Source organism: Streptomyces sp. MMCC 100 (assembly GCF_041538145.2).
Lineage (GTDB): Bacteria > Actinomycetota > Actinomycetes > Streptomycetales > Streptomycetaceae > Streptomyces.
Genome location: NZ_JBGORK020000001.1, coordinates 168,921 through 224,521, shown reverse-complemented (window position 1 = coordinate 224,521; position 55,601 = coordinate 168,921). Strand labels below are relative to the sequence as shown.

Sequence of the window (55,601 nt, the reverse complement as noted above, 5' to 3'; positions counted from 1 at the left end):
GGCGAGCCGGGAAGGGACTCGGCGAGGGCGAGGACGGAGGCGTACTCCAGCTGCCGCGCGAAGGTGTCGGCGACGGTGCGCTGGTCGGTGGCCGCGGCGGCGAGGCCGCCCTCGGCGAGGTCGTCGCCGTTGCCGAGGTACGGCAGGACCAGGGCCGGGTCGACGGCGGTGACGACGCCCGTGACGGTGAAGCCGCCGGAGGTCACCACCTCCGCCATCGCCTTGGGCTCGACGGAGTCCCACAGTTCGACGACCGCCAGCGGGGTGCCGCCGGCCTCCGCGAGCCGGACCAGTTCGGGGACGAGGTCCTCGCGCAGGGCGCAGCACGCGCAGTCGTTGACCAGGGGTGCCTCGCCCGCGGAGCGGATGCCGGTGGCGTCCCGCACGGTCCGTACGACCGTGCCCGCGATGGCCGTCGCGAGGTCGTGGTGGAGGACGACGCTGCCGGGCACGTCGGCCAGCAGCCGCGCCACGGCCGCTCGGCGCGCGTCGGCGTGCAGCCCGCCGACGATCACCACCGGCAGTTCGTACAGGCGGCCGGGCCGGCTCACGCCCCGCCCTCCTTCCCGTACCGGCGCTCGAAGCGCTCCACGCGTCCGGCGGTGTCCAGGACCCGGGCGGTGCCGGTGTAGAAGGGGTGGCTGACGTGGGAGACCTCGACGTCGACGACCGGGTAGGTGTGGCCGTCCTCCCACTCGACCGTGCGCTCGCTGGTCATGGTGGAGCGGGTGAGGAAGGCGTAGTCCGCGGCGCGGTCGCGGAAGACGACCGGGCGGTACTCGGGGTGGATGCCCTTGCGCACGGCGGCTCAGCGCTCCTCTCGGAAGTCGACGTGGCGGCCGGCCACGGGGTCGTACTTGCGCAGGGTCAGCCGGTCCGGGTCGTTGCGCCGGTTCTTGCGGGTGACGTAGGTGTAGCCGGTCCCGGCGGCGGACCGGAGCTTGATGACCGGGCGGAGTTCGTTGCGTGCCATGCTGCTATCTTACTGAAAATGAATTCCATTAACAGCTAGGGCCCGTCCGGCCCGGAGGAGAGGTACGTCACCGTGTCCGCCCACTGCATGCTGACCGGCGCCCGGCCCGGTTTCGGCAACCGCGTCTCCCACTCGCACCGGCGCACCTCGCGCCGCTTCGACCCCAACGTCCAGACCAAGCGCTACTGGCTGCCGAGCGAGAACCGGCACGTGCGGCTGCGGCTGAGCACGAAGGGGATCAGGACGGTCGACTCGATCGGCGTCGAGGCGGCGGTGGCGCGCATCCGTGCCCGGGGAGTGAGGATCTGATGGCGAAGAAGAGCAAGATCGCGAAGAACGAGCAGCGGCGGGAGATCGTCGCGCGGTACGCGGCGCGCCGGGCCGAGCTGAAGGAGATCGTCCGCCGCCCCTCGTCCACGGAGGCCGAACGGCTCGCCGCCCAGCGGGAACTGCGCAGGCAGCCGCGCGACGCGAGCCCCACGCGGGTGCGCAACCGCGATCAGGTCGACGGGCGCCCGCGCGGGTACTTCCGGGTCTTCGGGCTCTCCCGGGTGAATCTGCGTGAGCAGGCGCACGCCGGGCATCTGCCCGGGGTCCGCAAGTCGTCCTGGTAGCTTGCGGCTGTTCGGGGCCGAACCGGCCGTCCGGCTAGAGCTTGGAGCTTCCGGTGACGTGGGTGACTGCGCAGAGAACGGCGAGCACGGCGAACGCGACCGGTACCGACGTCCCGCCCTGGCGGGGCCGCGGGCGAAGGCGACGGCACGCGCGGGTCGCGGCGCTGGCCCTCGGTCTTGCGGCGGCCCTGACCGCGTGCACGGACGGCGGGGCCGCCGACGGCGGCTCGGACGGCGGCGGCACCACGTCCTCGGCGGCGCCCGGCGCGTCCGCGAGCTCCGGCCCGGGCGGCGACGCGGGCGGATCGCCGTCGGCGGGTGCCACCGGCGAGGTGGAGGGCAGCTGGCTGGCGACCTCCGACGGCCAGGCCGTCGCCCTGATGGTCACCGGCGGCAAGGCGGCCCTCTTCGCCACCGGCGGGACCGTGTGCAGCGGCACGACGGACGAGACGTCCGGCACCCCGACGATCCGCCTCAAGTGCACCGACGGCAGCGACGACCGGACGACCGGCAAGGTCGGGGCGGTTGACGAGACCTCGCTCACGGTGGACTGGGAGGGCGACGTCGGCGAGGAGACGTACACCAGGTCCGAGGGCGGCTCGCTGCCGCCGGGCCTGCCGACGGCCGGTATCGGTTCCTGAGCGGGTGTTCGCCCCGGCGGGGGCGGGGGCCGCGAGGTGTGGGTGGGGGCCGCCGCCAGGCGGGGCAGGGTGCCGCCGGGCCGGCCGTGTCCGCTCCTACTCCAGCGGCCGGCGGCGGCCGACCCGGGCGGCGTCGGCCGCGCGGGTGCCCTCCGTCCAGCCGGCCGCGTCGGCAACGCCGCGCAGCCGGGTCGTGGTCGTCTCCGGGAACATGCGCTCCATGCGGTCGGTGACCGCGACCTCGCGGGAGGCGAGCACCGGCAGGAGGTCCGCTTCCTTCGCCGCCGCACCGGTGGCCGCTTCCGCGGCGGCCCGCAGTCTGGTGCCCGCGCGATGGGCGTAGGCGGCGAGGAACGACTGCCGGAAGGTCTTGGTGCGCTTGCGCCCGCCGGCCCGCTGCCCGGCCTCCGCCTTCACCATCGCGGCCTCGGCCTGCACCAGCAGGGAGGTGTAGAGGAGTTCGACCGCCTCCAGGTCGCCCTCGAAACCGACGACCGTGGAGAAACCGAAGGGCTCGTTCCACACGGCCCGGCAGTGGTTGGCGTCGGCCACCGCGTCCAGCAGCACCGCCTTGACCTGCTCGTAGGGCGGCTCGACCCCGATCCGGCAGGCGCCCGGGGCGTCGGGTGAAGGGGCACCGGACTCCAGCAGCGCCTCGTCGACGCTGTGCCGGGCCATCAGCTCCTGCGCCTTGGCGCTCAGCGCCTCCGCCTCCTCGGGATACCCGGTCGCCTCCGCCTTGGCGAGCAGCGCGCGGATGCGGGCGAGGGCGCGGGACTCCGGCCGGGCCTCGCGGCGCGGCGCGTCCGGCGGTTCCAGCGGTTCCAGCGCGGGCAGCCGCAGCAGCAGGCGGTACAGCCGCAGTACGGCCGTGGCGTGCGAGAAGCGGTCGGTACGGGACGGCGGTGTCCCGTCCGCGTCCGGTACGGCGTCGAGCTGCGCCGTCCAGCGGGGACCGCGCGCACGGTCGTGCGGCGCCTGGGCGCAGATCAGCGCGGCCACCAGCCGTACGTGCACGTCGTCCAGTTCGCGCCGCACGATCCGTACGAGGTCGGCGGGCTGCCAGCCGCGCCGCCAGGCCGTGGCCACGAACTCCTCGCCCCGCCGCAGCAGTTCCGCGTCCGACGACGGGTCGGCCGCGAGCAGCGAGGCCGCGGTGTCGAGGGCGTCGTCTGCGGTGTCGTACAGGGCGGTCTCGAAGGCACCGTCGACGGTGCGGGGCGTACTCACCCGGCGATGGTGCCACGACTGTCGAGAAGGCCCCCCTTTTCCACTGTCAACCTTCGGTTGACAGCGCGGGGGGCGCAACCTACGGTTGACACATGACGACCGACCCGAGCATCACGTCATCCGTACGACTCGACGAACTCATCACCGCGATCAAGAAGGTGCATCCGGAGCCCCTGGAACAGCTCCAGGACGCCGTCATCGCCGGCGAGCACCTCGGTGAGGTGGCCGACCACCTCATCGGCCACTTCGTGGACCAGGCCCGGCGTTCGGGCGCGTCCTGGACGGACATCGGCAAGAGCATGGGCGTCACCCGGCAGGCGGCGCAGAAGCGCTTCGTGCCCAAGGAGTCCGCCGACCTGGACGCGAGCCAGGGCTTCAGCCGTTACACGCCCCGCGCGCGCGAAGCCGTGATGGCCGCCCACAACGCGGCCAAGACCGCCGGCAACGCCGAGGGACTGCCCGAGCACCTCGTCCTCGGCCTGCTCACACAGAACGAGAGCCTCTCCGCCAAGGCGATCGCCGCGCAGGGCGTCACCCTCGACGCGGTCCGCGAGGCGGCGCTGGCCGCTCTTCCGCCCGCCGGTTCCGAGGTCCCGGAGCTGGTGCCCTACGGCCCCGCCGCCAAGAAGGTCCTCGAACTCACCTTCCGCGAGGCCCTACGCCTGGGCCACAACTACATCGGCACCGAACACATCCTGCTCGCCCTCCTGGAGCACGAGCACGGCGAGGGCGTGCTCAGCGGGCTCGGCCTCACCAAGGAGGCCACCGAGGGCTACGTCACCGAGGCGCTGGCGCAGTTCATCAAGGTGACCGAGAACAGCGGGGAGGGCGGGCCGGAGGACGACGAGGACTGAGGCCGCCGCCGCGAGGCCCGACAAGGCGAGAGGCGTTGCGGCCCGCCGTAGCCAAGCCGGCAAGGCGACGAGGACTGAGGCTGAGGCCCGCCACCGCCAGGCCGGCAAGGCGACGCGGACCGAGGCCCGCCGCCGCGAGGCCGATGTCAGACCCGCCTGCGAGACTCGCGACATGGCCGAGAGGTGGGCGCTCGCGGTGGCCGAGGGCGGTGGCGTGGACGTCGCGCCCCTCGGCCACGACGGGCTGCCCGCCGGACCGGTGCGGCGGGAGCCCGACCTCGCCGGAGCCGTGCGGAGCAGGCCGGACGTCACCCGCTGGGTGTGGCGGTCCACCGCCGAGATCGCGCCGCGCCTGCTCGCCGCGGGGGTGCGGGTGGAGCGGTGCTACGACGTGGAGGCCGCCGAGACCCTCCTGCTCGGCCACGAGGGACGGTACGGGGAGCCGCACTCGGCCGCGGCCGCCCTGGCCCGGCTGCGCGGCGGCCCCGTGCCGCCCGACCCGCCGCAGCGCTCCGCCGAACCGGGCGCGCAGTCCCCGCTGTTCGAACCCCAGGCCGTCCACCTCCCCCTCCCCGACCTGCTCACCGTCTACGCCGAACAGCAGCACCGCCACGACCGCTCGGCGCACCCCGACCGGATGCGGCTGCTGACGGCGGCCGAGTCGGCGGGGATGCTGGTGGCCGCCGAGATGAACCGCGCGGGGCTGCCCTGGCGGGCCGACGTGCACCGCGAGGTGCTGCACGACCTGCTGGGCGAGCGGTATGCGGGCGGGGGCGAGCCGCGCCGCCTGGCCGAGCTGGCGGACGAGGTGTCCGCCGCCTTCGGCCGCCGGGTGCGGCCCGACCTGCCCGCGGACGTGGTCAAGGCGTTCGGGCAGGCGGGCGTGAAGGTCGGCTCCACCCGCCGCTGGGAGCTGGAAACGCTGGACCACCCGGCGGTGGAACCGCTGATCGAGTACAAGAAGCTGTACCGGATCTGGGTCGCCCACGGCTGGTCCTGGCTCCAGGACTGGGTGCGCGACGGACGGTTCCGCCCCGAGTTCCTGGCCGGCGGCACCGTCACCGGCCGCTGGGTCACCAACGGCGGGGGCGGGCTGCAGATCCCCAAGGTGATCCGCCGCGCCGTCGTCGCCGACCCCGGCTGGCGGCTGGTCGTCGCCGACGCCGACCAGATGGAGCCGCGGGTCCTGGCGGCGATCTCCCGCGACCCCGGTCTGATGGAGGTGGCCGGCCGGGAGTCCGACCTCTACCAGTCGGTCTCCGACCGCGCCTTCTCCGGCGACCGCGCCCAGGCCAAGCTCGCCGTGCTCGGCGCGGTCTACGGCCAGACTTCCGGCGACGGCCTGAAGAACCTGGCCGCGCTCAGACGCCGCTTCCCCCGCGCGGTGGCGTACGTCGACGACGCGGCCCGCGCGGGCGAGGAGGGCCGGCTGGTGCGCACCTGGCTGGGCCGCACCTGCCCGCCCGCGGCCGGCGCGGCCGACGGTGCCGAGGAGGCGGGCCTGCCGCAGGACGATCCCGCCGACGCCGGGGGCCGCCCCCAGGAGTGGGTGCCGGGCTACGCGTCCACCAACGCCCGTGCGCGCGGCCGCTTCGCCCGCAACTTCGTCGTCCAGGGCAGCGCCGCCGACTGGGCCCTGCTGCTGCTCGCCGCGCTGCGTCGGACCTGCGCGGACATGGCGGCCGAGCTGGTCTTCTTCCAGCACGACGAGGTGATCGTGCACTGCCCCGAGGAGGAGGCCGACACGGTCGTCGCGGCGATCCGGGACGCGGCGGAGCTGGCGGGACGGCTGACGTTCGGGGCGACACCGGTGCGGTTCCCGTTCACCACGGCGGTGGTGGAGTGCTACGCGGAGGCGAAGTGAGGGGCGGGCCCTGCGCCTGCTCCCCGCCCTCCCCGGCGCACGTATGAAAAAAATGGACACCATCGCTTGGGTGGCCTCGCCTCATCATGCGACGGCCCCCACGTATCGGAGACGCCCATGCCCGCCGAGCAGTACGTCCTCACGCTCTCCTGCCCCGACAGGCGAGGCATCGTGCACGCCGTGTCCAGCTACCTGTTCATGACGGGATGCAACATCGAGGACAGTCAGCAGTTCAGCGACCACGACACGGAGCGGTTCTTCATGCGGGTCGCGTTCAGCGCCGAGCCGCCCGTGTCCGTGGACAAGCTGCGGGCCAGCTTCGGTGCCGTCGGCGACTCGTTCCGGATGGACTGGCAGATCCACGGGGCGAAGGAGCGCATGCGGATCGTGCTGATGGTCAGCAAGTTCGGGCACTGCCTGAACGACCTGCTGTTCCGCTCGAGCACCGGCGCACTGCCGGTGGAGATCGCCGCCGTCGTCTCCAACCACCCGGACCTCGGCGGCCTCGTCGCCACGCACGGGATCCCCTTCCACCACATCCCCGTGACGAAGGACACCAAGGCCCTCGCGGAGCAGCAGGTGCTCGACCTGGTCGAGGCGGAAGAGGTCGAACTGGTGGTGCTGGCCCGCTACATGCAGATCCTCTCGGGCCACTTCTGCAAACAGCTCAGCGACCGGATCATCAACATCCACCACTCCTTCCTGCCGAGCTTCAAGGGCGCCAAGCCCTACCACCAGGCGCACGCCCGCGGGGTGAAGCTGATCGGCGCCACCGCGCACTACGTGACCGGCGACCTCGACGAGGGGCCGATCATCGAGCAGGAGGTCCGCCGGGTCAGCCACGCGGTCACCCCGGAGCAGCTGGTGGCCATCGGGCGCGACCTGGAGGCCCAGGCGCTGGCCAGGGCCGTCGAGTGGCACAGCGCGCGGCGTGTCCTGCCCAACGGGCACCGCACCGTCGTCTTCGCCTGACGGCGCCGCTGCACCCGACCGCCCGGCCGCCCGGCCGCCCGGCGCCGTGGGTATAGGCGCCGTGTAGGCAGGGCTCCGAAGGTACCGGGGACGGCACGACGGCCGTCTTGAGGAGTCTGCGAGGAAGCCCTTGAGCACGGCAGCGATAGATGTGATCTGTCCGGCCTGGAACCGGTCCGAGGCCATCCGCACGACCATCGACAGTGTGCTCGCCCAGACCTTCGAGGACTGGCGCCTGATCGTGGTGTCCGACGGCTGCACCGACGACACCGACGACGTGGTGCTCTCCTACGAGGACGAGCGCGTCCAGCTGATCCGCACGCAGCGGCACGGCCACCCCGGCGGCCCCCGCAACATCGGCCTGGCCGCCTCCACGGCACCGGCCATCGCCTACCTCGACTACGACGACGAGTGGCTCCCCGACCACCTGGCCGTGCTGCAGCGCGAGTTCGACGCCGGGGCGCGCCTGGTGGCGACGGCGAGCATCGGCATGAACGAGCAGGGCGGGGAGGAGTACCGCTCGCACCCGCTCAACGGCCTGTGGCACCCGCAGCTGCAGCTCCTGTGGCCGCTGTACGAGCCGTCCCGCGTCGGCCACGTGCGCGGACTGCCGGAGAGCGTCGGGGGCTGGACCACCGACCACGTCGGGATGGAGGACTGGGACCTGTGGCTGCGGCTCGCCGACGCCGGTGAGCGCTTCACCACGGTGCTGGACCGTACCGTCCGGATGCTGCTGCGCGACACCTCGCGGCGGCGCACCATGACCGTCAGCCACCGCCTCACCCTGGGCTCACTGCCCGACGAGGCGGCCTGCACCAAGCTCACCGAGGCGATCGGGACGCCGGCGGTGCAGGACGAACTGCGGGCGTGCTTCGCCGGTGAGATGCTCCGCTTCTACCGCGCGATCACCGACGCCGGCGAGCTGGTGACACCTCGCGGCATGAGCACCGACGAGGCCCTGACCGGCCTGGAGAAGTTCGTCACCGACCCCACCGTGCCTATGCTGCGCGAACTCGCGTACGTGGCCGAGGAGGGCGGCTACGCGGTCGTCCACCCCCTTCAGTGCAGCAGCGACCGGCACGCCGAGCGGCTCCGGGAGTTCCTGCGCCGCCACGACGCCGGCCGGCACGCGATCGTGCGCCGGCTCATCGAGGCCGTCGGCGCCTGACGGCATGCGGCCCGGCCCCGAACCGATGCACCGCTCCCGAGCGACTCGACAGCAAGGTAGGGAAAGCTCCATGAAAGCTTTGGTCCTGGCCGGCGGCGCGGGCACCCGGTTGCGTCCGATCACACACACCTCGGCCAAGCAGCTGGTGCCGGTGGCCAACAAGCCGGTGCTCTTCTACGGTCTGGAGGCGATCGCCGAGGCCGACATCATCGAGGTGGGGATCATCGTCGGCGACACGGCCGAGGAGATCCGCGAAGCGGTGGGCGACGGTGCCCGGTTCGGGCTGAAGGTCACCTATATTCCGCAGGCTGCCCCGCTCGGCCTCGCCCACGCGGTGCGCATCGCCGAGGAGTTCCTCGGCGACGACGACTTCGTGATGTATCTCGGCGACAACTTCGTCGTCGGCGGGATCACGGGGCTGGTCGACGCCTTCCGCGCCGAGCGGCCCGACGCCCAGATCCTGCTCACCCGGGTCGCCGACCCCACCGCCTTCGGCGTCGCGGAGCTCGACGAGCGCGGCCGGGTCGTCGGCCTGGAGGAGAAGCCCCTGCGGCCCAAGAGCGATCTGGCGCTGGTCGGGATCTATCTCTTCACCCCGGCCATACACCAGGCGGTGCGCTCCATCGAACCCTCCTGGCGGGGCGAGCTGGAGATCACCGACGCCATCCAGTGGCTGATCGACGGGGACCGGACGGTACGGTCCACCGCGATCTCCGGCTACTGGAAGGACACCGGGAACACGGCCGACATGCTGGAGGTCAACCGCTCGGTCCTCGACACCCTGGAACCGGCGGTCCACGGCCGGGTCGACGCGTGCTCGGAACTCATCGGGCGGGTCGTGATCGAGGAGGGCGCCGAGGTCAGCGGCAGCCGGATCGTCGGTCCCGTGGTGATCGGCGAGGACACGGTGGTGCGCGACGCCTACATCGGCCCGTACACGTCGGTGTCCGCCAACTGCCGTATAGAGCAGAGCGAGATCGAGTACTCCATCGTCCTGCGCGGTTCCTCGGTCCGCGGTGTCCGCCGTATCGAGGCCTCCCTCATCGGCCGCGACGTCGAGGTGACACCGGCCCCCCGCGTCCCCTCCGCCCACCGGCTCGTGCTCGGTGATCACAGTAAGGTGCAGATCTCGTCATGAGCAGCAGAATCCTCGTCACCGGCGGCGCCGGCTTCATCGGCTCCCACTACGTGCGCACCCTGCTCGGTCCCGACGGCCCGGGCGACATCCGCGTCACCGTGCTCGACCTGCTCACCTACGCCGGCAATCCGGCCAACCTCGACGAGGTCCGCGACCACCCCGGCTTCGCGTTCGTGGAGGGCGACATCTGCGACGCCGGCCTCGTCGCCGGGCTGATGGCCGAGCACGACGAGGTGGTGCACTTCGCGGCCGAGTCGCACGTCGACCGGTCGATCGAGGGCGGCGCCGCGTTCGTGCGGACCAACGTGCTCGGCACGCACACCCTGGTGGAGGCCGCCCATCAGGCGGGCGGCCGCAGGTTCGTGCACGTCTCCACGGACGAGGTCTACGGCTCGATCGACTCCGGCTCCTGGCCGGAGACCCACCCGCTGTCCCCCAACTCGCCCTACTCCGCGGCCAAGGCCTCCAGCGACCTGCTCGCCCTGGCCTACCACCGCACCCACGGCCTGGACGTCCGGGTCACCCGCTGCTCCAACAACGGCCAGGGCCGTCTCGAGGCCCGCGACGGTGGGGCCCACGTCCGCAGCGGCGTCCCGACGCTGGTCGTAGGTCACCCATTGGGCGGTGGCGGGATCGGAGGGGTCGGGCACGATCGCGACGGCGCGGAAGTCGCCGCGTGTGCGCGCGTGCTCGGTGAGGATCTGGACGACGTTCGAGGCACCGGACAAGTCAGCCATGCTGCGCGTACTCCTGTGTTCGTGGGGTCGCCGCGGCGCGCTCGGCACCGGGCGTGCGGGTCAGGAACGGCGGCCCGGGAGCCAGGGGGTGATCTGGTCGAGCACCGGCTGCTCGTCATCGAGGTAGAAGTGGCCGCCGGGCAGCACACGGGTGCCGAAGGCGTTGCCCGCGCAGGCCCGCCAGTGGGTCAGCTGCTCGGGCGAGACGTCCGGGTCGTCGCTGCCGCCGAGCACCAGCACGGGCGCGCGCACCGGAAGCGGCGGGGTGCGCAGGTATCCGGCCACCACGCCGAAGTCGGCGCGGATGGCGGGCAGCACCAGTTCGAGCAGCTCCGGGGAGTCCAGCAGGTCGACGAAGTCGTCGTTGAGGCGGCGCAGTTCGTCGATGAGGCCCGCGTCGTCCAGGATGTGCCGATCGTGGTTCTCGCGCTCGTGCGGGGCCCGCGACCCGGAGACGGCGAGCAGGTCCACGACCCGTCCGTGCCGGCGTTCCAGTTCGAGGGTGACCTCGTAGGCGACGATCGCGCCCATGCTGTGCCCGAACAGGGCGAGGGGTTCGCCGAGGAAGGGTTCGAGGGAGTCGGCGACCGGTCCGACCAGGTCGTCCATGGCGGCCGGCGGGGCCTCCCCGAGCCGGTCCTGTCGGCCGGGGTACTGCACTCCGTGCACCTCGACGTCGGCCGGCAGGCCCGCGGACCAGGTGCGATACGCCTGCGCGGTGCCGCCGGCGTGCGGGGCACACACGAGGCGGCACCTGGGCCGCGTCACCCGGCGGAACGTCTTGAGCCACCGTGATCGCGTGTTCAGGTCCTCAATGGTCACTGTCTTGGCCTCCCGTCGCGCTTGCGCCCACCAGCGAAACCACCGGCGCTATCCGGCCTCTATAAGCACGTGTGGAGGCGTTGCGGAGGCGTGGGCCCGGCACGACGACGAAGCGGCGGCCCCCGGAGTTCCGGGGGCCGCCGCTTCGTCGTCGTGCCGGGTGCTCGTACGGTCTCAGACCGCCTGCCGCTTCAGCGTCTTCGAGGTGACCGCGACTCCCGCGCACAGCGCCGCCACCAGGGTGCCGATGATCGCGAGGACCACGACGCCCGAGTTCAGGTGCAGGCCGACGTCCGACGAGGTGGACTCGGAGAGGCCGGCCGCCATGCCGGCCAGCGGGGGCAGGGTCACCAGCACGCCGAGGGCGGCGCCGATGACGATGACCAGGGTGGTCTCGCCGGCCGAGGTGAACAGGAGCTGGCGGACGGTGCCGCCGGCCGACTTCATCACACCGAAGTCGCGGCGCCGGCCGTGCGCGGCCATGGCCATGGAGTTGGCGACGGCGATGACGCTGTAGCCGACGGCGATGACGATCAGCATCATGGCGAGGGACTCGGTGAGCTTGGCGTCGGTGTTGTAGTCGGCCAGGGCGTACTCGGCGGCGTCGTGCAGGGCGACTCCGGGGACCGCGGTCGAGGCCTTGGCGTCGCCGGGGACGAAGATGTCGTCGGTGAGCGCGGCCGGGTCGTGGGCGCGGACCAGGTCACGGGCGACCACGAAGTCTCCGCGGGCCGGGTCGTCGGGCAGCACCTGGGAGACACGGAGCGTGACGGTCGCGCCGTCCGCGAACCGGACCGGAACCTCCTGGCCCTCCTTCAGACCGAGGGCACCGGCCGTCTTCTCGCCGAGCACCGCCTCGCCGGGCTTGTTCCACTTCGCGTTCCGGCTGCCGAGGACGTCCAGGACGGTGTACGACCCGGCCTCCTCGCCGTTCTTGCCCTGCGCCGTGTCGACGAAGGCCCGGGTCGGCAGCGCCGCCTTGCCCACGGGGTTGTCGGCGACGACCTCGTCGGTGTTGCCGGGGGTGCCGTCCGGCGTGACGATCGTCTGGCCGGCGACCTTCAGCGCCTCACCGGCCGGGTAGGCGACCCGCATGGTCGACACCATGCCGCTGAGCAGGACGGCGAAGCCGACGGCGGCGATCACCGGGGCGACCAGCGAGGCGGCGCGGCGCGGGTTGGCGACCAGCTCGGCCCGGACGAGGACCGGGGCGGCCTTGCCGCCGCGCTGGAACGGCGCGGTCAGGAACCGGCCGACCGGTCCGACGAACACCGGGGTGAGCAGGGCCGCGGCGACGATCAGCGTCATGGTGGCGGCGATCGCCATGTTGATGCGGTTGTCCGCGGTGGAGGTGGCGGTGCCGATCGCGAGCAGGACACCCAGGCCGAGCACGGTGAGGCCGGCGATCCAACGACCGCGCCCCATACCCGTGTTGGCCGAGCGGCTGTCGAGCAGCGCCTCGATGGGGGCGACCTTGGCGGCCTTGCGGCCCGCGCTCCAGGCGCCGATCACGCTGACCCCGACACCGACGAGGGCGCCGGTGAGCAGCGGCCAGGCGGCGACGTCGATCTCCATGCCGGGCGGTGTGACGTCCAGGCCCTTGAGGATGGAGAGCAGCTGCGGCGTGGCGGCGACGCCCACGAGGCAGCCGGCGATCGAGCCGGCCAGCCCGACCACGGCGGCCTCGCCGAGGATCATGCGCCGGATCTGCTTCGGCGAGGCGCCGATGGTGCGCAGCAGACCGATCTCACGGCGGCGCATCCCGGTGGACAGGACCAGCATGGAGGCGACCACGAACACCGTGGTGAACAGGCCGAGGAGGGCCATGGCGCTGATCAGCTGGACGCCCAGGAAGCGCTTGTGCTCGATGTACTCGGGCTGAAGTTCGGACCGGCCGTCGCCGGAGACCACGCTGCCGTTGTCGCCGACGACCTTCTTCGCGCCGGAGACGATCGCGCCGGTGTCGGCGTCCTTGTCGGGGATCAGGGCGATGGCGGCCACGCCCGGGTGCTGCCCGGCCGCGAACCGCTCGCTGAAGTAGTAGCCGGGGCCGTCCACCGTGCCGACGACCCGGAACTGCTCGCGGCCCTCGGTGATGTTGACGGTCAGCTCGCTGCCCACGGCGGCGCCGAGGTCGCGGTCGACGACGACCTCGTTCGCGGCGGCGGGAGCACGGCCGGAGACCAGCTTGTACGGCGCCATCTGCGCGCTGCCGAAGCCGTGCCCGGACTCGTCGGCGCCCTCGTCGGTGACGGGCTCGCCGTTTCTGATCGCCTGGGCGTAGAAGGAGCGGTCGACCACGGCGTCGGCGACACCGGGGATCTTCTCCAGACCGGAGACGAGCGGCTCGGCCTCGGAGGCGCTCCACGGCATCCGGTCCTCGGGGCTGCCGTCGGCGTCGACGGCCTGCGGCGGCAGGGCGAGGGCCGTGGTGCCCTCGTAGCGGGGCTGCACCTTGGCGCGGGCGGAGTCGTAGATGACCAGGGTGGTGGTGATCAGGGCCACGCCGACCAGGACGGCGACGAAGGCGCCGAGGAAACCGGACCAGCGTTCACGGACGTTCGCGAGGATCAGCATGACGGTCAGGCCTCCAGCCGGGCCATGTGGGTGGCGATCGCGGCGGCGTTGTCGGCGCCGGCCTGTTGGTCGAGGTGGATCCGGTCGGCGATCCGGCCGTCCTTGAGGAAGACGACGACGTCGGCGTGGGCCGCGGCCACCGGGTCGTGGGTGACCATCAGGGTGGTCTGGCCCTCCTGGTCGACCAGCATCCGCATCATCCGCAGCACTTCGCGAGAGGTGGCGGTGTCCAGGGCGCCGGTCGGCTCGTCCGCGAAGAGGACGTCGGGCCGGGTGACGAGGGCGCGGGCGAGGGCGACGCGCTGCTGCTGGCCACCGGACATCTCGCTGGGGCGGTGCCCGGCGCGGTCGGCCAGTCCCACGGAGGCGAGCGCCGCGGAGACCTGCTCGCGGCTGACCTTGCGGCCGGCGAACCGGGAGGGCAGCTCGACGTTCTGCGCCGCCGTCAGGGACTCCACCAGGTTGAAGGCCTGGAACACGAAGCCGACGTGCTTGCGGCGCAGCTCGGTGCGCTGCATCTCGTTCTGCCGGCCGATGTCCACGCCGGCCAGGACGATCTGCCCGTCCGACGGCTGCTCGAGGCCGGCCGCGCACTGGAGCAGGGTCGACTTGCCGGAACCGGAGGGGCCCATGATCGCGGTGAAGGTGCCGCGGCGGAAGGAGAGCGACACGCCGTCCAGGGCGGTGACCTGCCGTCCGCCGGTGCCGTGGACCTTGCGCACCGCGTGGAGTTCGACCGCGTCCTGCGTGGGGGTGATGTGGCTCGTCGTCGTCATGCTCAGATTCCACTGCACCGGAGGGGGTCCGGGCACTGACCCGCTCTCTACTCCTGGGGTAGAGGCAGCTCTACCTCTCCCGCGTTCTCGGAGATCCGCGAGAGACGCCGTGGTTACGTTGACCGTATGCAACCCACAACGGCCTGGCAGGCCATGGCCCAGCGCCCGCTGAGCTTCCTGACCTCCAGCTGGCCCTGGCGGTCCCTCGCGTACCTGAGCGGCGGTGTCCTGGTCGGGGCCGCGGCGGTGCTCTTCTTCGCCCTCGGCCTGGCCGCGGGCCTGGTCCTCCTGGTCGTGCTGATCGGTGTCGCGCCCCTGGTCGGCCTGGTCTTCACCTCCACCGTGGTCGCCACGGTGGAGCGCCGCCGGCTGCGTCTGGTCGACCTCGACCGGGTCAGCGACCCGCACCGGGCCCCGGAGGCCCCGGGGCTGCGCGGCTGGGTCGCCACCCGGCTCAAGGAGCAGGCGACGTGGCGGGAGCTGATGTTCACGCTGCTGTCGGCGGTCGCCCTGTGGTGGCTCGACCTGATGGTGCTCGGCTTCTCGTTCGGACTGCCGGCCACGACGATCGCCTCGACCGACGGCGAGACCTGGCCGTGGACGGTGTTCGGCGTACTGGTGCTGCTCTCGACGCCGTACACGGTGACGTCGTGGGCGGGCGCGCGCGCCGCCATGGCCCGCTCCTTCCTCGCCCCGCGCGACCGGGAGCTGGGCGAGGAGCTGCGCGAGGTGCGCGCCTCCCAGTCGCGGCTGCTGGACTCCTTCGACGCCGAGCGGATCCGCATCGAGCGCGACCTGCACGACGGGGCCCAGCAGCATCTGGTGTCGCTGGGCATGACGCTGGGCCTGATGCGCCTGGACGTCGAGCCGGGATCGCCGCAGGACGAGCTGCTCACCCGGGCCGAGCGTCAGCTGTCGACGGCCCACCAGGAGCTGCGGGCCCTGATCCGGGGGCTCAATCCCCCGGTGCTCGCCGATCACGGGCTCGTCGCCGCCATCGAGGACTACGCGGGCCGCTTCCCGATCCCGGTGACGGTCGATCTGAACCTGCCCGAGCGGCTGCCCAGGAAGCTGGAGACGACGATGTACTACCTGATCAACGAGGCCATGACGAACATCGCCAAACACAGCGGTGCCAGGACCGCCGCGGTGCGCGGTCGCTATCATTCCGATCTGTTGGTTCTCGACATCAAGGACGACGGCCAAGGCGGGCTCGATCCCGCGGGCAGTGGTGTGACGGGTCTCGCGGACCGGGTCACCGCCCTCGACGGCCGGATGCGGGTGTCGAGTCCGTCCGGTGGTCCCACCCTGTTGCACGTGGAGGTTCCGTGTCGCTTCGCCTGATCGTGGCCGAGGACGCCGTTCTGTTGCGCGAAGGGCTGGTCGGGCTGCTCGAACGGGTCGGACACGAGGTGGTGACGGCGGTCGGCGACGCCGACGCCCTGCTCGCGGCGGTCCGCGCCGACCGCCCGGACCTGATCGTCACGGACGTGCGGATGCCGCCGTCGCTCGGCGACGACGGGCTGCGGGCGTCGGTCGAGCTGCGGGCGGAGTTCCCCGGGCTGCCCGTGCTCGTGCTCAGCCAGTATGTGGAACGCTCGTACGCCCTACGGCTGTTGGACTCGGGCGGCGGTGCCGGGGTGGGCTATCTGCTCAAGGAGCGGGTGAGCGCGGTGGCGGACTTCACGGCCGCGATCGAGCGGGTCGCGGCCGGCGGGACGGTGGTGGACCCCGAGGTCATCCACCAGCTGGTCCAACTGCGCCAGGACCCGCTGGAGCGGCTCAGCGCCCGGGAACGCGAGGTGCTCTCACTGATCGCGCAGGGCCGCACCAACGCGACGCTGGCCAAGCAGCTGTTCATCAGCGAGGCCGCCGTGAACAAGCACATCGGCAACATCTTCACCAAGCTGGACCTCCCGGTGGACACCGAGGGGCACCGCCGGGTGCTGGCGGTACTGGCGTACCTGCGGGCGTGACACGGCGGCCCCCGGGGGTGTCTTCCGTCCCCGGGGGCCGCCGTGCCGGGGGCCGCTCAGTCGCACATGGCGACCAGGATGCGGCGGGTGCCCTCGAAGGGGCGGCGGCCGTGGCCCGTGAGGACGTTGTCGATGACGAGGACGTCGCCCTCGCGCCAGTCCACGTCCACGGCCAGCTCCAGGCCGACGTCACGGATGTGCGTGACGTACTCGTCGGGGATGAGGCCGCCGTCCGCGAACGTGACGTACTGCGGGAACTCCTCGGGCGCCAGGATGTCGTACAGCTCCTTGGAGGTCTCGTCGCCGAGGCCGGCCGGGTGCCACTGGTCGGCCTGGTTGAACCAGACCTCGACACCCGTCACCGGGTGCGTGGTGGTGGCCTTGCGGTGCTGGACGACGCGGATGCCGTCCGGGCCCCACTCCCACTCGGCCTCCGCGGCCTTCAGGTAGCGCTCCACCTCGGCGCGGTCGTCGGTCTCGAAGGTGTCCTGCCAGCTCTTGCCGAGGCCGTAGCCGTCGTGCAGGTTCTGCACGTAGCGGATCCCGCCCGCGAACGCCTCCCGGACCTCGGGCCGCAGGGACTCGAGCCACAGCTCGCCGTCCACTACGGGGGTCGCGCCGCCCGACTCGGCGGCCTTCTCGCAGTAGAAGGCGAGCCGCGACGGCCAGCGGCGGGCGTAGTTCAGCTCGTTGTGCATCGAGATGGTGAAGCGCTGCGGGTACTCGGTCGAGGTGTACAGGTTGCCCTTGACCCGGGTGCGCGGCGAGTTGCCGTGCACGTACGGCAGCCGGGTCGGCAGCAGCCGGTCGAGGACCGGGTCGATGGACTCCGGTGTGACCCCGAAGCCGCGGAAGACGAGCGCCTTGTGCTCGGTCAGCAGATCGGTCAGGCCCTCGGCGCCCAGGCCGGTCAGGTGCGCGGCCAGGTCACGGCCGCCGGCCCCGTCCTCGGTGATCTCGTGCGGGGCCCAGGTGGGGTTCTCGCTCAGGGTGGTGCTCATGACGTCTCCTGCTCCTATCGGGAGATGGTCTCGTTCAGCTTGCCGAGCTTCTCGATGCCTTCGAGTACGGCCCTCGGCTCCACGCCGAAGTCCACCAGGCAGCCGATCTCGTCGACGCCCAGCGCCTGTACGCGCGGCACCAGCTCGGCGGCCCGTTCGACGCTGCCGAAGAGGCCGCCGCTCTCGAAGTAGCGGTCGAAGGCCCGGGCGGCGAGGTAGTCCATGTCGTCGGCGTTGAGCTGGGACAGGTCCGTGTCCTTGCCGGTGAACGACTTGGCGGTGAGGTTGGCGGAACTCTTCAGGTAGTGGGTGAAGGGCTCCCGCACCTGCTCGCGGACCTGCTCCAGGTCGTCACCGAGCAGGGTGTGCAGCATCAGCACGACATGACCGGACCAGCCGTCGTGCTCCTCGGCGGCGACCCGCCGGTACTCGGCGATCTTCCCGGCGACCTCCTCCAGGGACTGGCCGAGCAGATGGGTCAGGATGCCGGCCTTCATCCGGGCGGCGGCCCGGAAGGTGTCGACGCCGCCGGCCGAGGTCAGCCACACCGGCAGCTCGGGCTGGACGGCGGGCGGGTAGGCGCGGATGTCGACCGGCCGGCCGAGCCCGTCCGTGGTGGACAGTGCCTCGCCGCGCCACAGCCGGCGCACCTCCTCGGCGGTGTCGCGGACCAGGGCGCGGCGGTCGGCGTGGTTCTCCGGTCGCAGCGCGAAGTCCACGGTGTTCCAGCGCGAAGGCGACGCCCGCGCGGCCGCCGGACAGGTTGTCGACCACCGACCACTCCTCGGCGATCCGCGCCGGGTGGTGCAGCGGGGCGACGACGCTGCCGGCCCGGATGCCCACCCGCTGGGTGCACATCGCCACGGCGGCGCCGAGCACGGACGGGTTGGGGTAGGCACCGCCGAAGGGGTCGAAGTGCCGCTCGGGGGTCCATACGGCGGCCAGGCCCGACCGGTCGGCGAGCTTCGCCCCCTCGATCAGCAGCTCGTAGCGGCCGGCCTCCCCCGGCGCGGTCGAGTCGTGCGCGAAATAGAACAGGCTCAGGTCCATGGACGGTCCGGGGCGACCCCACCGCGCCGAGCGCCAGGATCCGGCCGACGGCGCACCAGCGCATGACCGCGCGCCGGTCCCACCGGTCCACCAGAACTCCCGCCGGCAACTGGACGACGGCCTGCGGCAGTACGGCCGCGGTCGCCGCCAGGCCGACCGCCTCGGCCGAACCGCCGGAGATCTGGAGCGCGAGCAGCGGGTAGCAGACGCTGCTCATCCGGGACCCGAAGAACTGAAGCCAGTTGCCGGTCCACAGCAGCAGGAAGTCGCGGTTGCGGCGCAGCGGGGGCGGTGCCGCGACCGTGGTGTCGTCCAGCGCTGTCATGCGCCGAGCCTGCGCGCTGCTTCTACGGCGGTTCTACGAGCGCCGGTGGGGGCCCCGCCCCGGGCCGCCCCGTCCAGCGCCGCGAGCCGCTCGGCCAGGACGCGGCCGACGTGGGCGACCGGTCCCGGCCGCGTCATGAGGCCCTCGTGGTCGCTGTCCACGTCGTGGTTGACGATCTCGCCGCCGACGTGAGGCGCCCAGGCCCGGTGGCCGCGTTCGCGGGCCAGTGCTCCCCGGCCGCGTTCGGCAGTGACGAAGAGCATGTCGCCGCCGAACCGGGGCGGGGTGTGCGCCCACATGAGCCGGGTGTTGTTGACGTAGACGTCCTTCATGGCGAGGATCTCGTGCTCGTCGAACCGCGCCATCACCTTGTTCTCGCGGGCCAGGAAGGCCCGGTAGCGCTCGATCGGGAAGGTCTCCGGGGTCAGTTCGCCCTCCTGGAGGTCGAAGCCGATCGCCCGCAGGTTGTGCGCGACGATCGTCGCCTCGGAGGGCGGTTCCGAGCCGGCCGCGTCGGCGACCGGGTAGGCGTCGAGCACGGCGAGGAGCTCCACCCGCTCGCCCCGGCGCTCCAGTTCGGCCGCCACGGCGTGCGCGATCGTCCCGCCCACCGACCAGCCGAGCAGCCGGTACGGTCCTTCGGGCGCGGTGGCGGTGATCCGGTCGGCGTAGTCGGCGGCCATCTCCGCGAGGGAGGCGGGCAGCAACTCCACACCGTCGGTACCGCGGGCCTGGAGTCCGTACAGCGGGTACTGCGGGCCCAGGTGGGCGAGCAGACCGAGGTAGACCCAGCTGAGGCCGGCGGCGGGGTGCACGCAGAACAGCGGGGATGCCGAACCGGAGGCCCGCAGCGGCACCAGCACGCCGTGCCCGTCGCGCGCGCCGTCCGCACCGTCCGCGCCCTGCGGTCGCAGCTTCCGCAGCAGTGCGTCGGGCGTGGGGGCCTGGAAGAGGCGGCGCAGCGGCACGTCGACGCCGAGGACGGACCCGACGCGGCCGACGAGCCGGGTCGCGAGCAGGGAGTGCCCCCCGCTCTCGAAGAAGTTGTCGTCGAGCCCGAAACTCGCGAGGCCGAGCACCTCGGCGAACAGGGCGCACATCAGCTCCTCGCGCGGGGTGACGGGCGAGTGTCCCGCACCGCGCACGCCGTAGTCGGGTGCGGGCAGCGCGGCCCGGTCGACCTTGCCGTTCGGGGTGAGCGGCAGGGCGTCGAGGACGACCACCGCCGCGGGCACCATGTGCGCGGGCAGGGTCTCCCCCAGCCGGTCGCGCAGGACGGGGCCGAGTCCGGCGTCGTCCCGGTGCCTCACCGGATCGTTGGTCCGGGGCCGGGGGTCGGGCCCGGACGCCGGCCGGTGGACGCCGGCGAGAGCCAGGTCCACGGGGCCGTCCCCGCGGACGAACAGGGCGTCCAGCGCGCCGTCCGCCGAGTCCTCGGCCGCCCAGGATGTCGAGCGGGGCGGAGTCGAAGTGGACGGCGCACTGGTAGAGGGGGCTTTCCGGTGCCAGCCGCTGAGCCACCCACACGCCGAGTTGGGCGGCGGTGACCGGCAGGCGGACCTCGTTGCGAACCTCGGAAAGTGCCAACCGACTCACGCTCCCAGAACGGTGTACCGATGCGGACCTCAAGGACGCGCACACCGCACGACGGCGCGACGCTCCGAGCGGAGGCTCTCCTCACGGCCTATCTCGGCCCTATAGGGACGCGCAGATCAGCCGTTCAACATCGACACGCACGGAGGTGGCGTCCGCCCCGGGCCGGCGCGGCGGGCGACGTCATCACGCACGGCTGTCCACCGGCTGCGCACGGGAAGCGCATGGGAAGCGTCCGGAATTCAAGGTCGCACGACAGCAGAAACCCCAGGTCGGATTTCCCGACCTGGGGTTTCAATGGAGCCGCCTTCGGGATTCGAACCCGAGACCTACGCATTACGAGGTCATTTAGGCCCCTAGCTTGACCTGTACTGGAACCCTCGCAGGCCGGTTGACCTGCGGATATGGCATCCCGCCCTGTCCCTCGTTATCCCGGCCTATCTGGTTCTCATGTGTACGTGATCCGTACGAGAACGAGAGTGGCGCCGCCACATGCGGAGACATGGTGGCGGCGCCTACGGCCGGACCCTTTCCACAGAAGGAGTCCTGACCGTGCAGCACACCGTATCCGCCGACGGTCGCCCCGTCGACCAGCGCATACCGTTCGCCGTAACCCCGCTCGCCCTCGACGGCATCCCGTCGCCCCGAGCCGCCTGCCCGCCCTGGTGCAGCGCCCCCGCCAGCGACCACCTGTGCAGCAGCAGCGAAGCGCGCATCCCGCTCGGCGACGCGGCCGCCCTCGGCGCCCAACTCGTCAACGTCGACGACGCTCCGGTGCTCGTCGTCTTCAGCGACGACGCGACCGGCGTCGACCTCGACGTCGACGGCGTCGACCGGCTCATCGAGGACGTCGAGGCGTTCCTGCCCAAGCTGCGCGCTCTGCGCGAGCAGCTCACGAACGGCGGCCGCCGATGAGCAGCATCCGCGAACCCCTGTACGGCGCGGCCGCGGCCCGCATGCGTGACCGGCTGCGCGAGCCCAGCGACGTCGCCGTCGCCGTGAGCGTCGCCCGCCGGCTGCTCGACGACTTCGCCGACGTCGACCACGGCGACGTGTTCGCCCTCAACCAGGCGCACGGCGCCATCACCGAGGCCCTGCGCATCCTGCTGCGGGCCGTCGACACCGAGACGGGTGAGCGCGCGTGAAGCACGACTACCTCAAGACGGGTGCGCTGCTCGCCGCCCTGGTCGCCACGGCGTCCGCCGAGTACGAACTCGCCCGCGCCGTCGGCTTCAACCAGTGGGTAGCCGCGGCCGTCCCCGGCGCCCTCGACATCTACACCGTCCGCGCCATGCGCGCACACCGCGACGTGCTCGCCGCCGTCGCCGCGATGATCGGCGTCAACGCGGCGAGCCACCTCGTTACGGCCGGCCTGCTGCCGGTCGACTGGCCGCTCGTCGTCGCGGTCGCCGCAATCGCGCCCCTGGTCCTGTGGCGGGTGCACCGGCTCGCCGACGTACCCGACGAGCAGCCCGTCGACACACCTGTCGAGTACGCCCCGGTGCCGGAACCGGAACCCGTACCCGAGGCGCACCCGGTGATCCCCGAGGCCGTACCCGACGGCGCCCGCCTGCTGCCGATCGTGGCGCGGCCGGCGCCCGAGCAGCGGGCGCTCGTACTCGCCGCAGACGAGCCGCGTACCCGCGTCGAGGTACGCGCCGAGTACGTACCCGAGGCGCCCGAGCCCGACGTACCCGACCCGCTCGCGGCGTACGGGCTGGGCGACACCGCGCAGCAGTTCCGCGGCGAGCTGCTCGCCGGTGAGGTGCCCTCGATCCGCAGCATCAAGGACCGGGTGCGGTGCGGTCAGCCGCGGGCCGAGGCGCTGCAGAACGCGTTCCGCGCGTTCGTCGAGCGGCAGGAGGTGCGGGCGTGAACGACGACCTCACCAGGGCGGCCGCCGACGCGGTCGAGGCTTCGGACAACTCCGAGATGGTGCGGCAGATCGCCGCGATCCTTGCCGCGCAACAGTTGCTCAGCCAGCACCAGGCGCCCGCGCCGGCGCCCGCGCCCGCGCCGCGGACCGAGTTCGACGCGAAGAAGTGGCTCGTGATCGGCGGCGTCGCCGTGTCGGTGGGCCTGGTCGGCGCCCTGTTCGCCGTCGCGATCGCCATCGGCGCCGTGTGCGCGACCACGTGCCTGCTGATCCTGCGGTCGGTGTGGCGCGACATGCAGAAGGGGCGCTGACCTGCCCTTCCGTCCCCCGCGGCTCGCCCGTGGGGGTGCGGTAGGGCCGGACAGTCCGGCCCACATGAGAGGAGCCACGATGGCCGACGACCTCGACTTCCGAGACTTCACCGCCAGCGAAAAGGTTCGCCTCGCTGGTCTGATCGCCCGCATGGCCAAGCGCGGCATCGCCGACGACGGCACCGGCAACGTCGACCTTTCCGACCTCAAGCGCAAGTTCGAGCGCATCGAGAACCAGGCCCGGCGCCGCAAGAACGGCAAGTAGGTACGCCCCGGGGCGGCCGTACCCGGCACAGGTACACCGGCCGCCCCGGGTGCCCGATCACCCGACTGAGTAACCGGAGAGACCAGGATGACGGACCTTCACGCCCCCGCCCGCACCGGCACCCCGGGTACACCCGTACCCGCCGTACCCGAGCAGCCGAGTACACCGCCCGAGCCCGTACCCGCCGCGAACGACGGACCGCCGAAGCGGACGCGCCGGCGGGTACGCATCGACCACCTTCGGCGAGTCGTCGTCGAGGCACGCGAGCACACCGCGTACCGCGTCGTTGTCCGCCACGGCGCCTACGTCGTCGGCGGCGCCCGCATCCTGGGGCGCCGTACCTGGGACGCGCGGACCGCCGCCCGGTACGAGCGGATGCTGAGGATCGCCGAGGCGGCCGGGAACGACGACGCGATCCGTGAGTGGGAGGCACGCGGGCACGCCTACCGGGCCGCGCGGCACAAGCGGCGTATGGAGCTGCTCAGTCTCGTACTCAACGCGCCGAAGGCGATCGCCGCCGGCCTCGCCTCCACTGCTGCACTGCTGCTGCTCATCGGAGGGGCGCTGGCCTACTCCAGCGGCGACCTGCACGACGTCCTCACGCCCCTCGACGCCGTCGTCGACTTGGTGCGCTGGGTCGCGTTCATCGCTGGCGTGGTGTGGGCACCGCTGCTCGCGTCGCTGCCGTGGCTCATGCTCGCCGCGATGTGGGCGACCGGCCGAGCCCGGAACACGGCGCCCACGTGGGCGCTGCCGGCCGACGCGGCGCAGCGCGACGTCGTGCCCGACGAAGGCGCGATCTTGACTGCGCTGCAGCACCTCGGGCTGCCCGCGCTGAACAAGGCGTTCAAGGAGGGGTGGCAACCGCGCTGGGTGTCGCCGACGACGCGGCTCGGCAACGGCTGGCACTCGCAGCTGCAGCTTCCCCTCGGCGTCACGGTCGAGATGATCAACGGTAAGAAGACGGTGCTCGCGCACAACCTGCTGCGCAAGCCGATCGAGGTGTGGCCGACGGAGCCCAAGCAGCAGCCCGGCGTGCTCGAACTCTGGGTCGCCGATCAGGGCTCGCTGTCCGGCCCGGTGCCGCCGTGGCCGCTGCTGTCCGAGGGCACGACCGACTACTTCAAGGGCGTGCCGCTCGCCGTGTCGCAGCGTGGCGACCAGGTCGTCGGAAAGCTCATGGCCGCGAACTACATGGTGGGCGGCATCATGGGCTCGGGTAAGTCGTCGCTGGTCATCGCGCTACTGCTCGGCGCGATCCTCGACCCGCTCGTCGACGTCGAGGCGTACGTCATGGCGTACAACGTCGACTACGACCCGCTGAAGCCGCGCATGCGCGCCCTGGTCAAGGGCGACGACGACGAGCAGATCGAGGCGGCACTGCACGCCCTGCGTGCCCTGCGCGACGACGTCACCGCCCGCGGCAAGCTGCTTGAGGACCTCGGCGGCGACTCGGTGCGCCTCACCCGCGAACTCGCGCTGCGCGATCCCCGGATGCGGCCCCGCGTCGTCGTGTTCGACGAGTGCCATGAGCTGTTCATGCACAAGAAGTACGGGGCCGAGGCTGCCGAACTCGCCGTGAAGGTGATGAAGAAGGCCCGGAAGGTCGGCATCACCCTCGTGTGGGTCACCGTGTCCCCGACCGCCGACAGCATCCCGCGCGACGTCACCCGCAACACCTCCCACCGCGTCGCATTCGCCGTCGGCGACCACGTCGCCAACGACGGGCTGCTCGGCTCGGGCAAGCACCGGGCCGGCATCACCGCGACGACGCTCATTCCCGGCGAGGACGTCGGCACGGCCGTGACGGTCGGCTTCACGAAGAACCCGTTCGAGGTCGTGCGCTCGCACTACGTGCGCAAGGACGAGACAGCCGACCAGGTGACGCCGGTCGTCGAGCGGGCGCTGCAGCTTTACACCGGCGCGGACATCGATCACGACGGGCCGCAGAGCACGTTCGAGCCCGTCGACCACCTTGCCGACGTCGCCGCCGTCCTCGGCGACGAGACGCGGATGCGGACGCAAGAGGTACTGCAGGGGCTCGTCGAGCGGGACCCGGACACCTACCGCGGGTGGACGTTCGCCGACTTGAAGCGGGCACTGGAGCCGTACGGCGCGCAGCCGTACAAGTCGAACGGCGTGCAGGTCGTCTCTCGCGTCCGCGTCCAGGACGCCATCCTTGAACGGCTCGCCGAGGACGTCGACGACACCGAAGACGAGTAGGGAGGCGCTCGGATCTCGGGGAGTTCTCCCCGGCCGGGTCCCTCCGCCTGCCTCCCCCGGCTGACCTGCGGCAACCGCCATGCAGGGAAGCCGGGGAGGCCAGGGAAGCAGCCCCCGGAACCGGCCCGGAACGGCGGCCGGCGCCCGCCCCGCTCGCCTCCCTCCCCACACGAAAGCGGCCCCCGTCCATCGCCGGACGGGGGCCGCTCGTGTGCTCAGCTCTCGGGCGGCCGGCTGTACTTCCCGAGCGTCGCCTTACTCGTCGAGGCGTCCATGAGACGCAGCTCCCACGGCCCCGTGTTCACGTCGAACTCCTTGCCGAACCCGACCCACTTACCGGCCATCCGGCGGCCCGTCGGCTCGACGAGCATCTGCAGCGCGCCGAAGTAGCGGGCGCCCCGGTAGTAGCCCTCGCTCGCCGTCTGCTCCGTCCACGTGCCCGTGACCGTGTTGCCGTCCAACTGCAGATCGAGCGACAGCGGGCTGTCCGGGTTCAGCGATCCGCCCGGCAAGCTCTGCGCCGTGAGCCGGTTGCCGTGCTGCAGCAGCACGACGTAGTGCTTCCCGACGAACGTGTCGCCGCGGCCCGACGAGTAGAACTCGTACGTGCTCAGCCATACGCCCGAGTAGTTCCCGCGGGCAGGAGTGGGCTGCACCGTGGGTGCGCCGGCCGCCGCCGGGATGCCGACTGGCGAGCCTTCGAGGTCGTGCCCGCCCTCGCCGTCGTCCGAGACGTGGGCGAGCAGTACAGGCATGCTGAACCCGAGCGACTCGATCGGCAGGCCCGTGACGGACTGCAGGGCGCGGGCGTAGACCGGCCGGGGCGCCGTCGTCTTGCCGCTCTCCCACCGCTGCACGAGCCGCTTCGAGGCGTCGTTGCGCTGACCGAGTTGCTCGCCGGCGTCACGGATCGCGCGAGCGAATTCGTCCTGAGACATGAGCAGCCCCATACGGACCGCCCGGAGGGTGCTGTTCGGTGTGGACATGCGATCACGGTAGACCCCCCGGCCTCGGAATGACACCGGATTGACGCCCTCTTGGTCGCCCGAATGACGCCCCCCACGCCGCCGCGCAGGGCGACATAGCGGCGACATTCTGTGACCATGACCACACGTCAGACGACCACGGCCGAACCCGTCGAACTCGGCCTGCCGCTCGACGAACCACAGCCGCGAGCAGGCTGCGACGTCTGCGGCGCCCTCGCCGGACAGCGCGCCACGGCCCGAGCCAGCGGCGACCACTCGAAGGTGAGCGACCTCAACGTCGAGATGCGCAACCACCACAAGCCCAACCGGGCGACCGCGCGGCGAACAGCGGACGCGTCATGAGCGAGCAGAGCAGCGAGCCGCAGCAGCTCGTCGACGACCACGACGACCAGGCCGACGACTGGACCACGTCCTTCCGCGCCCTACTCGACCACGGCTCGAAGTGCGCCACCTGCGCATCGTCCGCGGCCGGCTGCAGCGTCCACCGCGACCTGTGGCGTACGAGCCGTGACCTGCTGCGGCGGGGAACATCAGCCGGTCATCGGTGCTCACGGTGACGCGGAAGTGCAGCCCGCCCCCCTGGGGGGTGGCTCCCCTCCCCCCGCCCTCTGGGCGCTCGGGAGGTGCTGTGGGCGTCGGTCTGTACGGGTCTGGGGGATCCGGCTGCGACTCCCCTTCCTGGCCCGTGACGGCACCGTGAGCGCCCGTCCGGCGGGTGCCGAGGGTGATCCGACCCCCGGATCGGGCAGGCGGACGCCTGTCGCTTCGGCGTGTCGCGCCGTGGCGTTTGTCCTGGTCAGCCGCTTAGAAGCGTTACACCGCACGAATGGCGAAGCGCCCCGCCTGCCGGTTGGCTGGCGGGGCGCTGGGGTAGGCGCTGGGCGGTCAGTGCACCATGCGCAGTGCTCGCGCCCATGGCTCCCGGTCGGCCGGGATGGACAAGGACCGACCAGGTGACTTTGACGCCTGGTCTGTCAGGCGGCAGGCGGTCCGTCGAACGGATCCGTGCCGCGGCGCCGGCCGCTGCTGAACTGCCGGTCGTTGAGCGGGTCGCGGTTGTCGTCGGCGTGGGCGGCTGTCCACTCGTCGAGCCGGGCTCGCGCCGCGCGGCCGCGCTCGCCGCCCTGGGTGGCGAGCCGTTCGAGCCACATGCGGTTGCCGCGGTTGTCGAGGTCGACGTCTGCGAGCGCGTCGGCGACCGTGTCGCTGGACAGCGGGCCGATCAGTTCGCGGTAGAGCTTGCTGCCGTCGACGGGCGTGCGCTTCTTGTGGTCGGTCATGATCGCTCCTCAGTCCTCGATCTTTTCGAAGTGGGTGTGCACGTCGCCGTTCGGGTAGCGGGTGCGCACCGGCCGGCGCCGCGGCTCGCCGGTGACTCGCTGCTCGGGCGCCTCGCCTTCCCGCTGCACGGCGTTGCCGCGCTGGGAGACGTACGCGTCGGTGAGTTCGCCGATGGTCGGCACCCACAGCCGCACCTTCGGGTTCGACAGCAGCCACAGCAGCCACTCGCGGTCGTGCTGCACCTCGAACGGCTTGTTCGGGTACTCGACCGGCCACGGCGGCCGTACGATCCGTTCCCCCTTCTGCGCCGGCGTCCATTCGGGCCATACCTCGGTCACGTTCTCGATCTCGGACCAGACGTTGAAGATGCCGCGGAAGCCGACCGTGCCGAACTTGGTTCCGATCGCTTCGCCGATCACGTACTCGGTGAGCTTGCGCTGTGCGCTGCGGATGGCCGCGTATCGCTGGACCACAGCGGCGATCCCGGACCAGGCGGCGACCGTGTCGGGGCCGCCGTCGATGGCGCCCTGCGGGTCATGCACGCCGCGGAGGGCGGCCGCCATGGGTCGGGCCTGGTCGAGCAGCTCGTCGAGGACGGGGCGCAGGGCGCGCAGCCCGTGATCGGCGCCTGCTTTGGTGGTGTTCTCGCAGCGGTTCGCCAGATTCCTTTCAACGCCGGCCAGGATCTGCAGCTCGGCGACGAGGAACGCTCGTGCCTGTGTCGCTTCGACGGAGCGCCGGCCGAGGTCCTCGGGGATCGGCTTGCCCTCGGTCACCGCTGCCAGCGTCTCGGCGACGAGGTTGTCGGCTCCGGTGACGGGCGCGGAGTGCACGGCCTCGATGCGCTCTTGGACGGCGGCGAGGGCGCCCTGCGCGTCGCGGAATCCGGGAATGGCGTCGCGGGCGACGTCGAGCGGGTCGCGCTGCCCGGTGCTGGTGTCGGTGGTCATCGCGGACCCCTTCTGTTGCTGTGTGTAATCACGTTTCGGAGGGCTTTGGTCGGGGCGAAAGAAGGGGGAGTAAGCGAAGTAAACCTGTTTCCGCTGGTCAGCGGCTCGCCTTACCTCCCCCTTGTTTCGCCGGTGCGAAATAAGTCGGGCTGCGTTTTCGCTGGTCATCGGCTTAGTTCGCTACTTCTGCTTTTTTCGCCGCACGACCGTGACCGGGCGGCCGCCGGTCGGGATCGTGCACTCTTCGTAGTTGCCGAGGCTGATCAGTTCGGCGATCAGGGCGTCGATCTGTCCCTTCTTGCGGTGTCGGCCGAAGCACTCCTTCGAGATGGCCGTACGGCCGGTTCCCTCATCGCCTGCCGCGTCGACGAAGGCCTTCAGGCGGTCGAGGTCGGGATTGCCGGACCCGTTGCCGAAGACGTACCAAGCAGAGTCTTCGGCGTAGCTCCACAGCGCCTCGGCCGCCTGCAGGTGAGGCACGTCGATGTAGTCGCTGCCGTCGAGCAGCGCGGCCATGACGGACAGCCGTAGGGTCTGCGGCGCAGCACGGGCGACGACTTGAGCGACTGGCCCGTCGCCTGCATGGTCGGCGGCGAGCCGCTTGTACAGATCCCGCCAGTACTTCGCCGCGTCGAGGCTGCGCCGCATCCTGCCGACACGCGCCGCTTTCTCGACGACCGAGGCGACCTCGGCGCCGAGCGCCTTCAGCGTCGCCTCGGACAAGTCGCCGCCGTCCGGCAGCAGCTTGGACCGACGCGACAACACGGGCAGGAAGCGGTTCATCGTGCCGCCGGCGCGCTCGGACTCCGACAGCTTGGCCCGCAGCTCGGTCGGCGTGATGTGCCCGACGATGACGATGTGCGGGTCGGTGGCCACCTTCGGCCGCATGGTCATCGTGCGCAGTGTGCCGCCGTCCCACGCCTGCCGTACGAGGGGAAGCAACGTGTTCCCCTCCCGCTTGCCCTGCGCGAGCACCGAGGCGAACTCCGATTCGACGATCAGCAGCCGCTTGTCAGCGACGCCTTCGTCGTAGTTCTCCTTTCCCGGCTCGCCGCTCTCGTCGCGAACCTGGTTGATCAGCCCTTCAGCGGACGACAAGCCGCCGACAACGCGGTCGTGGCAGAACGACACGTCGGCGTACTGGAAGACGCGTCGCACCTCGGCGAACGAGGTGCCTTTCATGCCGCCTGCGGTGCGGCCGATGATCTGCGGCCAGATGCGCGCGCCGTGCGCGACACCGCCCGTCAGTACGTGCGGACCACCGCCGATCATTGCGGCCGCGGCCGCGTACAGCGTGAAGAGCATCGCGGCAGGGTCCGCCTCGGTGTGCGGTTCGATGGTGCGCACGACGCGGCCGGGCAGTCCGTGCATCGCGGCCTCGTCGAGGACGGGCCAGGGACGCCCCATCGGGGACGGCTCGGGCTCGTCGGCGATGCCGCGGCTGGCGAGGATCCGCTCGGCCTGGTCGTAGTTGTTCACCTGGCTGCTCCGGATCGGTAGGCGGACGTGACCGTGCGCCGTGCTTCGGCCTCGGACAGTCCGATGTGCTTCGCCGCGTCGACCATGGCGTCGGCGACGGCCCGGGCGTCGACGAGCCCTTGCCGTGCGTGCTCGAATGCACGTGCTGCGGCCCAGTACAGGCGCGAGTTGCGCTCGCCCTCGCGGGAGTCGAGCACGGTCTTGACCAGCCCGGTCAGCACCGCCGACTTCCGGCCGGCGGGCATCCGTAGAGGACGCTGGTGTACGGGTTCGGGGGTGCGCTGTTTCGAGCAGCCGGTGAGGGCGTCGAGCAGCCACTCGGGAGCGGCCATGGGCGGCTGCTCGGGGTCGACCAGCTCGTATACGGCCCCGGATGCGTGCAGCGATCCAGGGCCGATCACGTACGCGTTCCCGGCGCGCACGTCACCGTCGAACTTGCCGCGGAGGGCGCCAAGCCCGTTGCCGAGCTGCACCTCGGGGGGCGCCCACAGGTAGTCGTGATAGCCCTTCCCCGTGTTGACGCGCATCGTCGGCAGCCACGGGTGCCCGAGCGCGGCCGCGGTGTCCTCGATCGCCCCCACGCGGTCGGAATCCATGACGAGCAACCGCTCGCCGGCCGGGCCGCGCACGTCGCCGACTGCGACGGCGACGTTTCGCGCCTCGCCACCGAACCAGCGCTGCACCTGCTTGGGATCGGTCGTGTGCACACGAGAGAAAGGCACGCACGGGTGCTTGCCCCTGTCCTCGCATGCTGCCGGGTCGTGACCCCTGCCGATTCCCGTGCACCGCTCGGTAAGCGGGTTGTCGGCCGGGGACACCGCGAACTGCCGTTCGACGAGCCAGAGCGCGGAGTCACGCGCTTGCGTCCATGGCTTCATCGAGCCACCTGCCGAGGCAGAAGGTCGATGACGTACTCGGTGCCGCAGGGCGCGGTCCGCTGCATCGAGGCCGGCTTACGCCACGGCGCGTTGTGCAGGTGGGGCATGCCACAGCCCGGACAGTCGTCGACCAGGACGTGCCGGTACCAGCGGCGGTGTCCGCGGTAGACCTGGATGCGTCCTGCTACACGGGGCACAGGCGCCTGTGGCACGATGTTCGATGACACGCCCCGCAGGCAGTCATTAGCCCCCGCGTCCTGTTCCCGCAGGCCGGGGGTGCTGTCGTTGGTGGTCACGCGGCCGCCCCTGCGGCACAGGAGACGAGCCACGCATTGACGTCTCGGCGGCGGTACCGGATACGGCCGCTGCGACCAGGCGTGAGCTTCACGTACCTGGGACCGGTCCCCTGCCACCGCCAGTTCATAAGGGTCTTTGTGCTGACACCCAGTTCCGCAGCCAGTTCGGCGGGCGTCAGAGTCGCTTCCGACATGATGCGAATCCCTTCGCTGCGCTGCGCATCGTTTTGATGCGTAAGCGATCAAGAGGGAGGCTACAGGACGTTCCGGGGATATCCAAGGGGTTGCTCGCGAATCATTTTGATGCCACAGTGTGGCCGTGGCCGACGAGAAGAAGAACCCACTAGGGCCCACCGGTGATCAGGTGCGGCGAAACGTCCAGCGGCTGCGCGAGGCCGGCGGGATGACCAAGCGCGAGCTGTCCGAGAAGGTGACGACGCTGGGGCGCCCGATCCCGCCGTTGGGTGTCTCCCGCATCGAGAACGGCACCCGCCGAGTCGACGCTGACGACCTGGTCGCCCTCGCCGTCGCACTCGGCGTGCACCCCGCTGCGCTTCTGCTGCCTCCGGACATCACAGGTGAGGCACTGGCCGAGGTCACGACGCTTGGCACCGTTTCGGCCCGCCAGGCGTGGGAGTGGGCGCATGGCATGCGCCCACTGCCCGACGCGGCCGGCGCGGAGTGGTACGCGTGGCGCTTGCGAGCGCTGCCGAACGGGTGGCGCCCGATGTCGGCCCGCGAGTACGCGGAATGGTCCGTCGAGCAGTCGAAGGCCGAACACGAGCGCATCTTGCGGCAAACGGGCTTCAACGCCGACGGGTCACGGATCGAGGGGGGTACGGATGGCTAGGGTTTGGATCGAGGACCGCGCCAACCACGCCGACTATCAACAGGCTGTGGAGAAGTGGCAGACGACGAAGCGAGAGGGCAGCAAGCGGCAGCCGCCCGGCCGCTGGCGGGTGCGGTGGTACGGCCCGGACAACAAGCCGAAGGCGAAGACGTTCGCGAAGCTGCCGCAGGCCGAGGCGGAGAAGGACGCGATCACGGCCCGGCTCGACAAGGGCTCGTACCGTGACCCGCAGTCGGCGAAAGCCGCGGTCAAGGTCGTTGCCGAGGAGTGGTACCGGTCGCTGCGCAGGCAGGGGCGGACGACGAAGCACGACTACCGCGAGCTGCTCGACAACTACGTCATCCCCCGGTGGGGCGACTGGCAGATCGGCGCCATCCGGTGGGAGGACGTATCCGACTGGATCGACGACCTGATCGAGAAGCCGGGCAAGTCCGGCCGGAAGCTCGGGCCCGCCCGGATCACGAAGATTTACCGCGTGTTCGCGATGGTCATGAAGCGCGCCGTGCAGACCGGGCGCATCGCGGCGAGTCCAGCGACCGAGCACGAGCTGCCCCGGCCGAACGAGGACGACGAGCACGTCTACCTCACGCACGAGCAGCTTGAGCAGCTCGCCGACGCGGCTGGCGACTACCGCCGCCTGGTCCTGGTGCTCGGGTACTGCGGAATCCGGTGGGCCGAGGCGACCGCCGTCAAGGCCGGCCGGGTCAACATCGACACCCGGCGGATCCGCATCGTGCAGGGCTACACCGACGTGCGAGGCGCGCTCGAGCTCGGGCCGGTGAAGAACCACGAGAAGCGGTCGGTGCCGCTCCCCCGGTCGTTCGCCGACGAGCTGCGCGAGCTGACCGCCGGCCGGAAGCCTGACGCGCTGGTGTTCACCGCGCCCGAGGGCGGCCCGCTGCGGTACGCGAACTTCCGGCAGCGCATGTTCGACCCTGCGGTGAAGGCGGCCGGGCTCGACGGGCTCGGCATCACGCCGCACAAGCTGCGGCACACCGCGGCGTCGCTTGCCATCGCGGCCGGCGCCGACGTCAAGGTCGTGCAGACGATGCTCGGGCACAAGTCGGCGGCGATGACGCTCGACGTCTACGGCCACCTGTTCCCGGATCGGCTCGACGAGGTCGCCGACGCGCTCGACGCCGGACGGATCGCCGCACTCGAAAAGCTGCGTGCGTCACTCACGGAAGCTGCGTGATCAAAGTGACGTGTACAAAATGCGTACTGCCCGCTCGGGCGTCCCCCGAACGGGCAGTGATCAACTGGCCTGTGACCAGCGGGTAAAGCTGGAGCCGCCTTCGGGATTCGAACCCGAGACCTACGCATTACGAGTGCGTTGCTCTGGCCATCTGAGCTAAGGCGGCGCGCCGTGCACCCATGGTGCGATCAGCAACGACGGTAAGTCTACACAGTTCCCCGGGGTGCTCCGAACCCGCCCCGGAGCGGAAGGCTCCGGGGCGGGTGGGGTCGGCGGGGTGGGGCTACGAGCAGCGGGTGCCGTCCTTCGGGGCGGTGCCGCTCAGCAGGTACGTGTTGATCGCGGAGTCGATGCAGGCGCTGCCGCGGCCGTAGGCGGTGTGGCCGTCGCCCTCGTAGGTGAGGAGGCGGCCGGAGGAGAGCTGGTCGGACAGGGCCTCGGCCCAGCGGTACGGGGTGGCCGGGTCGCGGGTGGTGCCGACCACGACGATCGGGGTGGCGCCGGCCGCCTCGATGCGGTGCGGCTCCCCCGTGGGCTTCACCGGCCAGTACGCGCAGTTCAGGGAGGACCAGGCGAGGCCCTCGCCGAAGACCGGGGACGCCTTCTCGAAGTCGGGGAGGGCGGCGCGCACCTCGTCCGGGGAGGAGAAGGCGGCGGGGAGGTCGAGGCAGTTCACGGCGGCGTTGGCGAACATCAGGTTGCTGTAGCCGCCGTCGGCCTCGCGCTCGTAGTAGCTGTCGGAGAGGATCAGCAGGCCCGCGCCGTCCTTCTCCTTCATCGCCGAGGTCAGCGACTCGCGCAGCTGCTGCCAGGCGCCCTCGTCGTACATCGCGGCGATCACACCGGTGGTAGCGAGGGACTCGGTGAGCTTGCGGCCGTCGGCGTCTCCGGCGGGGATCGGCTTGGCGTCCAGGTCGTCGAAGAAGGCCTTGAGGTTCTTGCCGACCTGGTCGGGGGTGGTGTTCTTGTCGCCGAGCGGGCAGTCCGGCTGCTTCACGCAGTCCTTCGCGAAGGACTGGAACGCCGTCTCGAAGCCCTCCGTCTGCTCCAGGTTCAGACGGCGGGCGGGCAGGGAGGGGTCCATCGCGCCGTCCAGGACCAGGCGGCCCGTCCGGTCCGGGAACAGGCCGGCGTAGGTCGCGCCGAGGAAGGTGCCGTACGAGGCTCCGACGTAGGTGAGCTTCTCGTCGCCCAGCACCGCGCGCAGTACGTCCATGTCGCGCGCCGCCTCGACCGTCGAGACGTGGCGCAGCAGCTTCGGCGCGTCGGCCCCGCAGCCCTCGGCGAACTCCTTGTAGGCGTCGACCAGCTCGTCCGTCTCGCCCGCGTCGTCGGGCGTGGCGTCGGTCTGCGTGTACGCGTCCATCTCGCGGCCGTCGAGGCACTCGACGGGCTCGCTGCGGGCAACGCCCCGGGGGTCGACCGCCACCATGTCGTACTGGGCGCGGACCTTCGCCGGGTAGCCGACGCCCGCGTACTGCTGGAGGTAGCCGATCGCCGAGCCGCCCGGTCCGCCCGGGTTGACGAGCAGCGAGCCGATCCGCTTGCCGGGCCCGGTGGCCTTCTTGCGGGCCACCGCGAGCCGGACGTCGCCCTCGGTGGGCTTGGCGTAGTCGAGCGGTGCCTTCATGGTGGCGCACTGGAAGCCGGGGACGCCGCAGTCGCGCCAGCTGAGCTTCTGCTCGTAGTACGGAGACAGCTCGGAGGGCGTGGCCTTCGGCAGCGCGGTCAGCGCCGCCGTCGCCGCCTCCGTCGAGCCGGCCGCCTCCGCCGCGGGGGATCCGGCGGACGTCGACGCGCCCCCGGCCGAGCAGGCGGTGGCGAGCAGCGCGGCGGCGAGCAGTGTGGCTCTGACACGGGTGCTGCCGGTGCGGGTCCTGCGGTGAGTGCGCCTTGTGTGCATCCATCGAGCGTAACGCTCCGCGACGGAGTCATTGCGATGCGTGGTTCGCGTGCCTCGTACGGGTTACGGCGTCAACGACCGGGCGCCTCTCCGAACGCGGACCGGGAAGGCGTGCTCAGCCCGCTCTGAGGGCCATCGTCATCGCCTCCACCGCCAGCAGCGGGGGCACATTGCGGTCGAGGGCCTCGCCGCAGGCCGCGATCGCCTCGATGCGGCGCAGCGTGGACTCGGGTGTGCCGGCGCGCGCGAGCCGCTCCAGAGAGTCCTCCGCGTCGGCGTTGGCGATCGCCACGCGGGAGCCGAGCTGGAGCGCGAGGACGTCGCGGTAGAAGCCGGTGAGCTCGCTCAGGGCCAGGTCCAGGCTGTTGCGCTGCGTGCGCGCCTTGCGGCGTTTCTGATCGGCCTCCAGTTCCTTGATCACGCCTGCCGTGCCGCGGGGCAGCCGGCCGCCCTGGACCGCGCCCAGCGCCGCCTTCAGTTCCTCGGTCTCCTTGGTGTCCATCTCCTCGGCGAGCTGCTTGGCGTCCTCCGCCGCGGCGTCGACCAGCTCCTGGGCCGCCTTGAGGGCCCCGCCGATGTCCTCGACCCGCAGCGGCAGCTTCAGCACGGCCTCCCGGCGTGCCCGGGCGGCCTGGTCCGTGGCCAGGCGGCGGGCGCGGTCGATGTGGCCCTGGGTGGCGCGGGCCGCCGCGGCGGCGACGTCCGGTGCGATGCCCTCGCGTCGTACGAGCATGTCGGCGACGGCCTGGACCGACGGTGTGCGCAGGTTCAGGTGGCGGCAGCGGGAGCGGATCGTGGGCAGGACGTCCTCGACGGAGGGGGCGCACAGCAGCCAGACGGTGCGCGGGGCCGGTTCCTCCACGGCTTTCAGGACCGCGTTGGCCGACTTCTCGTTCAGCCGCTCGGCTTCCTCGACGAGGATGACCTGCCAGCGCCCGTTAGCGGGAGAGGTGAACGACTTGCGGACGGTGTCCCGCATGTCCTTGGCGCGGATCTCGGCGCCCATGGCGACCACCGTGCTGACGTCCGCGTGGGTGCCGACCAGCGCCGTGTGGCATCCGTCGCAGAAGCCGCAGCCGGGGACGCCGCCGAGCGCGCGGTCGGGGCTCACGCACTGCAGCGCGGCGGCGAAGGCCCGCGCCGTCTGTGCCACGCCGGAGCCGGGCGGGCCCGTGAACAGCCAGGCGTGCGTCATGCTCGTCGCCTGCGGCAGCGGGCCGTCGGCCGCGGCGGCGGTGACGAAGGCGTCGGCGTCCCGGGCAGCGGCGGCGAGCGGCTCGCACACCTTCTCCTGCCCGACGAGGTCGTCCCACACGGTCATGGGTCACGCCGTCCTTCCGTCACACCGATCCGTCACACCGATCCGCCCACTGAGCCGCCGCGCTGATCCGCGGCGCGCCCTCCATTGTGCGGGGCGGCACTGACAACGCGGCGGGACGCCCGGGGCACGGGCCCCGGGCGTCCCGGTTCTCAGGTGCTCAGCGTCGTCCCCGGCCCCTGCCGCGGCCGCCGCCCCGACGGCCGCCCTCGCCGCCGTCGTCGTCCCGGTGGCCCTCGTCCTCGTCGTGCGGCCCGAGCAGTTCGTCCGCCAGCGTCGGCAGGTCGTCCAGCGGGGTCTCCTCGGCCCAGTCGGAACGGCGCCTGCGGGGCGGTGCCTGGTCGGGGTCGATCTGGGGCAGCTCGCGCGTGCGGTCCTGGGCGTCCCCGGCGGGGCCGGCACCGGCGGCCGGGCTCTCCTCGCGGAAGTAACCCGGCGGGACCCGGTCGGCGAGGTCTTCCCCGCCCACGGGCGGCAGGACGGCCGTCTCGTCGGCGGCTCCCGGCGGCGTCACGGGCGGCAGGACCGCCGTCTCGTCGGCGTCGCGCGGCTCCACCGCCGGCAGCAGGGCCGTCTCGTCCGCCGCGCCGGACGGCGCCGGTGGCTTGGGCAGCTCGGTCGTCACCTCGGACTCGGACTCGCCGGACGCCCGGCCGCCGTCGTCGCGCCCGCGCCGGGCACCGTCCTCGGCCTCGTCGGCCCGGTCCTCGCCCCGCGTGTCCCGCACCGGTCGCAGTACCGCCGTGTCCTCCACCGGCCCGCCGGAGGCGTTGGTCGGGGTCACGACCGGGGTAGGCACGGTCACCGCGTCGGAGGGCGCCGAGGCGGCCGGCTTCGGGCGGGGCGCGTCCGCCGCCGCGGGAGGCGCCGACTTGGGACCGGCCGCCGCCGCGGCCGCCGCCTGCTCCGCCGCCCGGCGTGCCTCTTCGGCCCGCAGCAGGGCCTCCTCGGCCTTGCGCTGCTTCTCCATGCGCCGGGCCTCGGCCTCGGCCCGCAGCCGCTCCTCCTCCTCGGCCTGCTTGCGGCGCCGCTCCTCCTCGGCCCGCAGCCGTGCCTCCTCCTCGGCGCGCGCCTTCTCCTCCGCGAGGAGCCGGGCCCGCTCCTCCTCGGCCTTCCGGCGTGCTTCCTCGGCCCGCTGCCTGGCCTCCTCGGCCTGCCGCTCGGCCTCGCGCCGCTGCGCCTCCTCCAGCTCGCGCCGCTTGCGCTCCTCCTCCTCGGCGCGCACCCGCGCCTCCTCCTCGAGGCGCTCGCGCTCCAGGCGCTCCTCCTCGGCCTTGCGCGCGGCCTCTTCCTCGGCCTTGCGGCGGGCTTCCTCCTCGGCCTTGCGGCGCGCCTCCTCCTGAGCCTTGATCTCGGCCTCGGACAGCGGCAGCACCTGGTCGAGCCGGTGGCGTACGACGGTGGTGACGGCCTCCGGCTCCTGGCCGGCGTCCACGACGAGATAGCGCCCGGGGTCGGCGGCGGCCAGGGTGAGGAAACCGGAGCGCACGCGCGCGTGGAACTCGGCGGGCTCGGACTCCAGCCGGTCCGGCGCCTCGGTGAACCGCTCGCGCGCGGCCTCCGGCGACACGTCCAGCAGGACGGTCAGGTGCGGCACGAGCCCGTCGGTGGCCCAGCGGTTGATGCGGGCGATCTCGGTCGGCGACAGGTCGCGGCCGGCGCCCTGGTAGGCGACCGAGGAGTCGATGTAGCGGTCGGAGATGACCACGGCGCCGCGCTCCAGGGCGGGCCGGACCACGGTGTCGACGTGCTCCGCGCGGTCGGCGGCGTACAGCAGCGCCTCCGCGCGGTGCGACAGTCCGGCGCTGGAGACGTCCAGCAGGATGGAGCGCAGGCGCTTGCCCACCGGCGTCGCCCCGGGCTCGCGCGTGAGCACGACCTCGTGTCCCTTGCCGCGGATCCACTCGGCGAGGGCCTCGGCCTGGGTGGACTTGCCGGCGCCGTCGCCGCCCTCCAGGGCGATGAAGAAGCCGCCCGCGGCGGGCGCCGGAACCGGGTCGTCGCCGCCGAGCAGCGCGTCCCGCAGATCCTGCCGCAGCGGCACGCCGGAGCGGTCGTCGACCTTGGCCAGTACCAGCGCGGCCAGCGGCAGCAGCAGGGCGCCGAGCAGCATCAGGACGAACGCGGCGCCGCCGTGGGCGAAGACGAACTTGCCGTTCTCCAGCCGGTGCGGTCCGATCGCCGCGGCCAGCACGGGCCCGACGACCGCACCCAGCGCCACGCAGACGCGGACGACGGCGTGCAGATGCTCGGTCGTGCGTGCCCGGCGGTGGTCCTCGGTCTCCTGGTCGAGCAGCGCGTGCCCGGTGTTCGCGGCCACGCCCGCGCCGACACCGGCCAGCGCGAGGAGCAAGAGCACGGTGGTGTCGTCCGGGACGAGCCCGGCGGCCAGCAGGGTGACGCCGGCGAAGGCGATCGCCAGGGCGAGCAGCCGCCGCCGGGACAGGGACGGCAGCAGGGCGGGGGCGGTGCGGATGCCGACGACGACGCCGCCGGTCAGCGCGCCCACCGTCAGCCCGTACAGCACGGGGCCGCCGCCCAGGTCCTTGGCGTGCAGCACGGCCACGGCGACCGTGGCGGCCACCACCGCGGCGACCGCGGCGCAGGCGAACACCAGCAGCGGGAGCACTCCGGTGCGGCCCTTGTCGACGCCGCTGCCGCTCTTGGGGCGGCGCATGCCCTCCAGCGGCGACCGCGCGCGCGGGGTGCGCACGGCGGGCAGCTCCAGGAAGGTCACCACGGACAGGGATGCGGCGAAGAGTCCGGCCGCCACGTACGAACCGAGCGCCGCCTGGTGCTCGGCGAACCAGTCGATGCCGGCGCCCAGGAGGTTGTTCAGGAGCCCGGCGAGGACCAGCACGGCGCCGGCGAGCGGGATCGCGACGAAGCTCGTGCGCAGCGACAGGCGGCGCAGCGCGTCCATGTGGTCCGGCAGCGGCCGTACCGTCGCGCCCTCCAGGGGCGGGGCGGGCAGCAGTGCGGGGGCCGCGCTCTCCCGGCACACCGTCCAGAAGCGCTCGGCGACGCCGATGACGAAGACGGTCACCAGGAGGACGGCGAGTGAGTTGTCGGGCGTCCAGTCGATCCACAGCGGCGCGACGATCAGCAGCGCGGCCCGCAGCCCGTCGGCGCCGACCAGGGTCCAGCGCCGGTCGAGCGGGCCGTCCTGCGAGGTGAGTGACGTCAGGGGCCCGAGCAGGACGGCGCCGAAGAGCAGCGTCGCCAGGATGCGGACGCCGAAAACGGTCGCCACTGCGAACGCCACGCCCCGGTAGCCCCCGCCGAACGAGCCCGCGCCGATCGCGGCCTGGACGGTGAGGAGGACCAGCACCAGGAGGGCGAGGATGTCGCCGACACCCCCCACGAGCTGTGCGCTCCACAAACGCCTCAGCTGCGGACGGCGCAGCAGGGTGCGGACGGCGCGCTCGCGGGAGTCCGCGACCAGGGCGTCGTCCGGGGCGGGGTGAGGGGCCGTTGGCTGCTCGGCTCGCGTCATGCGTTCAGCCTATAGGTCGCCGCCGACAGTCCGGCGTGCCCGGCCGAACGTACGCACGCCCCGACACCGAATTGATGCCGGGGCGTTCGTTTCGCGAAGAGCGTGTGAAGCGGTGAAGCGGTGCGGCGCTGGGCGGTGCCTGAGTTCCTGAGCCGGGCTCAGTCCTCCGACGCCTTCGATGCGGTCGCCTTCTTGGCGGCCGTGCCGGCGGTCGTCTTCTTCGCCGTGCTCTTGGCGGCGGTCTTCTTGGCCGCCGTGGTCTTCGCTGCGGCCGTCTTCTTGGTCGCCGCCGCCTTCTTGGCCGGGGCCTTCTTGGCGGCCGTCTTCTTCGTGGCCTTCTTCGCCGTCTTCTTGGCGGGCCCCTTGGCGCGCTTCTCGGCGAGCAGCTCGTAGCCCCGCTCGGGCGTGATCTCCTCGACGTTGTCGCCGGAGCGCAGCGTCGCGTTGGTCTCGCCGTCGGTGACGTACGGGCCGAAGCGGCCGTCCTTGACCACGACCGGCTTCTCGCTGACCGGGTCGGTGCCCAGCTCCTTCAGCGGCGGCTTGGCCGCGGCCCGGCCACGCTGCTTGGGCTGGGCGTAGATCGCCAGCGCCTCCTCCAGCGTGATGTCGAAGAGCTGCTCCTCGGTCTGGAGGGACCGCGAGTCCGTGCCCTTCTTCAGGTACGGGCCGTAGCGGCCGTTCTGCGCGGTGATCTCGACGCCCTCCGCGTCGGTCCCGACGACCCGCGGCAGCGACATGAGCCTCAGGGCGTCGTCGAGCGTCACCGTGTCCAGCGACATCGACTTGAACAGCGAGGCGGTGCGCGGCTTCACGGCGTTCTTACCGGTCTTCGGGGTGCCCTCGGGGAGCACCTCGGTGACGTACGGACCGTAGCGGCCGTCCTTGGCGACGATGGCGTGGCCGGTGGCCGGGTCGGTGCCCAGCTCGAAGTCGCCGCTCGGCTTGGCGAGCAGTTCCTCCGCCAGTTCCACGGACAGCTCGTCCGGGGCCAGGTCCTCGGGGACGTCGGCGCGCTGGTGGTTCTCGGAGTCCTTCTCGCCGCGCTCGACGTAGGGGCCGTAGCGTCCGACGCGCAGCACGATGTCGTTGCCGACGGGGAAGGACGACACCTCGCGCGCGTCGATCGCGCCGAGGTCGGTCACGAGTTCCTTGAGGCCGCCGAGGTGGTCTCCGTCGCCGTTGCCCGCGTCGGCCGCGCCGCCGCCTCCCGCGCCGTCGCCCTCGCCGAAGTAGAAGCGGCGCAGCCACGGCACCGCCTGGGCCTCGCCGCGGGCGATGGCGTCGAGGTCGTCCTCCATCTTGGCGGTGAAGTCGTAGTCGACGAGCCGCCCGAAGTGCTTCTCCAGGAGGTTGACCACGGCGAAGGAGAGGAAGGACGGGACGAGTGCCGTGCCCTTCTTGAAGACGTAGCCGCGGTCCAGGATGGTGCCGATGATCGACGCGTACGTCGACGGGCGGCCGATCTCGCGCTCTTCCAGCTCCTTGACCAGCGACGCCTCGGTGTAGCGGGCCGGGGGCTTGGTGGCGTGGCCGTCGACCGTGATCTCCTCGGCCGTCAGCGCGTCGCCCTCGGCGACCTGCGGCAGTCGGCGCTCGCGGTCGTCCAGCTCGGCGTTCGGGTCGTCGGCGCCCTCGACGTAGGCCTTGAGGAAGCCGTGGAAGGTGATGGTCTTGCCGGAGGCGCTGAACTCGACGTCCCGGCCGTCGGAGGCGGCGCCGCCGATCTTCACGGTGACGCTGTTTCCGGTCGCGTCCTTCATCTGGGAGGCGACGGTCCGCTTCCAGATCAGCTCGTACAGCTTGAACTGGTCGCCGGTCAGACCGGTCTCGGCGGGCGTGCGGAAGCGGTCGCCGGAGGGGCGGATCGCCTCGTGCGCCTCCTGCGCGTTCTTGACCTTGCCGGCGTACGTACGCGGCTGGGGCGGCAGGTAGTCGGCGCCGTACAGCTGCGTCACCTGGGCGCGGGCGGCGCTGACCGCCGTGTCGCTCAGGGTCGTGGAGTCCGTACGCATGTAGGTGATGTAGCCGTTCTCGTACAGCTTCTGGGCGACCTGCATGGTCGACTTCGCACCGAAGCCGAGCTTGCGCGAGGCCTCCTGCTGCAGCGTCGTCGTACGGAACGGGGCGTACGGCGAGCGGCGGTACGGCTTGGACTCGACGGAGCGGACGGCGAAGCGGGTGTTCTCCAGCGCGGCGGCGAGCGCGCGGGCGTTCGACTCGTCGAGGTGGAGGGTGTTCGCGCTCTTGATCTGCCCCAGGGAGTCGAAGTCGCGGCCCTGCGCGACACGCCGTCCGTCGACCGTCTGGAGACGGGCGACCAGGGACGACGGGTCCGACGCGTCACCGGCCCGGCCGGTCGCGAAGGTGCCGGTGAGGTCCCAGTACTCGGCGGAGCGGAACGCCATGCGCTCGCGTTCCCGCTCGACGACGAGCCGGGTGGCGACGGACTGGACGCGGCCTGCCGACAGGCGCGGCATGACCTTCTTCCACAGGACCGGCGAGACCTCGTAGCCGTAGAGGCGGTCGAGGATGCGGCGGGTCTCCTGGGCGTCGACGAGCTTCTGGTTCAGCTCGCGCGGGTTGGCGACGGCGGCGCGGATCGCGTCCTTGGTGATCTCGTGGAACACCATGCGCTTGACCGGGATCTTCGGCTTGAGGACTTCCTGCAGGTGCCAGGCGATGGCCTCGCCCTCGCGGTCCTCATCGGTGGCGAGGAAGAGCTCGTCGGAGTCCTTCAGCAGGTCCTTGAGCTTCTTGACCTGGGACTTCTTGTCCGCGTTGACCACATAGATCGGCTGGAAGTCGTGTTCGACGTCCACACCGAGGCGGCGGACCTCGCCGGTGTACTTCTCCGGCACCTCCGCCGCGCCGCTGGGAAGGTCGCGAATGTGCCCGACGCTCGCCTCGACGACGTAGCCAGGGCCGAGATAGCCCTTGATCGTCTTCGCCTTGGCAGGCGACTCGACGATGACGAGTCGTCGGCCGCCCTTCGCGGTCTCGCTGGTCGGGGACAACTTCGCTCTTCTCTCCGGTCGACGCTGGGCCTCCCCAGGCCGTGGTCCCGGGGTCGGGTCGTTCTGTGTTTCGATCGTGACGCTGCGGAGTGTGACGGTACCTCCCGCCCCCGTGTCAAACGGGAAAAGCCCGCAACGGCCACTCGAACGGTAACCCGACGAACCGTGTTCCTGCCGCCCGGAGTGCTCACCTGCCCCGACCGGTGTATCCGGAGCGCGATCCCCCGGTTACCCGGGCGGCGCTCCGGCGAGGGCCCACGACCGGCCCCTCACACCTGCGTCAGGCACCACGCCCCGAGGCCCAGCGCGATCACTGCGGCGACGCTCGCGACCGTCGCCGATGCGACGGGGCTCACACCGAGCGCGACGGGCCGGCCGTGCCGCAGCCGCGTCGTGGTCCACACCAGCAGACCGGCCCCGAACAGGGCGAACACCAATCCCGCGAAGATCGCCGGCCCGCTCTCCATGGTCCCCGTGCCCCTTTTCTCCAGCCCGCGCGTGTCCAGCCTCCGGGAGGCTGTCACGCGCGGGCGGCGGGCAGGCGAACCCGAGGTGAACGGGGAGCCGACGGCTCCGCCGGGTGTCGTCGTTCCGTGGCCGGTTCGCCGTTCGTCGGTGGGGCGGGCGTTGCGGGTGGCCGCGGGTGGCCGCGGAAAAAGAAATGGGTGCGCGCACCCACGCCCGGCGGCCGCGCCCGCTACGCCGGTTCGAGGAAGCCCTGCTCCACCAGCAGCCGGATCTGTGCGGGCGTGCGGTCGCGCAGGGCCACCGGGTCCTCGCCGACCAGCTGGGCGATGGCGTCCAGGATGCGGCCGGCGCTCATGGTGCCGTCGCAGACGCCCGCGAAGCCGGCGCCGACCGTGTCGACCCGGGTGGCCCGGCGCATGCCGCGGTTCTGGCGCAGGACGACATGCTCCGGGTCCTCGGCGCCGGGCAGCCCGACCTGCTCCTGGACGACCTCGCCGGCCAGCGTGAAGTGGGCTTCGAGCAGGGCCGCGTCGTCGTGGGAGCGCAGGTAGTCGACGCGGTCGAAGTGGGCCCGCACGGTCTCGCCGAGCGGCTGCTCGATCGGGTGCGGCCACTCCTCGGCGACGACCGAGGGCTCGGCGGCCCCGGTCCGGCGCAGCGTGATCCAGCCGAAGCCGACGGCCTTGACCTTGCGCGCCTCGAACTCGTCCAGCCACGCGTCGTAACGCGCCTGGTAGTCGGCCGGGTCACCGCGGTGGTCTCCGGCGTCCCGCAGCCACAGCTCGGCGTACTGGGTGACGTCCTGCACCTCGCGCTGCACGATCCAGGCGTCGCAGCCGCGCGGCACCCAGGAGCGCAGCCGGTCCGTCCACTCCTCCCCCTCCACGTGCTGCCAGTTGGCGAGAAAGTGCGCGAACCCGCCCTCGTTCAGGCGCTCCCCCGTCTGCTGAACGAGCGAGCGGCACAGATCGTCCCCGCCCATCCCGCCGTCGCGGTAGGTGAGTCGGGCGCCCGGCGAGATCACGAACGGCGGATTGGAGACGATGAGGTCGTACGTCTCGTCGTCGGCGACCGGCTCGTAGAGGGAGCCCTCGCGCAGGTCCGCGGCCGGGGCTCCGGACAGCGCGAGGGTGAGCGCGGCGATGTGCAGCGCGCGCGGGTTGACGTCGGTGGCCGTCACGCGCGTGGCGTGCGCGGCGGCGTGCAGCGCCTGGATGCCGGAGCCGGTGCCGAGGTCGAGGGCGGCGGAGACGGGCGTACGGACGGTGAGGCCCGCGAGGGTCGTGGAGGCGCCGCCGACGCCGAGGACGACGCCCTCGGCGTGGTTGCCGATGCCGCCGGCGCCGCCGACCGCGCAGCCCAGGTCGGAGACGATGAACCAGTCCTCGCCGCCGGGTCCGCCGTAGGGCCGTACGTCCACGGTGGCCGCCACCTCGTCGTCGCCCGCGCGGTCGAGCCATCCGCTCTCCAGGCAGACGTCGACGGGCAGAACGTTCCCCACGCGCGCGTGGGGAACGGGTTGCTGCAGGAGGAACAGCCGGACGAGCAGTTCGAGCGCCGTGTCGCCGCGGGTCGCCCGGAGCGCGGGCACGGTCTCGCTGCGCGACAGCGCCGCGTAGGCGGGGGCGCCGAGCAGTTCCAGCAGTCCGTCGGCGGTGAAGGACGCCCCGAGCAGGGCGTCCCGCAGCCGGGCGGTGACGTCGGGGCGGTCGGCGGAGGGCAGGGGGGGCAGGCTGGCGTTACTCACACCCCCATTGTGGCCCGGCGGTCCGCACCCCGCCCCGCGTCCGCGTGGGAACGTCAGCCCTTGGCGGCCGAAGGCGTCGCCGAGGCCGACTTGCAGCTGGGCTGCTTGGCCATCGCCTTGCCGACGTCACCCTCCTCCAGGGTCTTCAACGCGTTGCTGCCGCTCTTGCTGAGCTTGTTCAGCTCGGTGGCGATGTCCTTGAGGCCGTCGGCGAACTCGGCCTGGTCCTTGGTGTTGAGCTTCTCCACCTGCTTGCGCAGGGAGGCGTACGAGGAGGAGAGGCCGTTCAGCTCGGTGACCGCGTCCTTCTGCTTCTTCTCACCGTCGTCGACGTCCGGGGGGCCGGCCTTCTGGACGGTGGCGCCCATCGCCTTGTAGGCGTCGGACATGTCCTGGAACGCCTTCGCGTCGGTCTTCTGGACCTCGGCCGGCGTACTGCTGTCCGAGGTCTCCTTCTGGATCGCCGCGTTGGCCGCCTCGATCTTCTTGGCCTGCGGCTGCACGCCCTCGCAGACCTCCTTGGCCCAGGAGTCCAGCTTCTCGTTGTCGTCGCTGCCGCCGCATCCCGTCAGCGCCAGTACCAGTACCGCACCGCCGGACAGTGCGACCGCGAGCTTCTTGTTCACCGGATTGGTCCCTTCCATGGCTCTCGGCCCCGGAACATACACGCCGGATGGGGGACATCGACCGGACGAACATCCGTTAAGACCGTATTGAAGCCATTTGCACCAAGAGGGAACAAGGGAGAGAAGGCTCACGGCGAGAGGTGCGCACACGCGTGAAACGGGCGGACGACGCGTCAACACGCGCCGTCCGCCCGTCCTTTGCAGCCCGCCTCCGGCCAGGCCGTACGACGGGTTCGATGGCGGAACCTACGAAACCACCGCCGGATCGGCCGACTTGGGTTTCTGGTCGGTGTCGTCCTCGTCACCCATGGCGATCCCGCGCCGCTTGGACACGTAGACCGCCGCCGCGATGACGACGAACGCGACGACGGCGATCAGCACCCGTACGCCGATGCTCTTGTCGGCTCCGTAGGAGAACTTGATGACCGCGGGAGCGATGAGCAGCGCCACCAGGTTCATGACCTTCAGCAGCGGGTTGATGGCCGGTCCCGCGGTGTCCTTGAAGGGGTCGCCGACCGTGTCGCCGATGACGGTGGCGGCGTGGGCCTCGCTGCCCTTGCCGCCGTGGTGGCCGTCCTCGACGAGCTTCTTGGCGTTGTCCCAGGAACCGCCGGAGTTGGCGAGGAACACCGCCATCAGCGTGCCCGCGCCGATCGCGCCCGCCAGGAACGCGCCGAGCGCGCCCACGCCGAGCGTGAACCCGATGAAGATGGGCGCCATCACGGCCAGCAGCCCGGGCGTGGCGAGTTCCCTCAGGGCGTCCCTGGTACAGATGTCGACGACCTTGCCGTACTCGGGTTTCTCGCTGTAGTCCATGATTCCGGGCCGTTCCCGGAACTGCCGCCGTACCTCGAAGACCACCGCGCCCGCCGACCGCGACACCGCGTTGATCGCCAGCCCCGAGAAGAGGAAGACGACCGCCGCGCCGGCGATGAGACCGACGAGGTTGTTGGGCTGTGAGATGTCCATCATCAGGTTCATCGGCGCGCCCTCGCCGCTGAGCTTCTCGCCCACGTCCGCCGCGCCGGTGGTGATGGCGTCGCGGTACGACCCGAAGAGGGCCGACGCCGCGAGAACGGCGGTGGCGATGGCGATGCCCTTGGTGATGGCCTTGGTGGTGTTGCCGACGGCGTCGAGGTCGGTGAGCACCTGGGCGCCGGCGCCCTCGACGTCGCCGGACATCTCGGCGATGCCCTGCGCGTTGTCGGAGACCGGCCCGAAGGTGTCCATGGCGACGATCACGCCGACCGTGGTGAGCAGGCCGGTACCGGCGAGCGCCACCGCGAACAGCGCCAGCATGATCGACGTACCGCCGAGCAGGAAGGCCCCGTAGACGCCGAGGCCGATCAACAGGGCGGTGTAGACGGCCGATTCGAGGCCGAGCGAGATACCGGCGAGGACGACGGTGGCGGGCCCCGTGAGCGAGGTCTTGCCGATGTCCCTGACGGGACGCCTGGTGGTCTCGGTGAAGTAGCCGGTGAGCTGCTGGATCAGGGCGGCGAGCACGATACCGATCGCCACCGCGACCAGCGCGAGGATCCGCGGGTCGCCGCTCTTGCCGGCGATCGCTGCGTCGGTGACGCCGTCCAGGTCGGCGTACTTGCCGGGCAGGTAGACGAAGACGGCGACCGCAACCAGCACCAGCGAGATCACCGCGGAGATGAAGAACCCCCGGTTGATCGCGCTCATGCCGCTGCGGTCGGACCGCCGGGGCGCCACCGCGAAGATGCCGATCATGGCGGTGAGCACGCCGATCGCCGGCACCAGCAGCGGGAACGCCAGTCCGGAGTCGCCGAAGGCCACCTTGCCGAGGATCAGCGCGGCGACCAGGGTGACCGCGTACGACTCGAAGAGGTCGGCGGCCATGCCCGCGCAGTCGCCGACGTTGTCGCCCACGTTGTCGGCGATGGTCGCGGCATTGCGCGGATCGTCCTCCGGAATGCCCTGCTCGACCTTGCCGACCAGGTCGGCGCCGACGTCGGCGGCCTTGGTGAAGATGCCGCCGCCGACGCGCATGAACATCGCGATCAGCGCGGCACCGAGGCCGAAGCCCTCCAGGACCTTCGGCGCGTCGGCCGCGTACACCAGCACCACGCAGCAGGCGCCCAGCAGGCCGAGCCCCACCGTGAACATGCCGACGACGCCGCCCGTGCGGAACGCGATCTTCGTCGCTTTGTGCGAGACGAGAGTGAGATCCTTTTCCGGTTCGCCGGGGGCCGGTGTCGCTTCCCGCGCCGCCGCGGCGACGCGCACATTGCTGCGCACGGCGAGCCACATACCGATATAGCCGGTGGCCGCCGAGAACGCCGCGCCGATCAGGAAGAAGATCGAACGTCCGGCACGTTGATTCCAGTCGTCCGCGGGCAGCAGCATGAGCAGGAAGAACACGACGACGGCGAATACGCCGAGCGTGCGCAACTGCCGGGCCAGGTAGGCGTTCGCACCTTCCTGGACGGCCGCCGCGATCTTCTTCATGCTGTCGGTTCCCTCGCCCGCGGCGAGCACCTGGCGCACCAGGACGCCCGCGAGTACCAGCGCGGCCAGCGCGACGACCGCGATGACCGCGACCAGGGCGCGGTTTCCGTCGGTCAGCACGGCGGCTGCGAGGTGGGAGGGATCGCCCAACTGATGAGGGGTGGAAAGCTCCGCCATTCGTCCTCCTTGACGCTTGGGCTGAGCTCAAGATGTGGACGGGATTGTAGGTACCGGAAGCTGATCAAAACAGTGCACGACAAAAGGAATTGACCTGTCAACCACAAGGGGGCCGGAAGTAGTAATGCCCCTCCGGCATTAATGCCGTGATCCGTACGGTGATCCGTTTCGTGAACCGCTTGGTGAACCGCTTGGTGAACCGCTTGGTGAACCGCTTGGTGAACCGCTTGGTGAACCGCTTGGTGAACCGCTTGGACCGCTTGGTGATCAATTTTTTCATGCGATTGATCGTGAATGAATTCACTTAACGCCCGCACGGCACCAATGTATGGCCGCGCATGGCAAAGGGCCCCACGGGGTGGGGCCCTCTGGGTGAAACAGGAGTGACGCGGGGGATCAGATCGGCGGCAGCACCGCCGGCGCGGTGGGCCAGGTCATGCGGATCAGTCCGCCGTCCTCGCCCGCCGAGACCTCCACGTCGTCGACGAGTCCGCTGATGACCGCGAGGCCCATCTCGTCCTCCTCGGCCTCCAGATCGTCGGCGGCGTCCCCCGAGGTCTTGACCCCGGGGACCGCGTGCGGCGCCTCGTCACCGACCTCGATGGAGAACTGCTTCTCCTCCTCGATCAGCGACACCTTGACCGGCGCCGTGATGCCGACGTGCTGATGCAGGCCCACAGCCCGGGTGCAGGCCTCGCCGACGGCGAGCCTGACCTCGTCGAGGACGGCCTCGTCCACTCCGGCCCTGCGCGCCACCGCGGCCGCCACCAGACGGGCGGTCCGGACGTGCTCGGGCAGCGCGCTGAAGCGGAGTTCGACGGTGGCCATGCATCCCCCTCGGAACTACGGGCGTGCTTTTCGAGGGTCCGGGCCGCCGACAGCCCGGGCCCCCCTCGTTCTACTTGCCGTCCCGGGCCGCTGAGGCCCGGAACCGGTCGTCAGTCGGTGGCCGCCACCGCTTCCTCGACCGAGGTGTGAATGGGGAACACCTTGGTGAGGCCGGTGATACGGAAGATCTTGAGAATGCGCTCCTGGTTGCAGACCAGCCGCAGCGAGCCCTCATGGGCGCGCACCCGCTTCAGTCCACCGACCAGCACGCCGAGCCCTGTGGAGTCGAGGAAGTCCACGCCCTCCATGTCGACGACGAGGTGGAAACTCCCGTCGTTCACGAGCTCGACCAGCTGCTCACGCAGCTTGGGCGCGGTGTATACGTCAATTTCGCCACCGACCTCGACGACCGTACGATCGCCGACGGTACGGGTCGACAGGGACAGGTCCACGGATCCTCCAGCACCTTGCTATCGAGCGGTCGTCCCTCGGGACACCTCGGCTTGAAGCCCCCAGGACGGTTCGCCAGCCGCGATGGCATTCAATCACTTACCGGCAGGCGTGCACGACGCCTTGGTCCCATTGTCCGTCACGCCAGTGACAGACTCGGTGCCGATGGCCAAGAATCACCGACCCGATCGATCCCCGGCGGAGCCCGGCTCCCGGCCGGAACCGGGCATGCTCCTGGACCGGCTCGCCGCGGGACCGAGCCGGGCTGCGCGCATCACTCATACGGAGCACTTGCCCCCGCGTGCGGGCCGTCATGCCGTCTGGCCGGATCGGATTCGACCGGAAGTTCTCGCCGCGGTACGGGCCGCGGGTATCGAACACCCTTGGGCCCACCAGGCACGCGTGGCCGAGCACGCCCTCGACGGCGACTCGGTGGTCGTCGCCACGGGCACCGCGTCCGGCAAGTCCCTGGCCTATCTGGTGCCGGTCCTGTCGGCCCTGGTGGACGGCTCCGAGGCCCCGAACGGGCGCGGTGCCACCGCCCTCTACCTGGCCCCCACCAAGGCGCTGGCGGCCGACCAGTGCCGGTCCGTGAAGGAACTTTCACAACCTTTGGGCACATCCGTCCGAACGGCGGTCTACGACGGCGACACGCCGTTCGAGGAACGCGAGTGGATCCGGCAGTACGGCACGTACGTCCTGACCAACCCGGACATGCTGCACCGCGGCATCCTGCCCTCCCACCCCCGCTGGTCCTCCTTCCTGAAGGCCCTGAAGTACGTCGTCATCGACGAGTGCCACACCTACCGCGGCGTCTTCGGCTCCCACGTCGCCCAGGTGCTGCGCAGGCTGCGCAGATTGTGTGCCCGCTACGGCGCGTCGCCCGTCTTCCTGCTCGCCTCCGCCACCGCCGCCGAGCCCTCGGTGGCGGCCCGCCGTCTCACCGGGCTGCCGGTGGTCGAGGTCGCCGACGACGCGTCACCGCGCGGGGAACTGGTGTTCGCCCTGTGGGAACCGCCGCTGACCGAACTGGAGGGCGAGAAGGGCGCGCCGGTCCGCCGCACGGCCACCGCCGAAGCCGCCGACCTGCTCACCGACCTCACCGTGCAGGGCATGCGTTCGATCACCTTCGTACGCTCCCGGCGCGGCGCGGAGCTGATCTCGGTGATCGCCCAGGAACGTCTGGCCGAGGTCGACCGCTCCCTGGCCGGGCGCGTCGCGGCCTACCGCGGCGGCTACCTCCCCGAGGAGCGCCGCGCCCTGGAACGCGCCCTGCACTCCGGTGACCTCCTCGGACTCGCGGCGACGAACGCCCTCGAGCTCGGCCTCGACATCTCCGGCCTGGACGCCGTGGTGATCGCCGGATACCCGGGCACGCGTGCCTCGCTGTGGCAGCAGGCGGGCCGGGCGGGCCGGTCCGGACAGGGAGCGCTGGCCGTGCTGGTCGCCCGTGACGACCCGCTGGACACCTTCCTCGTCCACCATCCGGAGGCCCTGTTCGACCAACCGGTGGAGTCCACGGTCCTCGATCCGGACAACCCGTACGTCCTCGCCCCGCACCTGTGTGCGGCGGCGGCCGAGCTGCCGCTGACGGAGGAGGACCTGAAGCTTTTCGGTCCCGCCTGCGAGGAGCTGCTGCCCCAGCTGGAGGCGGCGAAGCTGCTGCGCCGGCGGACCCGGGCCTGGCACTGGACACGCCGTGAGCGGGCCGCCGACCTGACGGACATCCGCGGGGAGGGCGGGCGCCCGGTCCAGGTCGTCGAGGCCGGCACGGGCCGACTGCTGGGCACGGTGGACGCCGGTGCCGCCCACACGACCGTCCACGAGGGCGCCGTCCACCTCCACCAGGGGCGCACGTATCTCGTCCGCTCACTGGACCTGGAGGACTCCGTCGCGCTCGTCGAGCAGGCCACGCCCGCCTACTCGACGGTGGCCCGCGACACGACGGCGATCTCGGTCCTGGAGACCGACATCGAGGTCCCGTGGGGCGACGGGCGCCTCTGCTACGGCTCCGTCGAGGTCACCAACCAGGTGGTCTCCTTCCTGCGTCGGCGCCTGATCACCGGCGAGGTCCTGGGCGAGACGAAGCTCGACCTGCCTCCCCGGACGCTGCGCACCCGCGCGGTGTGGTGGACGGTCACCGAGGACCAGCTGGACGCGGCCCGGATCAACCCGGAGATCCTCGGCGGGGCCCTGCACGCCGCCGAGCACGCCTCGATCGGCATGCTGCCGCTGTTCGCGACCTGCGACCGCTGGGACATCGGCGGCGTGTCGGTCCCCCTGCACCCGGACACGCTGCTGCCGACGGTCTTCGTGTACGACGGCCACCCCGGCGGCGCGGGTTTCGCCGAGCGCGCCTTCCACACGGCCCGTGACTGGCTCACGGCCACCCGGGAGGCCATCGCCTCCTGCGAGTGCGACGCCGGCTGCCCGTCCTGCATCCAGTCCCCCAAGTGCGGCAACGGCAACGATCCGCTGCACAAGCGGGGAGCGGTACGGCTCCTCACGGTGCTGCTGCGGGGGGCGGCGGAGGCGGGGTAGCGGGTGAGGACGGCCAGGGTGGTGTGGAGAGCGGCGGCCGTGTGGGGGTGAGCGGGGGCCGTGTGGGGGTGAGCGGGGGCCGTGTGGGGGTGAGCGGGGGCCGTGTGGGGGTGAGCGGGGGCCGTGTGGTGGTGAGCGGGGGCCGTGTGGGGGTGAGCGGGGGCCGTGTGGTGGTGAGCGGGGGCCGTGTGGGGGTGAGCGGGGGCCGTGTGGTGGTGACCGGGGGCGGTGCGGGGATCGTGGGCGAGGCCGGACCCGCCCTCGCCCGGATCTCCGCTGTGAAGGGCCTCCTGCCCGACGCCGCCGTCACGTCCGAGACCTGCCCGGTCAGCACGCACCGCACCAACCGCGCCCCTTGGGCCCGCGCCACCCGGCCCGCCCTGTCGCACGCCGCCGTGCCGCCCTCGGCCCAGTGGTCCGCCGCCGCGAGCGCCGCCAGATCGGCGCCGCCGGCCGCGCGATGACGGGCCACGACGGCCTGTCCCAGGGCGAGCACCACGCCGAACACCAGACACAGAACGGCGATGGCGCCGACGCTCCACACGGTCGCCGAACCGCGGTCGGCCGCGGTCCTCACGGCGTCGCGCCTCACGACTCCGCCCCCACCGGTGCCGTCCCCACCGTCTGCTCCGCCGAAGCCACGGCCTCCTCCCGTACCTCGAAGGGCAGTCCGTGCAGAGCCGGCGGGTCGGCCACCACGACCACACGGACCAGGCCCGCCTCCCGGCTGACCGTGACCCGCGCCCCGCGGGGTGCCGCCTCGCGGGCGACCTCCACGACCGCGTCGACCGGGTCTTGTCGCGCCGCCGCCCGAGCGCCCGTCCGGGCCGCGTCCACGCACTGGATCTGAGCGGCCACCACGAGCAGGCCCCACACCAACGCCATCGCGAACACCACCAGCACCGGAAGCACTACAGCTGTCTCCGCCGTCACGAAGCCGCTGTCCCGCCCGCCGTCCGATCCGGAGCGCGATCCGGTGTCCGGCCCGCCGTCCGATCCGGAGCGCGATCCGGTGTCCGGCCCGCCGTCCGATCCGGAGCGCGATCCGGTGTCCGACCCGCCGTCCGATCCGCTGTGCGGGTAGCGTCCGCGGGTGTCCCGGGCCCGCGCCTTCGTCCTCGCCGCCCGCTTACATCCGCGCATCGAGTGCCCGCTTCACGATGCCCTGCAGCTCCGCGCTGACCGCCCCGCTCGTCACGACCTTGTAGAGGACCACGGCGAAGGCCACCGCCGCGACGATCCCCATCGCGTACTCGGAAGTGACCATGCCCGCGTCCCGTCGCGCGGCCCGCCACCGGAGCGTCGTTCCCACTCCGCACACCAGGGCACGCAGCCGTGCCCGGACCACCTGATACATCGCAACCCCCGTAAGGCTCGATCCTGTTGCTCACTTGTTCGTCCGTCACTCGTCCGTCGCTCGTCCGTCGGACATTCACTCGCCGGCGCCGCCGCCGGTACGTCCCGATCCGTCAGCCACCGCCTCCCCCGCGCCCCAGCACTCCTCCCGCCAGCCCGATGACCACCGGCAGCACACCCACCGCGATGAACGCCGGGAGAAAGCAGAGCCCCACGGGCGCGGTCACCATGACGGCCGCTCGCCGGGCCCGAGCCGTCGTGGTGCGGGCCCAGTCGGCACGGGCCTGGGCGGCCAGCCGGGCAACCGGGCCCGCCGCGGGCAGGCCGGACACCTCGGCCCGCTCCAGCAGCCGGGCAAGGGGCACCGCACCCGGGACGGCGGCCAACCCTCGCCAGGCACCGTCCGGTTCACCACCGAGACGCACCTCCGCGGCGCCGCGCCCCAGCGCGTCTCCGACCGGCCCGCCCAGGGCGTCACCGACCGCCCGTGCGGCCGTGACCGGGCTGGCGCCCGCCGCGATGCATGCCGCCAGTAGGTCCGCCGCCAAAGGCAGTTGACGGGAGGCCGCCGCGGCGGCGGCCTCCGCCGCCGACGTTCCGGCGGCCGAGCGTCGGGCACTCCAACGCCACAGTGCGGCGGCGCCCACCAGTCCCACCAAGGCTCCGGCCACGCCGCCGATCAGGGCCCAGCCGGCGCCCACCGTGCCGAGCAGTGGCAGCCATGGGCGGACGGTGCTGAGCACCTCGGTGTGTCGCGGGGCGGAACGAGCCGGTTCCGGTGCCAGCAGGCCGGTGAGCCGCCTGCGCAGCGCCCGCTCCCGCCGCGTGGCCGCGAGGCCCCGCGTCAGCCAGCCGACGACCAGCGCCGCCCCCACCACAGTCCCCAGCCTGTGGACGAGGTCGCCGTTCACGACGCCGCCTCCGCTCCGCGCACGATCCGCGTCACCCACCAGACGCCCAGGCTCTCCAGCACCCCACCGGCCAGCAGACAGCCCAGTCCGGCTCCCGTGTGCAGCAGCACGTGCAGGGGGTCGGCCCCGAGGGCAACGCCGAGCAGGAGGCCGAGGACCGGCAGACCGGCGAGCATCACGGCCGTGGCCCGAGCGCCCGCCAGTTGGGCGCGCAGGTCGGAGCGCTGGTCCCGCTCGGCGCGCAACGCGCCCTCCAGCCGGTCGAGACCGGCCGCGAGCCCCGCGCCCTGGTCGACCGCGACCCGCCAGCACGCCGCGAGACCCCGCAGCCCCTCGGCACCGGGTTGCCCGGCCGCCGCCACGAGCGCCCCGGGGACGTCCCCGCCGAACCGGGCCGCCGCCAGCACCGCCGCCTGCGCGTCACCGAGCCCGTCGCAGTCTTGCGCGGCGCACAGCAGCGCCTCGCCCGGTTGTCGCCCCGACCGGACCTCCCCGGCGAGCGTCCCGCACAGCGCGATCACCGCGTCCTGCCGGCGCTCCCGGGCCCGCCGCTTCCGGCCGGCCAGGCGCATCCGCCGCAGCATCGGCACCCCGGCCGCTCCCGCGACGATCGGCAGCACCGAGTTGCCCAGGAGCGCCAGCACCAGACCGGCGGCCAGTGCCCCCCATTCGGGCCTCAGCCGGGCACGGACACGCCGCAGCCCGTCGGTCATCCGGCCCGCCGGAGACGGCGGCCCCGCACCGCCCGCACCGTCGGTCCCAGCCATCCGGCCGGTCCGGCCTTCGGCGAGCACCAGTCGCGCCCGCCGTACGCCGGAGTGCCACCCGCCGGCCAGCCACGCGGCCGCTCCCAGGCACACCAGTGCCACACCCGTCGACACCTCGCCTGCCCCCGGCATGCCCGTCCCCGTCATGCTCGTCCCCGTCATGCTCGTCCCCGTCGTGATCGTCACCTCTGCGCCTCCCGTCCGACGGCCCGTTCTTCGAGCCCTGCACCGCGCAACAGCTCCCGCAGCCGCTGCCAGCCGCGTTCGGCCACGAAGGCCTCTGCTCCCCATCGCAGCGCCGGTACCGTCCGCACCAGCCCCGACGGGTCCCGCTCCAGTACGTGCACCTCGGCGATCCGGCGCCGTCCCGTGCGGTCACGGACCAGGTGGAGGACCACGGAGAGGGCCGCCGCGAGCTGGCTGTGCAGGGCCGCGCGATCCAGCCCGGCGGCCGTGCCGAGCGCCTCCAGCCGGGCCGGGACGTCAGCTGCGGCGTTGGCGTGCACGGTCCCGCACCCGCCTTCGTGACCCGTGTTCAACGCGGCGAGCAGATGGACCACTTCGGGACCGCGCACCTCGCCCACGACCAGCCGGTCCGGGCGCATGCGCAGCGCCTGCCG

Annotated in this window: 53 protein-coding genes, 1 tRNA gene and 5 pseudogenes (2 of these 59 cut by a window edge); 22 read left to right on the top strand and 37 right to left on the bottom strand. The window is 72.0% G+C overall.

Annotation, left to right across the window (positions count from 1 at the left end; genetic code table 11):
• The 3 genes in view from ABS735_RS01175 to rpmG are tightly spaced (at most 6 nt apart) and all read right to left on the bottom strand, a layout consistent with a single transcriptional unit that may run on beyond the window.
• On the bottom strand, positions 1 to 551 hold the beginning of the coding sequence (locus ABS735_RS01175; RefSeq protein WP_373905057.1) for a CobW family GTP-binding protein. Its footprint begins 673 nt before the window's first position; the window shows 551 of its 1,224 coding nt (coding positions 1–551); it begins with the start codon at positions 549 to 551; its stop codon lies off the left edge, out of view.
• Positions 548 to 802, bottom strand: a complete 255-nt coding sequence (locus tag ABS735_RS01170) for a type B 50S ribosomal protein L31 (protein WP_373905056.1) — start codon at positions 800 to 802, stop codon at positions 548 to 550. The genes ABS735_RS01175 and ABS735_RS01170 overlap by 4 nt, the downstream gene beginning before the upstream one ends.
• A gap of 6 nt (positions 803 to 808) precedes the next feature.
• Positions 809 to 973: a 50S ribosomal protein L33 gene (gene rpmG, locus ABS735_RS01165; RefSeq protein WP_373905055.1), complete on the bottom strand. Its 165-nt coding sequence runs from the start codon at positions 971 to 973 to the stop codon at positions 809 to 811.
• A 72-nt stretch (positions 974 to 1,045) separates the two neighbouring features.
• Here rpmG and rpmB point away from each other — a divergent pair, with 72 nt between their 5' ends.
• From rpmB to ABS735_RS01150, 3 genes are read left to right on the top strand one after another with little or no spacing between them, the layout of a single operon-like run.
• Positions 1,046 to 1,282, top strand: coding sequence for a 50S ribosomal protein L28 (rpmB, locus tag ABS735_RS01160; RefSeq protein WP_373905054.1), 237 nt, complete (start codon positions 1,046 to 1,048; stop codon positions 1,280 to 1,282).
• Positions 1,282 to 1,587, top strand: a complete 306-nt coding sequence (rpsN, locus tag ABS735_RS01155; protein WP_061443321.1) for a 30S ribosomal protein S14 — start codon at positions 1,282 to 1,284, stop codon at positions 1,585 to 1,587. Before rpmB ends, rpsN begins: the two co-directional genes overlap by 1 nt.
• Before the next feature lie 53 nt (positions 1,588 to 1,640).
• Positions 1,641 to 2,228 carry a hypothetical protein gene (locus ABS735_RS01150; RefSeq protein ID WP_373905053.1) on the top strand — a complete coding sequence of 196 codons (588 nt, stop codon included), beginning with the start codon at positions 1,641 to 1,643 and terminating at the stop codon, positions 2,226 to 2,228.
• A gap of 96 nt (positions 2,229 to 2,324) precedes the next feature.
• Here ABS735_RS01150 and ABS735_RS01145 read toward each other — a convergent pair whose 3' ends face one another.
• Entirely contained in the window at positions 2,325 to 3,458 is a 1,134-nt protein-coding gene (locus ABS735_RS01145) for a DUF2786 domain-containing protein (protein WP_373905052.1), read from the bottom strand.
• Between the two features lie 92 nt (positions 3,459 to 3,550).
• Between ABS735_RS01145 and ABS735_RS01140 the strand changes: the two genes are divergently transcribed.
• The 6 genes and pseudogenes from ABS735_RS01140 to ABS735_RS01115 form a co-directional block, all read left to right on the top strand.
• Positions 3,551 to 4,312 carry a Clp protease N-terminal domain-containing protein gene (locus tag ABS735_RS01140; RefSeq protein ID WP_373905051.1) on the top strand — a complete coding sequence of 254 codons (762 nt, stop codon included), beginning with the start codon at positions 3,551 to 3,553 and terminating at the stop codon, positions 4,310 to 4,312.
• Positions 4,313 to 4,484: 172 nt separating this feature from the next.
• Positions 4,485 to 6,176, top strand: coding sequence for a bifunctional 3'-5' exonuclease/DNA polymerase (locus ABS735_RS01135; protein ID WP_373905050.1), 1,692 nt, complete (start codon positions 4,485 to 4,487; stop codon positions 6,174 to 6,176).
• 117 nt (positions 6,177 to 6,293) lie between these two features.
• Positions 6,294 to 7,148 (top strand): formyltetrahydrofolate deformylase, encoded by an 855-nt coding sequence (gene purU, locus ABS735_RS01130; protein ID WP_373905049.1) that lies wholly within the window; start codon positions 6,294 to 6,296, stop codon positions 7,146 to 7,148.
• Between the two features lie 130 nt (positions 7,149 to 7,278).
• Entirely contained in the window at positions 7,279 to 8,316 is a 1,038-nt protein-coding gene (locus ABS735_RS01125; RefSeq protein WP_373905048.1) for a glycosyltransferase family 2 protein, read from the top strand.
• A 70-nt stretch (positions 8,317 to 8,386) separates the two neighbouring features.
• The gene (locus ABS735_RS01120) at positions 8,387 to 9,454 is read left to right on the top strand and encodes a glucose-1-phosphate thymidylyltransferase (RefSeq protein WP_373905047.1); all 1,068 of its coding nucleotides are present in this window, start codon (positions 8,387 to 8,389) and stop codon (positions 9,452 to 9,454) included.
• Positions 9,451 to 9,993, top strand: a pseudogene (locus tag ABS735_RS01115) (dTDP-glucose 4,6-dehydratase); the annotation flags it as partial. The gene ABS735_RS01120 and the pseudogene ABS735_RS01115, both read left to right, overlap by 4 nt.
• 258 nt (positions 9,994 to 10,251) lie before the next feature.
• Here the strand turns inward: ABS735_RS01115 and ABS735_RS01110 are convergent.
• From ABS735_RS01110 to ABS735_RS01100, 3 genes are all read right to left on the bottom strand, one after another.
• Positions 10,252 to 10,935, bottom strand: coding sequence for a thioesterase II family protein (locus ABS735_RS01110; protein ID WP_373905046.1), 684 nt, complete (start codon positions 10,933 to 10,935; stop codon positions 10,252 to 10,254).
• 252 nt (positions 10,936 to 11,187) lie between these two features.
• Entirely contained in the window at positions 11,188 to 13,590 is a 2,403-nt protein-coding gene (locus ABS735_RS01105) for an ABC transporter permease (RefSeq protein WP_373905045.1), read from the bottom strand.
• Positions 13,591 to 13,595: 5 nt separating this feature from the next.
• The gene (locus tag ABS735_RS01100; RefSeq protein WP_153178663.1) at positions 13,596 to 14,366 is read right to left on the bottom strand and encodes an ABC transporter ATP-binding protein; all 771 of its coding nucleotides are present in this window, start codon (positions 14,364 to 14,366) and stop codon (positions 13,596 to 13,598) included.
• Positions 14,367 to 14,492: 126 nt separating this feature from the next.
• Between ABS735_RS01100 and ABS735_RS01095 the strand changes: the two genes are divergently transcribed.
• Positions 14,493 to 15,710, top strand: a complete 1,218-nt coding sequence (locus ABS735_RS01095; RefSeq protein WP_165685249.1) for a sensor histidine kinase — start codon at positions 14,493 to 14,495, stop codon at positions 15,708 to 15,710.
• Positions 15,695 to 16,342 (top strand): response regulator, encoded by a 648-nt coding sequence (locus ABS735_RS01090; RefSeq protein ID WP_007451941.1) that lies wholly within the window; start codon positions 15,695 to 15,697, stop codon positions 16,340 to 16,342. Before ABS735_RS01095 ends, ABS735_RS01090 begins: the two co-directional genes overlap by 16 nt.
• Positions 16,343 to 16,398: 56 nt before the next feature.
• Here the strand turns inward: ABS735_RS01090 and ABS735_RS01085 are convergent, their stop codons facing one another.
• From ABS735_RS01085 to ABS735_RS01065, 5 genes and pseudogenes are all read right to left on the bottom strand, one after another.
• A complete protein-coding gene (locus ABS735_RS01085) occupies positions 16,399 to 17,343 on the bottom strand; it encodes a TauD/TfdA family dioxygenase (RefSeq protein ID WP_373905044.1) in 945 nt (314 codons plus the stop codon).
• Between the two features lie 14 nt (positions 17,344 to 17,357).
• A complete protein-coding gene (locus tag ABS735_RS01080; RefSeq protein WP_373905043.1) occupies positions 17,358 to 18,062 on the bottom strand; it encodes a MupA/Atu3671 family FMN-dependent luciferase-like monooxygenase in 705 nt (234 codons plus the stop codon).
• Positions 18,063 to 18,141: 79 nt separating this feature from the next.
• Positions 18,142 to 18,393, bottom strand: a pseudogene (locus ABS735_RS01075) (LLM class flavin-dependent oxidoreductase); the annotation flags it as partial.
• A gap of 34 nt (positions 18,394 to 18,427) precedes the next feature.
• A pseudogene (locus ABS735_RS01070) lies at positions 18,428 to 18,718 on the bottom strand (MFS transporter); the annotation flags it as partial.
• A complete protein-coding gene (locus tag ABS735_RS01065) occupies positions 18,715 to 20,028 on the bottom strand; it encodes a thioesterase domain-containing protein (protein ID WP_373905042.1) in 1,314 nt (437 codons plus the stop codon). The pseudogene ABS735_RS01070 and the gene ABS735_RS01065, both read right to left, overlap by 4 nt.
• 835 nt (positions 20,029 to 20,863) lie before the next feature.
• Here ABS735_RS01065 and ABS735_RS01060 point away from each other — a divergent pair.
• The 6 genes from ABS735_RS01060 to ABS735_RS01035 all read left to right on the top strand — a co-directional run bounded on the left by ABS735_RS01060 (position 20,864) and on the right by ABS735_RS01035 (position 24,986).
• On the top strand, positions 20,864 to 21,226 hold the full coding sequence (locus ABS735_RS01060) for a DUF6907 domain-containing protein (protein WP_373905040.1): 363 nt from the start codon (positions 20,864 to 20,866) through the stop codon (positions 21,224 to 21,226).
• A complete protein-coding gene (locus ABS735_RS01055) occupies positions 21,223 to 21,456 on the top strand; it encodes a hypothetical protein (protein WP_373905039.1) in 234 nt (77 codons plus the stop codon). Before ABS735_RS01060 ends, ABS735_RS01055 begins: the two co-directional genes overlap by 4 nt.
• Positions 21,453 to 22,187 (top strand): hypothetical protein, encoded by a 735-nt coding sequence (locus ABS735_RS01050; RefSeq protein WP_373905038.1) that lies wholly within the window; start codon positions 21,453 to 21,455, stop codon positions 22,185 to 22,187. Before ABS735_RS01055 ends, ABS735_RS01050 begins: the two co-directional genes overlap by 4 nt.
• Positions 22,184 to 22,498 carry a hypothetical protein gene (locus ABS735_RS01045; RefSeq protein WP_373905037.1) on the top strand — a complete coding sequence of 105 codons (315 nt, stop codon included), beginning with the start codon at positions 22,184 to 22,186 and terminating at the stop codon, positions 22,496 to 22,498. Before ABS735_RS01050 ends, ABS735_RS01045 begins: the two co-directional genes overlap by 4 nt.
• Positions 22,499 to 22,577: 79 nt before the next feature.
• Positions 22,578 to 22,763: a DUF6257 family protein gene (locus tag ABS735_RS01040; protein WP_373905036.1), complete on the top strand. Its 186-nt coding sequence runs from the start codon at positions 22,578 to 22,580 to the stop codon at positions 22,761 to 22,763.
• Positions 22,764 to 22,850: 87 nt separating this feature from the next.
• The gene (locus ABS735_RS01035; RefSeq protein ID WP_373905035.1) at positions 22,851 to 24,986 is read left to right on the top strand and encodes a cell division protein FtsK; all 2,136 of its coding nucleotides are present in this window, start codon (positions 22,851 to 22,853) and stop codon (positions 24,984 to 24,986) included.
• A gap of 215 nt (positions 24,987 to 25,201) precedes the next feature.
• Here ABS735_RS01035 and ABS735_RS01030 read toward each other — a convergent pair whose 3' ends face one another.
• Positions 25,202 to 25,972 (bottom strand): helix-turn-helix domain-containing protein, encoded by a 771-nt coding sequence (locus ABS735_RS01030; protein ID WP_373905034.1) that lies wholly within the window; start codon positions 25,970 to 25,972, stop codon positions 25,202 to 25,204.
• Positions 25,973 to 26,089: 117 nt separating this feature from the next.
• Here ABS735_RS01030 and ABS735_RS01025 point away from each other — a divergent pair, with 117 nt between their 5' ends.
• Together ABS735_RS01025 and ABS735_RS01020 are read left to right on the top strand one after the other, a co-directional pair.
• Positions 26,090 to 26,314 (top strand): hypothetical protein, encoded by a 225-nt coding sequence (locus ABS735_RS01025; protein ID WP_373905033.1) that lies wholly within the window; start codon positions 26,090 to 26,092, stop codon positions 26,312 to 26,314.
• A complete protein-coding gene (locus ABS735_RS01020; protein WP_373905032.1) occupies positions 26,311 to 26,529 on the top strand; it encodes a hypothetical protein in 219 nt (72 codons plus the stop codon). The genes ABS735_RS01025 and ABS735_RS01020 overlap by 4 nt, the downstream gene beginning before the upstream one ends.
• Positions 26,530 to 26,946: 417 nt before the next feature.
• Here ABS735_RS01020 and ABS735_RS01015 read toward each other — a convergent pair whose 3' ends face one another.
• The 6 genes from ABS735_RS01015 to ABS735_RS00990 all read right to left on the bottom strand — a co-directional run bounded on the left by ABS735_RS01015 (position 26,947) and on the right by ABS735_RS00990 (position 31,050).
• The gene (locus tag ABS735_RS01015) at positions 26,947 to 27,252 is read right to left on the bottom strand and encodes a hypothetical protein (RefSeq protein WP_373905031.1); all 306 of its coding nucleotides are present in this window, start codon (positions 27,250 to 27,252) and stop codon (positions 26,947 to 26,949) included.
• Positions 27,253 to 27,261: 9 nt separating this feature from the next.
• A complete protein-coding gene (locus tag ABS735_RS01010) occupies positions 27,262 to 28,203 on the bottom strand; it encodes a hypothetical protein (RefSeq protein WP_373905030.1) in 942 nt (313 codons plus the stop codon).
• Between the two features lie 180 nt (positions 28,204 to 28,383).
• Entirely contained in the window at positions 28,384 to 29,574 is a 1,191-nt protein-coding gene (locus ABS735_RS01005; RefSeq protein WP_373905029.1) for a YfjI family protein, read from the bottom strand.
• A gap of 104 nt (positions 29,575 to 29,678) precedes the next feature.
• Positions 29,679 to 30,560, bottom strand: coding sequence for a bifunctional DNA primase/polymerase (locus ABS735_RS01000; RefSeq protein ID WP_373905028.1), 882 nt, complete (start codon positions 30,558 to 30,560; stop codon positions 29,679 to 29,681).
• Positions 30,557 to 30,856 (bottom strand): hypothetical protein, encoded by a 300-nt coding sequence (locus tag ABS735_RS00995; RefSeq protein ID WP_373905027.1) that lies wholly within the window; start codon positions 30,854 to 30,856, stop codon positions 30,557 to 30,559. The genes ABS735_RS01000 and ABS735_RS00995 overlap by 4 nt, the downstream gene beginning before the upstream one ends.
• Positions 30,853 to 31,050 carry a helix-turn-helix transcriptional regulator gene (locus ABS735_RS00990; protein WP_373905026.1) on the bottom strand — a complete coding sequence of 66 codons (198 nt, stop codon included), beginning with the start codon at positions 31,048 to 31,050 and terminating at the stop codon, positions 30,853 to 30,855. Before ABS735_RS00990 ends, ABS735_RS00995 begins: the two co-directional genes overlap by 4 nt.
• Before the next feature lie 125 nt (positions 31,051 to 31,175).
• Between ABS735_RS00990 and ABS735_RS00985 the strand changes: the two genes are divergently transcribed.
• The gene (locus tag ABS735_RS00985; protein WP_373905025.1) at positions 31,176 to 31,706 is read left to right on the top strand and encodes a helix-turn-helix domain-containing protein; all 531 of its coding nucleotides are present in this window, start codon (positions 31,176 to 31,178) and stop codon (positions 31,704 to 31,706) included.
• Entirely contained in the window at positions 31,699 to 32,901 is a 1,203-nt protein-coding gene (locus ABS735_RS00980; RefSeq protein ID WP_373905024.1) for a tyrosine-type recombinase/integrase, read from the top strand. Before ABS735_RS00985 ends, ABS735_RS00980 begins: the two co-directional genes overlap by 8 nt.
• 89 nt (positions 32,902 to 32,990) lie before the next feature.
• Here ABS735_RS00980 and ABS735_RS00975 read toward each other — a convergent pair.
• The 12 genes from ABS735_RS00975 to bldG all read right to left on the bottom strand — a co-directional run bounded on the left by ABS735_RS00975 (position 32,991) and on the right by bldG (position 49,408).
• Positions 32,991 to 33,067: transfer RNA gene (locus ABS735_RS00975), tRNA-Thr, on the bottom strand.
• A gap of 117 nt (positions 33,068 to 33,184) precedes the next feature.
• On the bottom strand, positions 33,185 to 34,804 hold the full coding sequence (locus ABS735_RS00970; protein ID WP_373905023.1) for an alpha/beta hydrolase: 1,620 nt from the start codon (positions 34,802 to 34,804) through the stop codon (positions 33,185 to 33,187).
• A gap of 115 nt (positions 34,805 to 34,919) precedes the next feature.
• The gene (locus tag ABS735_RS00965) at positions 34,920 to 36,125 is read right to left on the bottom strand and encodes a DNA polymerase III subunit delta' (protein WP_373905022.1); all 1,206 of its coding nucleotides are present in this window, start codon (positions 36,123 to 36,125) and stop codon (positions 34,920 to 34,922) included.
• Between the two features lie 157 nt (positions 36,126 to 36,282).
• A complete protein-coding gene (tmk, locus tag ABS735_RS00960; RefSeq protein WP_373905021.1) occupies positions 36,283 to 39,618 on the bottom strand; it encodes a dTMP kinase in 3,336 nt (1,111 codons plus the stop codon).
• Between the two features lie 158 nt (positions 39,619 to 39,776).
• A complete protein-coding gene (topA, locus tag ABS735_RS00955) occupies positions 39,777 to 42,635 on the bottom strand; it encodes a type I DNA topoisomerase (protein ID WP_373905020.1) in 2,859 nt (952 codons plus the stop codon).
• 269 nt (positions 42,636 to 42,904) lie between these two features.
• Positions 42,905 to 43,102, bottom strand: a complete 198-nt coding sequence (locus ABS735_RS00950; RefSeq protein WP_373905019.1) for a hypothetical protein — start codon at positions 43,100 to 43,102, stop codon at positions 42,905 to 42,907.
• Positions 43,103 to 43,332: 230 nt separating this feature from the next.
• The gene (locus ABS735_RS00945; RefSeq protein ID WP_373905018.1) at positions 43,333 to 44,850 is read right to left on the bottom strand and encodes a DUF7059 domain-containing protein; all 1,518 of its coding nucleotides are present in this window, start codon (positions 44,848 to 44,850) and stop codon (positions 43,333 to 43,335) included.
• A gap of 53 nt (positions 44,851 to 44,903) precedes the next feature.
• Complete coding sequence (locus ABS735_RS00940; RefSeq protein ID WP_373905017.1) at positions 44,904 to 45,494, bottom strand: small secreted protein; 591 nt, start codon at positions 45,492 to 45,494, stop codon at positions 44,904 to 44,906.
• Between the two features lie 228 nt (positions 45,495 to 45,722).
• Positions 45,723 to 48,128 (bottom strand): sodium-translocating pyrophosphatase, encoded by a 2,406-nt coding sequence (locus ABS735_RS00935; RefSeq protein ID WP_373905016.1) that lies wholly within the window; start codon positions 48,126 to 48,128, stop codon positions 45,723 to 45,725.
• Between the two features lie 97 nt (positions 48,129 to 48,225).
• Complete coding sequence (locus tag ABS735_RS00930) at positions 48,226 to 48,408, bottom strand: hypothetical protein (RefSeq protein ID WP_373905015.1); 183 nt, start codon at positions 48,406 to 48,408, stop codon at positions 48,226 to 48,228.
• Between the two features lie 116 nt (positions 48,409 to 48,524).
• On the bottom strand, positions 48,525 to 48,956 hold the full coding sequence (locus ABS735_RS00925) for an ATP-binding protein (RefSeq protein WP_373905014.1): 432 nt from the start codon (positions 48,954 to 48,956) through the stop codon (positions 48,525 to 48,527).
• Positions 48,957 to 49,066: 110 nt separating this feature from the next.
• On the bottom strand, positions 49,067 to 49,408 hold the full coding sequence (gene bldG / locus ABS735_RS00920; RefSeq protein ID WP_003975386.1) for an anti-sigma factor antagonist BldG: 342 nt from the start codon (positions 49,406 to 49,408) through the stop codon (positions 49,067 to 49,069).
• 82 nt (positions 49,409 to 49,490) lie between these two features.
• On the opposite strand from bldG, the gene ABS735_RS00915 reads away from it, so the two are divergent.
• Complete coding sequence (locus ABS735_RS00915) at positions 49,491 to 51,947, top strand: DEAD/DEAH box helicase (RefSeq protein ID WP_373905013.1); 2,457 nt, start codon at positions 49,491 to 49,493, stop codon at positions 51,945 to 51,947.
• 220 nt (positions 51,948 to 52,167) lie between these two features.
• Here the strand turns inward: ABS735_RS00915 and ABS735_RS00910 are convergent.
• The 6 genes and pseudogenes from ABS735_RS00910 to ABS735_RS00885 all read right to left on the bottom strand — a co-directional run.
• Positions 52,168 to 52,539, bottom strand: a pseudogene (locus ABS735_RS00910) (Rv3654c family TadE-like protein); the annotation flags it as partial.
• Entirely contained in the window at positions 52,536 to 52,880 is a 345-nt protein-coding gene (locus tag ABS735_RS00905; RefSeq protein ID WP_373905012.1) for a TadE family type IV pilus minor pilin, read from the bottom strand. The gene ABS735_RS00905 and the pseudogene ABS735_RS00910, both read right to left, overlap by 4 nt.
• 196 nt (positions 52,881 to 53,076) lie before the next feature.
• Entirely contained in the window at positions 53,077 to 53,304 is a 228-nt protein-coding gene (locus tag ABS735_RS00900; protein WP_373905011.1) for a DUF4244 domain-containing protein, read from the bottom strand.
• A 112-nt stretch (positions 53,305 to 53,416) separates the two neighbouring features.
• Positions 53,417 to 54,214 carry a type II secretion system F family protein gene (locus ABS735_RS00895; RefSeq protein ID WP_373905010.1) on the bottom strand — a complete coding sequence of 266 codons (798 nt, stop codon included), beginning with the start codon at positions 54,212 to 54,214 and terminating at the stop codon, positions 53,417 to 53,419.
• The gene (locus ABS735_RS00890) at positions 54,211 to 55,113 is read right to left on the bottom strand and encodes a type II secretion system F family protein (protein ID WP_373905158.1); all 903 of its coding nucleotides are present in this window, start codon (positions 55,111 to 55,113) and stop codon (positions 54,211 to 54,213) included. Before ABS735_RS00890 ends, ABS735_RS00895 begins: the two co-directional genes overlap by 4 nt.
• A 50-nt stretch (positions 55,114 to 55,163) precedes the next feature.
• Positions 55,164 to 55,601: pseudogene (locus tag ABS735_RS00885) on the bottom strand (ATPase, T2SS/T4P/T4SS family); its annotated part runs 171 nt beyond the window's last position; the annotation flags it as partial.

Excerpts from the sequence above, each read along its gene's own strand:
- ABS735_RS00970 (WP_373905023.1), bottom strand. The coding sequence starts at position 34,804 with ATGCACACAAGGCGCACTCACCGCAGGACCCGCACCGGCAGCACCCGT.
- ABS735_RS00915 (WP_373905013.1), top strand. The coding sequence starts at position 49,491 with ATGGCATTCAATCACTTACCGGCAGGCGTGCACGACGCCTTGGTCCCA.
- ABS735_RS00890 (WP_373905158.1), bottom strand. The coding sequence starts at position 55,113 with ATGCCGGGGGCAGGCGAGGTGTCGACGGGTGTGGCACTGGTGTGCCTG.
- ABS735_RS00950 (WP_373905019.1), bottom strand. The coding sequence starts at position 43,102 with ATGGAGAGCGGGCCGGCGATCTTCGCGGGATTGGTGTTCGCCCTGTTC.
- ABS735_RS01085 (WP_373905044.1), bottom strand. The coding sequence starts at position 17,343 with ATGAGCACCACCCTGAGCGAGAACCCCACCTGGGCCCCGCACGAGATC.
- ABS735_RS01120 (WP_373905047.1), top strand. The coding sequence starts at position 8,387 with ATGAAAGCTTTGGTCCTGGCCGGCGGCGCGGGCACCCGGTTGCGTCCG.
- ABS735_RS01040 (WP_373905036.1), top strand. The coding sequence starts at position 22,578 with ATGGCCGACGACCTCGACTTCCGAGACTTCACCGCCAGCGAAAAGGTT.
- ABS735_RS01010 (WP_373905030.1), bottom strand. The coding sequence starts at position 28,203 with ATGACCACCGACACCAGCACCGGGCAGCGCGACCCGCTCGACGTCGCC.
- ABS735_RS01000 (WP_373905028.1), bottom strand. The coding sequence starts at position 30,560 with ATGAAGCCATGGACGCAAGCGCGTGACTCCGCGCTCTGGCTCGTCGAA.
- ABS735_RS01020 (WP_373905032.1), top strand. The coding sequence starts at position 26,311 with ATGAGCGAGCAGAGCAGCGAGCCGCAGCAGCTCGTCGACGACCACGAC.
- rpmG (WP_373905055.1), bottom strand. The coding sequence starts at position 973 with ATGGCACGCAACGAACTCCGCCCGGTCATCAAGCTCCGGTCCGCCGCC.
- ABS735_RS00935 (WP_373905016.1), bottom strand. The coding sequence starts at position 48,128 with ATGGCGGAGCTTTCCACCCCTCATCAGTTGGGCGATCCCTCCCACCTC.
- ABS735_RS01105 (WP_373905045.1), bottom strand. The coding sequence starts at position 13,590 with ATGCTGATCCTCGCGAACGTCCGTGAACGCTGGTCCGGTTTCCTCGGC.
- ABS735_RS01100 (WP_153178663.1), bottom strand. The coding sequence starts at position 14,366 with ATGACGACGACGAGCCACATCACCCCCACGCAGGACGCGGTCGAACTC.
- ABS735_RS01015 (WP_373905031.1), bottom strand. The coding sequence starts at position 27,252 with ATGACCGACCACAAGAAGCGCACGCCCGTCGACGGCAGCAAGCTCTAC.
- ABS735_RS01025 (WP_373905033.1), top strand. The coding sequence starts at position 26,090 with ATGACCACACGTCAGACGACCACGGCCGAACCCGTCGAACTCGGCCTG.
- ABS735_RS00965 (WP_373905022.1), bottom strand. The coding sequence starts at position 36,125 with ATGACCGTGTGGGACGACCTCGTCGGGCAGGAGAAGGTGTGCGAGCCG.
- ABS735_RS01055 (WP_373905039.1), top strand. The coding sequence starts at position 21,223 with ATGAGCAGCATCCGCGAACCCCTGTACGGCGCGGCCGCGGCCCGCATG.
- ABS735_RS00940 (WP_373905017.1), bottom strand. The coding sequence starts at position 45,494 with ATGGAAGGGACCAATCCGGTGAACAAGAAGCTCGCGGTCGCACTGTCC.
- ABS735_RS00990 (WP_373905026.1), bottom strand. The coding sequence starts at position 31,050 with ATGTCGGAAGCGACTCTGACGCCCGCCGAACTGGCTGCGGAACTGGGT.
- ABS735_RS01030 (WP_373905034.1), bottom strand. The coding sequence starts at position 25,972 with ATGTCCACACCGAACAGCACCCTCCGGGCGGTCCGTATGGGGCTGCTC.
- purU (WP_373905049.1), top strand. The coding sequence starts at position 6,294 with ATGCCCGCCGAGCAGTACGTCCTCACGCTCTCCTGCCCCGACAGGCGA.
- ABS735_RS00980 (WP_373905024.1), top strand. The coding sequence starts at position 31,699 with ATGGCTAGGGTTTGGATCGAGGACCGCGCCAACCACGCCGACTATCAA.
- ABS735_RS01035 (WP_373905035.1), top strand. The coding sequence starts at position 22,851 with ATGACGGACCTTCACGCCCCCGCCCGCACCGGCACCCCGGGTACACCC.
- ABS735_RS00925 (WP_373905014.1), bottom strand. The coding sequence starts at position 48,956 with ATGGCCACCGTCGAACTCCGCTTCAGCGCGCTGCCCGAGCACGTCCGG.
- rpsN (WP_061443321.1), top strand. The coding sequence starts at position 1,282 with ATGGCGAAGAAGAGCAAGATCGCGAAGAACGAGCAGCGGCGGGAGATC.
- ABS735_RS01005 (WP_373905029.1), bottom strand. The coding sequence starts at position 29,574 with ATGCACGGACTGCCCGGCCGCGTCGTGCGCACCATCGAACCGCACACC.
- tmk (WP_373905021.1), bottom strand. The coding sequence starts at position 39,618 with ATGACGCGAGCCGAGCAGCCAACGGCCCCTCACCCCGCCCCGGACGAC.
- ABS735_RS01135 (WP_373905050.1), top strand. The coding sequence starts at position 4,485 with ATGGCCGAGAGGTGGGCGCTCGCGGTGGCCGAGGGCGGTGGCGTGGAC.
- ABS735_RS00930 (WP_373905015.1), bottom strand. The coding sequence starts at position 48,408 with ATGAAAAAATTGATCACCAAGCGGTCCAAGCGGTTCACCAAGCGGTTC.
- ABS735_RS01140 (WP_373905051.1), top strand. The coding sequence starts at position 3,551 with ATGACGACCGACCCGAGCATCACGTCATCCGTACGACTCGACGAACTC.
- ABS735_RS00900 (WP_373905011.1), bottom strand. The coding sequence starts at position 53,304 with ATGTATCAGGTGGTCCGGGCACGGCTGCGTGCCCTGGTGTGCGGAGTG.
- ABS735_RS01095 (WP_165685249.1), top strand. The coding sequence starts at position 14,493 with ATGCAACCCACAACGGCCTGGCAGGCCATGGCCCAGCGCCCGCTGAGC.